Annotated in this window: 54 protein-coding genes and 1 pseudogene (1 of these 55 only partly in view); 16 read left to right on the top strand and 39 right to left on the bottom strand. The window is 64.5% G+C overall.

All coding sequences use genetic code 11. The features are described 5' to 3' along the window. The first annotated feature begins 133 nt into the window (after positions 1 to 133). Positions 134 to 1,870 carry an EAL domain-containing protein gene (locus MGMSRV2_RS18065; RefSeq protein ID WP_024081822.1) on the top strand — a complete coding sequence of 579 codons (1,737 nt, stop codon included), beginning with the start codon at positions 134 to 136 and terminating at the stop codon, positions 1,868 to 1,870. A 165-nt stretch (positions 1,871 to 2,035) separates the two neighbouring features. Here MGMSRV2_RS18065 and MGMSRV2_RS18060 read toward each other — a convergent pair whose 3' ends face one another. Continuing rightward, positions 2,036 to 2,524 (bottom strand): cache domain-containing protein, encoded by a 489-nt coding sequence (locus MGMSRV2_RS18060; protein ID WP_024081821.1) that lies wholly within the window; start codon positions 2,522 to 2,524, stop codon positions 2,036 to 2,038. A 108-nt stretch (positions 2,525 to 2,632) separates the two neighbouring features. Here MGMSRV2_RS18060 and MGMSRV2_RS18055 point away from each other — a divergent pair, with 108 nt between their 5' ends. Continuing rightward, complete coding sequence (locus MGMSRV2_RS18055; protein WP_041633762.1) at positions 2,633 to 4,018, top strand: MATE family efflux transporter; 1,386 nt, start codon at positions 2,633 to 2,635, stop codon at positions 4,016 to 4,018. Here MGMSRV2_RS18055 and MGMSRV2_RS18050 read toward each other — a convergent pair. Continuing rightward, a complete protein-coding gene (locus MGMSRV2_RS18050) occupies positions 4,002 to 4,841 on the bottom strand; it encodes a dienelactone hydrolase family protein (RefSeq protein WP_024081819.1) in 840 nt (279 codons plus the stop codon). The two genes, MGMSRV2_RS18055 and MGMSRV2_RS18050, sit on opposite strands and share 17 nt — an antisense overlap. A gap of 136 nt (positions 4,842 to 4,977) precedes the next feature. Here MGMSRV2_RS18050 and MGMSRV2_RS18045 point away from each other — a divergent pair, with 136 nt between their 5' ends. Then, positions 4,978 to 5,412 (top strand): hypothetical protein, encoded by a 435-nt coding sequence (locus MGMSRV2_RS18045; protein WP_024081818.1) that lies wholly within the window; start codon positions 4,978 to 4,980, stop codon positions 5,410 to 5,412. 146 nt (positions 5,413 to 5,558) lie between these two features. On the opposite strand, the gene MGMSRV2_RS18040 is transcribed toward MGMSRV2_RS18045, so the two are convergent. The 8 genes from MGMSRV2_RS18040 to MGMSRV2_RS18005 all read right to left on the bottom strand — a co-directional run bounded on the left by MGMSRV2_RS18040 (position 5,559) and on the right by MGMSRV2_RS18005 (position 10,901). Continuing rightward, a protein-coding gene (locus MGMSRV2_RS18040; RefSeq protein ID WP_144084247.1) for an IS630 family transposase occupies positions 5,559 to 6,520 on the bottom strand; the annotation gives its coding sequence in 2 pieces (ribosomal slippage) (positions 5,559 to 6,172 and positions 6,172 to 6,520; 963 coding nt in all). A 95-nt stretch (positions 6,521 to 6,615) separates the two neighbouring features. Further along, the gene (locus MGMSRV2_RS18035) at positions 6,616 to 7,242 is read right to left on the bottom strand and encodes a nucleotide-binding protein (RefSeq protein WP_024081817.1); all 627 of its coding nucleotides are present in this window, start codon (positions 7,240 to 7,242) and stop codon (positions 6,616 to 6,618) included. Positions 7,243 to 7,329: 87 nt separating this feature from the next. Continuing rightward, a complete protein-coding gene (locus tag MGMSRV2_RS18030; RefSeq protein WP_024081816.1) occupies positions 7,330 to 8,052 on the bottom strand; it encodes a capsid assembly protein in 723 nt (240 codons plus the stop codon). 15 nt (positions 8,053 to 8,067) lie between these two features. Next, positions 8,068 to 8,340, bottom strand: coding sequence for a Bbp19 family protein (locus MGMSRV2_RS18025; protein ID WP_024081815.1), 273 nt, complete (start codon positions 8,338 to 8,340; stop codon positions 8,068 to 8,070). Further along, positions 8,327 to 9,835 carry a portal protein gene (locus tag MGMSRV2_RS18020; RefSeq protein WP_024081814.1) on the bottom strand — a complete coding sequence of 503 codons (1,509 nt, stop codon included), beginning with the start codon at positions 9,833 to 9,835 and terminating at the stop codon, positions 8,327 to 8,329. Before MGMSRV2_RS18020 ends, MGMSRV2_RS18025 begins: the two co-directional genes overlap by 14 nt. Position 9,836: 1 nt before the next feature. After that, positions 9,837 to 10,040, bottom strand: coding sequence for a hypothetical protein (locus tag MGMSRV2_RS18015; protein ID WP_024081813.1), 204 nt, complete (start codon positions 10,038 to 10,040; stop codon positions 9,837 to 9,839). Between the two features lie 127 nt (positions 10,041 to 10,167). Further along, positions 10,168 to 10,539 carry a hypothetical protein gene (locus tag MGMSRV2_RS18010; protein ID WP_024081812.1) on the bottom strand — a complete coding sequence of 124 codons (372 nt, stop codon included), beginning with the start codon at positions 10,537 to 10,539 and terminating at the stop codon, positions 10,168 to 10,170. Continuing rightward, positions 10,536 to 10,901, bottom strand: a complete 366-nt coding sequence (locus tag MGMSRV2_RS18005; RefSeq protein WP_024081811.1) for a hypothetical protein — start codon at positions 10,899 to 10,901, stop codon at positions 10,536 to 10,538. Before MGMSRV2_RS18005 ends, MGMSRV2_RS18010 begins: the two co-directional genes overlap by 4 nt. Positions 10,902 to 11,023: 122 nt before the next feature. On the opposite strand from MGMSRV2_RS18005, the gene MGMSRV2_RS18000 reads away from it, so the two are divergent. Together MGMSRV2_RS18000 and MGMSRV2_RS17995 are read left to right on the top strand one after the other, a co-directional pair. After that, positions 11,024 to 11,662 (top strand): S24 family peptidase, encoded by a 639-nt coding sequence (locus MGMSRV2_RS18000; RefSeq protein WP_024081810.1) that lies wholly within the window; start codon positions 11,024 to 11,026, stop codon positions 11,660 to 11,662. A gap of 40 nt (positions 11,663 to 11,702) precedes the next feature. Continuing rightward, a complete protein-coding gene (locus MGMSRV2_RS17995; protein ID WP_024081809.1) occupies positions 11,703 to 11,975 on the top strand; it encodes a hypothetical protein in 273 nt (90 codons plus the stop codon). On the opposite strand, the gene MGMSRV2_RS17990 is transcribed toward MGMSRV2_RS17995, so the two are convergent. Genes MGMSRV2_RS17990 through argH form a run of 5 tightly spaced genes read right to left on the bottom strand, consistent with a single transcriptional unit; the run spans position 11,970 to position 17,611 of the window. Next, the gene (locus MGMSRV2_RS17990) at positions 11,970 to 12,392 is read right to left on the bottom strand and encodes a PaaI family thioesterase (RefSeq protein ID WP_024081808.1); all 423 of its coding nucleotides are present in this window, start codon (positions 12,390 to 12,392) and stop codon (positions 11,970 to 11,972) included. The two genes, MGMSRV2_RS17995 and MGMSRV2_RS17990, sit on opposite strands and share 6 nt — an antisense overlap. A gap of 10 nt (positions 12,393 to 12,402) precedes the next feature. Continuing rightward, a complete protein-coding gene (locus MGMSRV2_RS17985; RefSeq protein ID WP_024081807.1) occupies positions 12,403 to 14,745 on the bottom strand; it encodes a DUF4175 domain-containing protein in 2,343 nt (780 codons plus the stop codon). Positions 14,746 to 14,748: 3 nt separating this feature from the next. Continuing rightward, positions 14,749 to 16,014, bottom strand: coding sequence for a diaminopimelate decarboxylase (gene lysA, locus MGMSRV2_RS17980; RefSeq protein ID WP_024081806.1), 1,266 nt, complete (start codon positions 16,012 to 16,014; stop codon positions 14,749 to 14,751). After that, entirely contained in the window at positions 16,011 to 16,184 is a 174-nt protein-coding gene (gene lptM, locus MGMSRV2_RS21225; protein WP_144084340.1) for an LPS translocon maturation chaperone LptM, read from the bottom strand. Before lptM ends, lysA begins: the two co-directional genes overlap by 4 nt. Before the next feature lie 14 nt (positions 16,185 to 16,198). Then, on the bottom strand, positions 16,199 to 17,611 hold the full coding sequence (argH, locus tag MGMSRV2_RS17975; protein WP_024081805.1) for an argininosuccinate lyase: 1,413 nt from the start codon (positions 17,609 to 17,611) through the stop codon (positions 16,199 to 16,201). A 21-nt stretch (positions 17,612 to 17,632) separates the two neighbouring features. Between argH and MGMSRV2_RS17970 the strand changes: the two genes are divergently transcribed. Next, complete coding sequence (locus MGMSRV2_RS17970) at positions 17,633 to 18,223, top strand: TlpA disulfide reductase family protein (RefSeq protein WP_024081803.1); 591 nt, start codon at positions 17,633 to 17,635, stop codon at positions 18,221 to 18,223. Between the two features lie 61 nt (positions 18,224 to 18,284). Here the strand turns inward: MGMSRV2_RS17970 and irrA are convergent, their stop codons facing one another. The 18 genes from irrA to MGMSRV2_RS17880 all read right to left on the bottom strand — a co-directional run bounded on the left by irrA (position 18,285) and on the right by MGMSRV2_RS17880 (position 37,884). After that, positions 18,285 to 18,704 carry an iron response transcriptional regulator IrrA gene (irrA, locus tag MGMSRV2_RS17965; RefSeq protein WP_024081802.1) on the bottom strand — a complete coding sequence of 140 codons (420 nt, stop codon included), beginning with the start codon at positions 18,702 to 18,704 and terminating at the stop codon, positions 18,285 to 18,287. Between the two features lie 159 nt (positions 18,705 to 18,863). Continuing rightward, complete coding sequence (locus MGMSRV2_RS17960; protein ID WP_024081801.1) at positions 18,864 to 20,264, bottom strand: NAD(P)H-dependent flavin oxidoreductase; 1,401 nt, start codon at positions 20,262 to 20,264, stop codon at positions 18,864 to 18,866. Between the two features lie 122 nt (positions 20,265 to 20,386). Continuing rightward, positions 20,387 to 21,094, bottom strand: coding sequence for a glycerophosphoryl diester phosphodiesterase (locus MGMSRV2_RS17955; RefSeq protein WP_024081800.1), 708 nt, complete (start codon positions 21,092 to 21,094; stop codon positions 20,387 to 20,389). A gap of 76 nt (positions 21,095 to 21,170) precedes the next feature. After that, positions 21,171 to 23,336, bottom strand: coding sequence for a polyribonucleotide nucleotidyltransferase (gene pnp, locus MGMSRV2_RS17950; RefSeq protein WP_024081799.1), 2,166 nt, complete (start codon positions 23,334 to 23,336; stop codon positions 21,171 to 21,173). 316 nt (positions 23,337 to 23,652) lie between these two features. Continuing rightward, entirely contained in the window at positions 23,653 to 23,922 is a 270-nt protein-coding gene (gene rpsO, locus MGMSRV2_RS17945; protein WP_041633760.1) for a 30S ribosomal protein S15, read from the bottom strand. Next, positions 23,906 to 24,871: a tRNA pseudouridine(55) synthase TruB gene (gene truB, locus MGMSRV2_RS17940; protein WP_024081796.1), complete on the bottom strand. Its 966-nt coding sequence runs from the start codon at positions 24,869 to 24,871 to the stop codon at positions 23,906 to 23,908. Before truB ends, rpsO begins: the two co-directional genes overlap by 17 nt. A gap of 206 nt (positions 24,872 to 25,077) precedes the next feature. Further along, positions 25,078 to 25,512, bottom strand: a complete 435-nt coding sequence (gene rbfA / locus MGMSRV2_RS17935) for a 30S ribosome-binding factor RbfA (RefSeq protein ID WP_024081795.1) — start codon at positions 25,510 to 25,512, stop codon at positions 25,078 to 25,080. A gap of 33 nt (positions 25,513 to 25,545) precedes the next feature. Next, positions 25,546 to 28,209 (bottom strand): translation initiation factor IF-2, encoded by a 2,664-nt coding sequence (infB, locus tag MGMSRV2_RS17930; RefSeq protein WP_024081794.1) that lies wholly within the window; start codon positions 28,207 to 28,209, stop codon positions 25,546 to 25,548. Positions 28,210 to 28,274: 65 nt separating this feature from the next. Then, positions 28,275 to 28,895 (bottom strand): RNA-binding protein, encoded by a 621-nt coding sequence (locus MGMSRV2_RS17925; RefSeq protein ID WP_024081793.1) that lies wholly within the window; start codon positions 28,893 to 28,895, stop codon positions 28,275 to 28,277. Continuing rightward, positions 28,885 to 30,396, bottom strand: a complete 1,512-nt coding sequence (gene nusA / locus MGMSRV2_RS17920; protein WP_024081792.1) for a transcription termination factor NusA — start codon at positions 30,394 to 30,396, stop codon at positions 28,885 to 28,887. Before nusA ends, MGMSRV2_RS17925 begins: the two co-directional genes overlap by 11 nt. Next, on the bottom strand, positions 30,397 to 30,912 hold the full coding sequence (gene rimP / locus MGMSRV2_RS17915; RefSeq protein WP_024081791.1) for a ribosome maturation factor RimP: 516 nt from the start codon (positions 30,910 to 30,912) through the stop codon (positions 30,397 to 30,399). Between the two features lie 147 nt (positions 30,913 to 31,059). After that, on the bottom strand, positions 31,060 to 31,437 hold the full coding sequence (locus tag MGMSRV2_RS17910) for an Hpt domain-containing protein (protein WP_024081790.1): 378 nt from the start codon (positions 31,435 to 31,437) through the stop codon (positions 31,060 to 31,062). Continuing rightward, positions 31,434 to 31,844 (bottom strand): response regulator, encoded by a 411-nt coding sequence (locus MGMSRV2_RS17905; protein WP_024081789.1) that lies wholly within the window; start codon positions 31,842 to 31,844, stop codon positions 31,434 to 31,436. The genes MGMSRV2_RS17910 and MGMSRV2_RS17905 overlap by 4 nt, the downstream gene beginning before the upstream one ends. 9 nt (positions 31,845 to 31,853) lie before the next feature. After that, positions 31,854 to 32,309 carry a cache domain-containing protein gene (locus MGMSRV2_RS17900; RefSeq protein ID WP_024081788.1) on the bottom strand — a complete coding sequence of 152 codons (456 nt, stop codon included), beginning with the start codon at positions 32,307 to 32,309 and terminating at the stop codon, positions 31,854 to 31,856. Continuing rightward, positions 32,306 to 32,683, bottom strand: a complete 378-nt coding sequence (locus MGMSRV2_RS17895) for a response regulator (RefSeq protein WP_024081787.1) — start codon at positions 32,681 to 32,683, stop codon at positions 32,306 to 32,308. Before MGMSRV2_RS17895 ends, MGMSRV2_RS17900 begins: the two co-directional genes overlap by 4 nt. Further along, a complete protein-coding gene (locus MGMSRV2_RS17890) occupies positions 32,680 to 35,214 on the bottom strand; it encodes a sensor histidine kinase (RefSeq protein ID WP_024081786.1) in 2,535 nt (844 codons plus the stop codon). The genes MGMSRV2_RS17895 and MGMSRV2_RS17890 overlap by 4 nt, the downstream gene beginning before the upstream one ends. A 92-nt stretch (positions 35,215 to 35,306) precedes the next feature. Continuing rightward, the gene (locus MGMSRV2_RS17885) at positions 35,307 to 36,947 is read right to left on the bottom strand and encodes an EAL domain-containing protein (protein WP_024081785.1); all 1,641 of its coding nucleotides are present in this window, start codon (positions 36,945 to 36,947) and stop codon (positions 35,307 to 35,309) included. A gap of 70 nt (positions 36,948 to 37,017) precedes the next feature. Then, positions 37,018 to 37,884 carry a DMT family transporter gene (locus tag MGMSRV2_RS17880; protein WP_024081784.1) on the bottom strand — a complete coding sequence of 289 codons (867 nt, stop codon included), beginning with the start codon at positions 37,882 to 37,884 and terminating at the stop codon, positions 37,018 to 37,020. A gap of 101 nt (positions 37,885 to 37,985) precedes the next feature. Between MGMSRV2_RS17880 and gcvA the strand changes: the two genes are divergently transcribed. Then, positions 37,986 to 38,876: a transcriptional regulator GcvA gene (gcvA, locus tag MGMSRV2_RS17875; protein ID WP_024081783.1), complete on the top strand. Its 891-nt coding sequence runs from the start codon at positions 37,986 to 37,988 to the stop codon at positions 38,874 to 38,876. On the opposite strand, the gene MGMSRV2_RS17870 is transcribed toward gcvA, so the two are convergent. Further along, positions 38,873 to 39,601 carry a DNA alkylation repair protein gene (locus tag MGMSRV2_RS17870; RefSeq protein ID WP_024081782.1) on the bottom strand — a complete coding sequence of 243 codons (729 nt, stop codon included), beginning with the start codon at positions 39,599 to 39,601 and terminating at the stop codon, positions 38,873 to 38,875. The genes gcvA and MGMSRV2_RS17870 overlap by 4 nt on opposite strands. Next, positions 39,588 to 40,871, bottom strand: coding sequence for a phosphoribosylamine--glycine ligase (gene purD / locus MGMSRV2_RS17865; protein WP_024081781.1), 1,284 nt, complete (start codon positions 40,869 to 40,871; stop codon positions 39,588 to 39,590). The genes MGMSRV2_RS17870 and purD overlap by 14 nt, the downstream gene beginning before the upstream one ends. A gap of 90 nt (positions 40,872 to 40,961) precedes the next feature. Here purD and xseA point away from each other — a divergent pair, with 90 nt between their 5' ends. Together xseA and MGMSRV2_RS17855 are read left to right on the top strand one after the other, a co-directional pair. After that, positions 40,962 to 42,455 (top strand): exodeoxyribonuclease VII large subunit, encoded by a 1,494-nt coding sequence (gene xseA / locus MGMSRV2_RS17860; protein WP_242410701.1) that lies wholly within the window; start codon positions 40,962 to 40,964, stop codon positions 42,453 to 42,455. Between the two features lie 9 nt (positions 42,456 to 42,464). Beyond that, positions 42,465 to 42,614, top strand: a complete 150-nt coding sequence (locus MGMSRV2_RS17855; RefSeq protein ID WP_024081779.1) for a DUF1674 domain-containing protein — start codon at positions 42,465 to 42,467, stop codon at positions 42,612 to 42,614. Between the two features lie 12 nt (positions 42,615 to 42,626). Here MGMSRV2_RS17855 and MGMSRV2_RS17850 read toward each other — a convergent pair whose 3' ends face one another. The 4 genes from MGMSRV2_RS17850 to MGMSRV2_RS17835 form a co-directional block, all read right to left on the bottom strand. Further along, positions 42,627 to 43,085, bottom strand: a complete 459-nt coding sequence (locus tag MGMSRV2_RS17850; RefSeq protein ID WP_024081778.1) for a GNAT family N-acetyltransferase — start codon at positions 43,083 to 43,085, stop codon at positions 42,627 to 42,629. Between the two features lie 348 nt (positions 43,086 to 43,433). Beyond that, the gene (gene mgtE, locus MGMSRV2_RS17845; protein WP_024081777.1) at positions 43,434 to 44,831 is read right to left on the bottom strand and encodes a magnesium transporter; all 1,398 of its coding nucleotides are present in this window, start codon (positions 44,829 to 44,831) and stop codon (positions 43,434 to 43,436) included. A gap of 1 nt (position 44,832) precedes the next feature. Beyond that, the gene (locus MGMSRV2_RS17840; protein WP_024081776.1) at positions 44,833 to 47,121 is read right to left on the bottom strand and encodes an NADP-dependent malic enzyme; all 2,289 of its coding nucleotides are present in this window, start codon (positions 47,119 to 47,121) and stop codon (positions 44,833 to 44,835) included. A 142-nt stretch (positions 47,122 to 47,263) separates the two neighbouring features. After that, positions 47,264 to 48,622 carry a GGDEF domain-containing protein gene (locus MGMSRV2_RS17835; protein WP_024081775.1) on the bottom strand — a complete coding sequence of 453 codons (1,359 nt, stop codon included), beginning with the start codon at positions 48,620 to 48,622 and terminating at the stop codon, positions 47,264 to 47,266. 81 nt (positions 48,623 to 48,703) lie between these two features. Between MGMSRV2_RS17835 and MGMSRV2_RS17830 the strand changes: the two genes are divergently transcribed. From MGMSRV2_RS17830 to flhA, 7 genes and pseudogenes are all read left to right on the top strand, one after another. Beyond that, on the top strand, positions 48,704 to 49,687 hold the full coding sequence (locus tag MGMSRV2_RS17830) for an amino acid ABC transporter substrate-binding protein (RefSeq protein WP_041633758.1): 984 nt from the start codon (positions 48,704 to 48,706) through the stop codon (positions 49,685 to 49,687). A 189-nt stretch (positions 49,688 to 49,876) separates the two neighbouring features. Continuing rightward, the gene (gene fliF, locus MGMSRV2_RS17825; protein WP_041633756.1) at positions 49,877 to 51,538 is read left to right on the top strand and encodes a flagellar basal-body MS-ring/collar protein FliF; all 1,662 of its coding nucleotides are present in this window, start codon (positions 49,877 to 49,879) and stop codon (positions 51,536 to 51,538) included. Positions 51,539 to 51,559: 21 nt separating this feature from the next. Next, positions 51,560 to 52,579: a flagellar motor switch protein FliG gene (gene fliG / locus MGMSRV2_RS17820; protein ID WP_024081772.1), complete on the top strand. Its 1,020-nt coding sequence runs from the start codon at positions 51,560 to 51,562 to the stop codon at positions 52,577 to 52,579. 3 nt (positions 52,580 to 52,582) lie between these two features. Further along, the gene (locus MGMSRV2_RS17815; RefSeq protein WP_024081771.1) at positions 52,583 to 53,272 is read left to right on the top strand and encodes a FliH/SctL family protein; all 690 of its coding nucleotides are present in this window, start codon (positions 52,583 to 52,585) and stop codon (positions 53,270 to 53,272) included. Between the two features lie 36 nt (positions 53,273 to 53,308). After that, a complete protein-coding gene (gene fliN, locus MGMSRV2_RS17810) occupies positions 53,309 to 53,632 on the top strand; it encodes a flagellar motor switch protein FliN (RefSeq protein ID WP_024081770.1) in 324 nt (107 codons plus the stop codon). A gap of 11 nt (positions 53,633 to 53,643) precedes the next feature. Next, the gene (flbD, locus tag MGMSRV2_RS17805) at positions 53,644 to 55,011 is read left to right on the top strand and encodes a sigma-54-dependent transcriptional regulator FlbD (RefSeq protein WP_024081769.1); all 1,368 of its coding nucleotides are present in this window, start codon (positions 53,644 to 53,646) and stop codon (positions 55,009 to 55,011) included. 12 nt (positions 55,012 to 55,023) lie between these two features. Further along, a pseudogene (gene flhA, locus MGMSRV2_RS17800) lies at positions 55,024 to 55,902 on the top strand (flagellar biosynthesis protein FlhA) (it continues 1,244 nt past the right edge of the window).

Below are 55,902 nucleotides of genomic sequence, written 5' to 3'. Positions count from 1 at the left end.
GCGCGCTTGAAGGAGGAAGCTTATAAACGCAAGGGGGGCGAATTGCAAGCCTTGGCGGCACATATCGACACTGGCCCGGCGGTGCGCAGCATGCCATAGTCATTCCAATAATTGCAGGCGGGCAAAGGGCACCATGGCCGCAGGGGATATCGCCACTTCACGCGAAGTATATGTCGCCTTCGCCTTCGCCGCCGCCGACCTTCTGGTCGAGGTGGACGAGGACGGCGCCATCGTCTTCGCCGTTGGCGCCGCCATGGCCCTGACCAGCAAGCCGGCCCGCGCGTTGACCGGGCAACCGGCCTCGGCCATGTTCATCCCCCAGGACGGTGAGCGCATCGACCGCGCGCTCAACCGCATGGACGAAGGCGAGCGGGTGCGCCTGCTGCTGCTGCATACACCGGGCGGACCTGGGCGCCCCAACAAACCGGTGGCTTTGGCAGGCTATCGCCACCCGGACCGGCCGGGTCATCGCCTGCTGGCCCTGACCCACGCCGCCGCCTTGGAAGTGCCCGAGGAAAACCGCACCCCCATCGGCCACCTGCTGAGCCGCGAGGATTTTTCCGTCCTCGCCCGGCGGATGATGGATGAAGGCAGCGTCGGCGCCGACACCGACCAGGCCTATCAGCTGACCATGGTCGAATTGCCGGCGGTCGAGCAGGTGCGCGCCGCCGCCGGGCCGGTCAAGGCCGACGAGTTCATGGCCGAGTTGGGCGACCGCTTGAAGGCGGTGTCCATGGGCGGCGACGCCGCCGGTGAATTGGGCGAGAACCGCTATGGCGTCATCCATTCCCCCTCGGTCACCGCCTCGTCCATCGAGGCGGCGCTGACCGATCTGGTCGCCGCCTTCCTGCCCGGCGATCAGCCCGAGCCGGTGAAATCGGCCACCGTCGCCCTGGACGCCGCCGGCATCTCGTCGGAAGAGGCGACCAACGCCCTGCTTTACTCGCTCAACCGGTTTTCCCAGGGCGAAGAGGTCAATCTGCACAATCTGGCCAAGGATGTGCGCTCGCGCCTGTCCGACACCGTCGGCCAGATGCGCGAGATCAAGGAAGTCATCGACCAGGGCCGGTTCGAGCTGGTGTTCCAGCCCATCGTCGATCTGTGGACCGACATGGTTCATCATTTTGAATGTCTGGTGCGCTTTCCCGGCAAATCGTCGCCGTTTGAAACCGTCACCTTCGCCGAGAATGTCGGCATCGTCGGCAATCTGGACATGGCCATCTTGAACCGGGCCATCAATTTCATGCGCTCGCCGCTGGGCAACAACCCGTCGCTGCGTTTCGCCGTCAATCTGTCGGGGCGGTCATTGTCGCACGCGCCCACGGCGCGCCGCCTGCTGTCCATGGTCGCCGGCTGTCCGGATTTACGCGGGCGCATGCTGTTCGAGCTGACCGAATCGGCGGAAGTGGACGATTTGCCCGCCGTCAACGCCATCTTGCAATCCCTGCGCAAGGGCGGTTTCCAGGTTTGCCTGGACGATTTCGGCGCCGGCTCCGCCGCCTTCCACTATCTGCGCGCCCTGGAAGTGGATCACGTCAAGATCGATGGCGCCTATATCAAGGAAGTCAGGGGCTCGAACACGCCGACACCCTATCTCAAGGCCATCGCCCAATTGTGCGCCGACCTCAAGGTGGGCACCATCGCCGAATTCGTCGAGACGTCGGAAACCGCCAATCTGCTGAAATTGCTGAAGGTCCGCCACGCCCAGGGCTATCTGTACGGCAAGCCCATGCAGCCGGCCAATATCGAGGCCGACCCCATGAAGGGCTGGGCGGTCAACGGCCTTTACTGGCAAAACGGCCTGCTGGCCTATCGCAATCAGGCGCCGCAGGCCAAGCCCATCCGCTTTCCCACCGTCAGCAACGGCTGACGTGATGTGACATCAGGGCGGTGAAAGACGCCCATTTTTCCTTCTTCATCCCCGCCCTTCCGCCGTCACTCCCGCGAAGGCGGGAGTCCAGAGGGGGGCACCACCACCTTTCCCGCGACTCCTGGATACCCGCCTGCGCGGGTATGACGAGGGAGGGACCATGCCTCAGCGGTGATAGAACCCGGCGCCGACGACATAGTCGCCGACCTGGACCACATAGGACGTCTTGTTTTCCAGCTTGCCGGTGCTCGGGTTCTTCCACAGGTAATCAACCATGCCAGAGCCGTTGCGCTTGGCCTTCTTGATGATTTCCTGCACCACCTTCAGGCCGGCGGCGTCGGTCATCTCCCAGGCGTTGGAGCCGGTGCGCTCGGGACGAAAGCCGGTCGCCTTGTAGACGCCCTTGGGGTCGAAGGCGAAAACATAAAGGTCGTCCTTGATCCACTTGCCCTTGGGATCGTTGAAGGCGACAAAGGCCTTTTCCGGCCCCACCTTCTTCATGAAGGCGACGGCGTCGTCGACCAGGGCCTGCACTTCCTCGTAGCCGTGGCGGACCACCGGCGGCGGGGCCGGCGTGTTGGTCTCGGCGGCGAAAACCGGCGGCGCCAGCAACAAGGCACCCAGCAGCGCCGCCCCCAGGCGATTGGACATCATGGTTAAGCCTCCCCTCATATATTTATTGCCGCCATCCTAATATAGCTTTCGCCGGAAACCAAAGGCTGGTTGGTGACACGTGTGTGCCGGTGCTATAAGCCGCAGACCATGCACACACAGAGCAAACCCATCTCCTGGCGGTCGGAAGTGGCAGCCATGCTGACGCTGGGCTGGCCGACCATCATGACCAACCTGGCGCAGATCGCCATCGGCACCACCGATACGCTGATGATGGGCTGGCTGGGACCGACCGATCTGGCCGCCGGCACCTTGGGCGCCAATCTGTATTTCGGCTGGTTCGTCATGGGGATCGGGCTGGTCCTGGCCACCTCGCCGCTGTTGGCCCACACCTTGGGGGCTCGGCGTCATTCAGTGCGCGAATGCCGCCGCATCGTCCGCCAGGGATTGTGGCTGGCCGGGTTTTATTGCCTGCCGGTGTGGCTGGTGCTGTGGAACACCGCCGCCATCCTGAACGCCATGGGCCAAGACCCGGCCCTGACCGCTGCCGCCGGCGATTATGGCCGCGCCATGATGTGGGGGCTACTGCCGGCCCTGGGGGTGATCGCGCTGCGGTCCTTCATCTCGGCCTTGCAACGGCCGCGCGCCGCCATGGTGGTGACCTTGCTGGCGGTGGGCCTCAATGCCTTCGTCAACTGGCTGTTGATGTTCGGTAATTGGGGGGCGCCGGCCCTGGGGGTGATGGGGGCGGGCATCGCCTCGACCTTGTCCAACCTGTTCATGTTCAGCGCCCTGTTGGGCTTCATCCTGTGGGATCGCCGCTTCCGCCGTTATCATTTGCTCGGGCATTTCTGGCGCCCGGATTGGATCAAGCTGCGCGAATTATGGCGTATCGGCCTGCCCATGGGGCTGGCCATGGGTTTCGAGGTCTCGGGCTTCAATGCCGCCGCCTTCCTGATGGGGCTGATCGATACCGCGTCGCTGGCCGCCCATGCCATCGCCCTGCAAGTGGCTTCGGCCACCTTCATGGTGCCCATGGGCATGGCCCAGGCGGCCACCGTACGGGTGGGGCTGGCGGCGGGGGCCGGCGATGCCGAGGGGGTGCGCAAGGCCGGCTGGACCGCCCTGGTTCTGGGGGTGGGCTTCATGGCGGTCATGGCCCTGGTGCTGCTGTTGTGGCCGCGGGCCATCATCGGCGTCTTCCTGGATCTGTCCCATCCCGATAGCGCCGCCGTGCTGGCTCATGGCATCGGCTTCCTGGCGGTGGCGGCGATCTTCCAGGTCGCCGACGGCGCCCAGGTGGTGGGAGCCGGCGCCCTGCGCGGGCTCAAGGACACCCGGGTGCCGATGATCTTCGCCGGTCTCGGCTATTGGGGATTGGCCATCCCGGTCGGCGCCGCCCTGGCTTTTACCGGCGGTGTCGGCGGCCTGGGCATCTGGATCGGTCTGGCCCTGGGCCTGGCGGTGGTGGCGGCGCTGGTCACCATGCGTTGGAGCCTGCGCCGCCGCCTGGGCTTGCTCACAGATATGTCTTGAACCAGTCCTGCAATCGCTGCCAGCCGGCCTGGGCCGGCAAGGCGCGATAGCTGGGCCGGTAATCGGCATGGAAGGCATGGGGGGCGTCGGTGTAGACGACGATCTCGGTCTTGACCTTGGCCGCCTTGGCCGCGCTTCGCATGCGCTCGATGCTGTCGAGCGGGATGCCCTGGTCGCCGCCGCCGTAAAGCCCCAGAACCGGCGCCTTCAACTGGCCGGCGATATCGATGGGATGGCGCGGGTTGTTTTCCGACGCGTCGCCGACCAGCCTGCCATACCAGGCGACCGCCGCCTTCAGCTTGGGATTATGGGCGGCATAAAGCCAGGAAATGCGCCCGCCCCAGCAAAAGCCGGTGATGCCCAAGCGCTTGGCATCGCCACCATGGCTGGTAGCCCAGGCGGCGGCGGCATCCAGATCGGCCAGCACCTGGGCATCGGGCACCTGGGCGACGATGGTTTTCAGCAAGGTGGGAATATCGCTGACGGTCGACGGGTCGCCCTGACGAAAATAAAGTTCGGGGGCGATGGCCAGATAGCCCAGCTTGGCCAGCCGGCGGCAGACGTCGCGGATATGTTCATGCACGCCGAAGATTTCCTGCACCACCAGGATGGTCGGCAGATTGCTGCCGCTGGCCGGGCGGGCCACATAGGCGGGCAAGGTCCCGATCATCTGCGGCCCGGCGGCAAGGCCGGTACTGTCGGTGCTGATGGCCTGGGCGTTGACCGGACCGGCGGCGACGGCGAAGCCGGTGGCGGCCAGGGCGGTACCGATGAAGCCGCGACGGCTGAAATCGGGGTTCAGGCTTTTCTCGTCCTCACGCATGGATTGTCCTCCCGTATCCGAAGACCTGAGTGTGGGGATGCCGACGGCTAATTGAAAGAGGCGGCTTGACCAATGTCAGAGGCGGGGGCGAGCGGCGGCCCTAAGCTGGCCCGGTTCCATTTTGGGGGAAATCGTGATGTTGCGCCGCCTTGCCCTGTTTTTGTGCCTTGCCGCCACGCCCGCTTTGGCCGAGGACATCGCCTGCCCCGATTTGTCGATTGCCCAACCGGTGGGCGATTGCCCGTCGGAGGAGCAGTTGAAATATTCCTACGCCGGCTATTGCAGCGACGACGCCCGCATGTACGACAAGGATGGCGGCAACACCTGCGTCACCTTGGACGACTTCAAGAAACTGAAGAACCATGCGTTATGGGAAGCCGGCGACTTCCAGGGCTATCTGCATTGCGGTCGCAGCCCGGAACAGACCCGCGCCTTGAAGTTGACCGGCATGAAGGTCGCTCCCGCCGGCAAGCTGACCCGGGTGGTGTGCGATTATGAAGACGGCGCCATGATGGTGCTGCGCACCCGGCGCGCCTGCGTCATCAACGGCGACAAGGCCGTGTGTGATTAAAGTCGCCCCCCGTCATACCCGCGCAGGCGGGTATCCAGGAGCGCGGACAAGCTGGAGGTACACCCTCTGGACTCCCGCCTGCGCGGGAGTGACGACCATTGATGTGAACGCGCGTCAGATTTCAGGCTGGCAAATTTAGAGCATTTTCACATCGAGCGTCCATATCCGTCGTGGGCGAAGAAATTGGCGCATTCCTCGGGCGGAAACAGGTCGATGAGTTTTCCGATCACGTCCCATAAGGTGTTGATGGTGCGGGCTTGCGCCTTTCGCAGCAGGCTCTTGAGCTTGGCGAAGGCGAGCTCGATGGGATTGAGGTCTGGGGAGTAGGGCGGCAGATACCGCAGGGTGGCCCCTCGGGCTTCGATGAGTTGCTTGACCCCTGCCACCTTGTGGGCGGGCAGATTGTCCATTACGACGATGTCGCCGGGCCGCAAGGTCGGAGCCAGGACCTGCTCGACATAGGCCAGGAAGATCGCGCCATTCATCGCCTTGTCGATGACGAAGGGGGCGGAGATTCCGTCATGCCGGAGCGCCCCGACGAAGGTGGTCATTTTCCAATGACCGTGCGGCACCGCAGCCAGCAGCCGCTGACCGCGCGGCGCCCGTCCGTAGCGCCGGGTCATGTTGGTCGATGCCCCGGTTTCATCAAGGAAGACCAAGCGGGTTGGGTCCAGCGCCGGCTGCTCGGCTCGCCAGGCGATGCGTCCTTCGGCTACGTCGGGACGTTCCTGCTCGGCAGCATGCGCACTCTTTTTTTCAGACTGAGGTCGAGCCGCTCAAGCGTGTTCCACAGGCCGCCGACGCTGATCGACACGCCCAATTCGGCCAGAACCCAGGCGCGCAACTCAGCCAGCGTGGCATCGGGCTCGACCTTGATCTGCGCCTGCAACGCCTCAAGGTGAGCCGCCAGCTTCTGTCCTGGCCGCCCAGGCCGTGGCTTCACCGTCGTCTCGCCGGTGGCCCGGCGGCGGCCTTGGGCCTTGTAGATGTACGAAACGCTCACCCGGAACAGCGGCGCCACCTCGTAGGCGCTCATGCCGCTGTCCACAGCCGCCAAAACTCTATCGCGCAAGTCCTGAGAATAGGACTGCCCTGAGCGCCACGTCATCGCATCATCCTCGGGAGCGTTGTTACCGAAGATGTTGAATCACAAAATGACCTCAGGGGGAATCCTCTACCGATTCCGCTCGGCGTGAAACCGCTCTAACCTTGGCGGGCCAGCAGATCCAAAAGCGGCGTCCATTCGGCGGCATAATCGCGGGCGCGGCGGTCCCTGGATTCCAGGACCGACGAGCCCAGGGCCGCGGTGGTCGGATAAATCTGGCTGTCGCGCAGTCGCGCCACCACCGGAAAGCCCAGGGATTCGAAGAACACGTCCAGTTGTTCTGTCGCCTTGGCCCCCAGGCGCAGGCGGTTGCCGATGATCGCCACCACCCGCTTGTTCTTGCGCACCGCCTTGACCGCCGACAGCTTCTTGAGGAAATGGGCGGTGGCATCCTGGTCGAAGGCGCCGGGCAGGACCGGCACCACCACCACGTCGGCGATGGCGATCAAATCCTCCACGTCGTCATGATGCATGGCGGCGGGAGCGTCGATGACCAGCCGGTCGATGCCCTTGGGCGGATTGCCCAAAGTCTTGGACCAATCCAGACCGGTGATGGTGGGGGCGGCCTCGTCGCGGCGCTTTAGCCAGTTGAGCGACGATTTCTGTCGGTCGCAATCGGCGATGATCGTGGACAGGCCGGTGGCGGCGAAGGACGACGCCAGATGGGTGGCGATGGTGGTCTTGCCGCAGCCGCCCTTGATGTTCCCGACCAGTACCGACAGCATGCCATCCCCCCGTTCCCGTGTGATGGCGGCAAAGGTAGCACAACCGGCGGAGCGCGAAATGTGAAGAACGCGCCCCGCCGGTTGGAATCACTCTCCCGACAGGCGGCGGAAACCGGCCGAGACCTTGGCGATGAAGGCGGGATCGCGCTTTTTCCAATAGCGCGGATCTTGCAGCATCTGCTTCAGATCGTCTTCCGACGGCTCGTCTTCGCGTGGGGTGGCGGTGCGGCCCATGCTGGGCTCGCCCGAATTCATCATGGCGCGCATGGCGATGATGCCGTCGGCGGAAGCGGACAAGGCCTCGTACAATTCCGCCGACAGATTGGCCTGACCCCAGGCCTGAACCTGACGGGCGGTTTCCGCCCATTTGGCCTCGCCGCCGAAATGGTCGCGCAGACGTTCCAGGCTACGCTGGCTTTCGAACTCACCGGCCATCTGTTCCAACGTCGGAATCACCCGCTGATGGGCCAGATCATAGACCAACTGCGCCTGCTTGGGGGTGAAGCCGGCCTGATGCAGCAGGCGGTTGACCTCGGCATCGGGGCTCAGCATGGGGTGGCGCTGTTCGATGCTGTATTGCTCGGGGCTTTCCGGTACCCCCAGGGCCCGGTGAAAGGCGCAACGCTGTTCGTCGGAGCAATCGTCGCCGGGGATTTCCACCATGCGATGCATGCGGCGCTCCAACTCCTGATAGGCGCGCAGCAAGGCATCGGTGCGCAAGGCGCCGGTGGCCGGATCGCGGAACTTTTCCGGGATGGCGGTGCTGATCGGCATCTCCGGTTCGGGCGGCAGGGAATCTTCGTAGTACATCTGTTGTTCTCCTGATCAAGCGTAAAGAGAGCCGTCGCGGCCGCGTTCGACCAGCGACAGGATATGGGCGGCCAGCAGGCGCTGGCCCTCCAGGCAGCGCAGCGCCGCGTCGCTGGCATCGGGACCGAGACAGCGGTCAAGGGTGAGGCTGCGCAGATGGGCCAGGGCCAGATCGCCGTCGGCGCCGGAAAAAGCCCGGGCAAAGGCGCGGGCCACCGCCAGCCGCTGGGCATTGTCGGGCGGGGCGGGCGGCGCGAACCAGTCCCAGCCGGGATCAGATTTGGACATGGACGTTCTCCGGGTTTTGCTGTGCCACCATCAGATCGGCGGGGATGTTGAAGGCGCGGCCCAGCCATTGGGCAGCGGCGGCGGGATCGACCACCGCCATGCCGGCGGGGCCGAGTTGGGCCAGCGCCGACAGCCAGCTCAGCACGTTGTGGGCGTCGCGCTGGGCCTGGGATTGGGCCAGGGGCGAGCGGTACTGCAACTCGACCAGATGGCCGTCGACCAACAGCGGCGGGATTTCGCCGCGCCGGCGCAAGATGGTGACGGCGCGCAGGATCAACGGCGTCAGCAGTTCCGATTGCAGACGGCCATAGGTGGCCCCGAGCAGGCGGGCCATGTCGGCGGAGCGTTCCAACACCTCGGTCGCCGTCATCTTGGGGTTGTCGGCCTGCCCCAGCTTGTCGGCCAGCAAGGCATGGCGGATGCGCCCGCGCAGATCGTCGAGGACCAGTTGCGAAATGTCGAAGCGGCCCGGACTTTCCAGCGGCTGCAACCCGGCCGAGCCCACCGCCTTGGGGATGATGGTGCCGGGGATCAGCTTGATGTTGGCCGGGTTGAGCACGCCGTCATCATCGGCCTGCCAAATGCCGGTGACGGCGATGGTGGCGTTTTTCAGCACCAGTTCCACCACCTTGTTGGCGGTCTTGATGTCGGGCAGCGCCTTCATCACCGGCGAACGGCCATAGATTTCCCCCGGCGCCTTCAGCCAGCGGAAATTGATGAAGGGCGACTGACCGAAGCGGCCCTCGGCCAGCAGGGCTTCGTCGTCATCGCCGGCGTCTTCCAGGATGGCGGCATAATCGTAATGGCCGCGCTGGTTGGGGATCACCGCCTCGATGACGGCGAAGCGGGCCTGCGGGTCTTCCTCGCCCCGGCGGATCAGCGACGGATCCAACTGAGCGGCGGGGAAGCGTTGCCGCAAGGCGGCCAGCGCCAGCTCGCTACGGCGAAAGCTGCTGTCCAACTTGCCGTCGGGGCCTTCCTCCAGCACCGCCTGGGCCAAGGGGACGGCGGTGAAGCGAAAGGCCGAGGCCTCGCCCGGCTGCGCCTCCTCGAACAACAGGCAGGCGGTGCCGCCGGTGACCACGTCGAGATAGCATTGATGCATTTCCACCGCGAAGTTGGAGCGGTCGAAATGGCTTTGCAAGATGGCGCCGACCTTGTCGAGTAAGGGGGCGACCTGCTGGCGCTCGGCCTCGTCCAGATCGGGACCGGCGGTCAGGCCGAACCATTGCGCCCACGGCGGGGTCAGTTCCGACAACAGGCTGGCGGCCAGTTGGTCGACGGCATCGGCGGCGGTGCCGTCGAACAGGCGGTCGCCCTTTTTCTCGCCCGGATTGGGTTGGTGCAGCACGGCGTCGCGCAGCGGCAGGGCGTAATCGTAACATTCCTGCCAATGGGCTTCCCAGGTGGCGCGCCGTTCCTTGGCCTTGCGGTAACGCTGGCGCAGATGGCCCGATTGGTGGTCCGGCCCCAGCGGATGATTGACGTCGGTCATCTCATTCCCCCAACAGGCGTTTGCCGTCGCTGGCAGCCGGGGCCAGCACGCCGCGATCGCTGGTGGCGACCATGCCCTGGCGGCCACGGCGGTTGCGCGACATGGTTTCCAGACGTTGCGTGCGCGCCTCGTCCTCGGGATCGGTCACCGGCGGCAATGGCGCCGGGGCCGGCACTTCCGGGGCGCCGCCAAAAAATCCACCCATCTCACCCTCCGTACATGTTTTGTTCCATATCGCATGTGCAAAAAATCCGCACCGGGCGCTGCCGGACCTGAGTTTTTACCTATGCGGGAGCTCGTGATTCCGTCTTATCTCAAAACACGAACACAATTCAAGGCATTTTTTCCTGATATTTTAGGAATTTGTACAATTGCCACGGCGTCAACACCCAGGGTGCCGGCAAGCCCAACAATCGCTTGACCGCCTCGACGCAGGTATAGGGACGCCAGGGCGCCGGACGGTGCGGCGGCGGGCGTAACCGGGTGGCGACCACGGTGATGCCGCGACTGACGTAAAACGCCATCAGGTCGGGGCAGGATTCCACCCGCATCAGCGTATGATGCGACATGGGGTCGATCACCACCCAGACCGGACCCTGGCGGATGGCGGCGAAGCAATGGCGAAAGCCGGGACGCAGCAGCCGCAACCACCACAGATCGGTATGACCGACAAAACCAACCAGAACATCAGGCGGCCGCATCATCCGACGATCCCCTTGATCCGTAACGATGTTTCTAGGCGATCCAAGGCCTCGCACCACAATTTGTCCTGGCTGTCCGACCACGTGACGGCGGCATTTTCGCCAGCCAGCCGGGTACCCAGCTCAGCCAGGGTGCGCAGGTGCTCGGCCTGCAAACGGTTCAGGCGGAACAACCGCATGACCTCGCGGTGGATATCGTCGGGGTCGCAGGGGCGGGAAACCTCGCCCATGTCGGGACGGGGCCGGCAACCGGCCAGGCGGGCCAATTGACAATGGGCATACCACAGCCATGCCTCTTCGGCAGTGCTGAACGGCTGGGTGGCGCCACCCTGCAATGGACGCGGCATGAAGCGCGGTCGAGCCATAAAATCCCCCTAAGGCGAGAACATATAATGAACACTGATTCCATGGGTTGCGGAGTCATGTCAAGCATTCTTAGGCTATTATTCCTGATGTCTTCGTTGGGAGATTGGGGGATGATCTTCCCATGTTGACGCATGCCGATATCTGGGCCGCTCTTGATTCCCTTGCCCGCGACAACGGGTTGACGGCGTCGGCGCTTGCCCGGCGGGCCGGGCTGGACCCCACCACCTTCAACAAAAGCAAGCGCATCACCCGCGAGGGTAAATTGCGCTGGCCGTCGACGGAGAGCGTGGCCAAGGTTCTCGACGCCACCGGCTCCAGCCTGGGGCAATTGCTCAACTACATCGATGATTCGTTGCCGGCCCCGGTGGTCAAGGGGGCGACCATTCCGCTGATCGGCTCGGCCCAGGCGGGCGATCGCGGCTATTTCGACGATGCCGGCTATCCGTGCGGCGGCGGCTGGGACGAGATTCCCTTCCCCGAGGTGGGCGACAGCAACGCCTATGCCCTGGAAGTGTCCGGCGACAGCATGGAACCCCTGTACCGTGACGGCGACATCGTCATCGTCTCCCCCGCCGCGTCGGTGCGCCGTGGTGACCGTGTGGTGGTCAAGACCCTTGAGGGCGAGGTGATGGTCAAGCAACTGATCCGCCAGACCGCCAAGCGCATCGAGTTAGCCTCGCTCAACCCGGCCCATCCGGGCCGCTCGCTGGCGGCGGAAGAGGTCTCGTGGTTGGCCCGCATCCTCTGGGCCAGCCAATAGCAGTTTGCAAATTTGTTCTACTTATGTTCTTAGTGGGGCCATGCGCTTCGTCCTGCTCCACCTTGCCGCCCCCGGTCTTGAACGCCGCTATGACGGCCCCATTCCCCGCCATCGTGTCGATGGCTTGGCTGGATCGGGGTTACTTGACCGATTGGCGGCGGAAAGCCGGGCGCAAGCGGCCCGGCGGCGGCGCGACCTGAAGGCGGCACCAGCGATGATCGACGGCACCTTGCACCGCCGCACCCTGGCCCTGGCCGATTACCGCCATCAGGCGGTGACGCTGCTCGCCCCCCGTACCCGCCGAGGCTTATAACGCCACGCCCTCGGGATGCTCGCTGCCGCTGCGATAGCGGAAGCTCCCTTGGCCGCTGGCGATCAGCTTGCCGTGTTCATCCACCACATCGGCCTGACAAAACACGATGCGCGAGCCGCCTCCGGTCTTTTTCGCCACCGCCCGCAAGGTGCCGTGGCGGGCCTGACCGGTAAAGTTCGTGGTGAGCGACAACGTCACCACCCGGCGCACCCGCCCCGGCAGCGGGCAAAAGGTGGCGGCGAAGCCGCAAGCGGTGTCGATCAGCGTCGCCAGCACGCCGCCATGGAGGACGCCGGCGCGGTTGGTGTGCTTGTGGTCCATATCCAGTTCCAGCACCGCCTGACCCTCGGTCCATTCGGTCAGGCGATAGCCCAATAATTGCTGGAACCCCGACGGCCCCTCTTCCTTCACCACCATGACCGTTCCCTTAAAATTGCCGCAGCAGACGCTGCAGATAATCGCGTTCGGCCTGGGGCCGGGTGAACTCGCCGGCACGGCGACGCAATTCGTCGACGATGGCCCGGGCCTTGCGCATTTCCGCCTGATCGGGCACTCGGGTGGCACCATCGTCGCCGTTGCCCGGCCCCTGGCCCATGGGCCGGCCCAAGGGGTCGCGCGGCAGACCGCCGGGCATGGACAGCGCCCCGGCGGCCATGGCGTCAAGGCTTTGCCGCAAACCCTGCGACAGAGTGTCCAAGGCTCGGGCCTGCGTCTCGGCCGCGCCGGCCCAATCATCGTCGCGCAAGGATTGCGCCGCTTGGGCCATGGCCTGACCGGCATCGTCCAATGCCAACGGTTCTTGCCCCAGCCCTTCCCTCAACTGGCGGCGGGCGCCCTCGAGGATTTTGGCCAATTCATCCTGCTGACGGCTGGCGCCGGCCCCCGGCGGCGGCGTTTCCGTCCCCGGCTGGCTATGGCGGTGGCTTTGCTCCAACAGGCGCTGCTGCCGTTGCGCCAGATCGCGCAAGGTGCGCACCGCCTGGGTCGCCGCCGCCGACGGCGCCTGCGGCACGCGCGTTTGCAAACCGTCCAGGATGCCGGCCATGTTGCGCAACATTTGCCGCATGCCGTCACGGGCGCCGATGGCCGCCATGTCGCGCATGGCCTGCACCATACCCTGCAATTCGTCGGCACCGATAGCCGCCCCGGCCCCCGCCTCCAGGTCCGTGGGCAGCGTCCCCAGCCGTTCCGACAAGGCGTTGAGATAGCGGTGCAGCGCCGTCTGGAACTGATCGAGCAGCCCGGCCAACGTCGCTGCGTCGGCATTGTCGTCGAGACCTCGCTCCAGGGCGCGGCGAGCCTCCTCCAGCCTTTGTTCCGCCGCCGCCAAGTCACCGTCCTCGATGCGTAAGGCGGCGTTCCACAGCAAATCCTGAATTTCGGCCAGATCGAAAACCGGAGCGGACAAGGCATGCCGGGCCAACCGCATGGCGAGAAAAGCGGCCATGTCGTTGTTGAAACGCGCCGGCTCGACCGCCAGCCAGTCGATGATGCCCATGGCGCCGGGGGCATTGGCCCGGTTTTCCGTCACCAGCCGGCGTTGGTCGATCAGGGCGCGGGCATGGGGGTTCAAAAAGCTCCGTTCCGGCAGGGTCAGGGCCATGGGTTCGCCGGCGCCGCGTTGGCCCAGGGCGTCCTCGGCCATGGGCTGGGCCAGCACCGGCATACCAGCCCAAGGATGGGCGGTCAGGTCATGCCACGACGACGACGCCACCTGTTTGCTGCGCCCCGCCGACAGCGGCAGATCCACCTGTAGTGGGGTTTCGTCCACCGGGGCACCCAGCCGACGGATTTCCACCCACAGACGGGTCAGGCCGTAATCGTCCTGGGCATTGACCGCCATATGCAAGCGACCGCGTTCCGCCGGTTCCGGCACCCCGGTAAAATCGATGGACGGCGACAGATCGGCGACCACCGCCAGCGGCCAGGCCACCAGCTCGCGGCCCCAATGACGGATCGCCAGACGGGTGCCGGCCTGGATGCGGGTTTCCAGCCTCCGGCTACCGTCCTCCAGCGGCGGAATCGGCACCACCACCCCGTCCACATCCAGGCTGACCTCGCCCCAGCCGCCGCTGGCCACCGCCAATACGGCGCTGCCGGCAGGCACCAAGACCGCCTTGTCGCCCTGATCCGGGCGCAGCAATTGCGGCGGCGCCCCGGTATAGACCGGCGGCGTAACCCACACCTGCACCTCGTCCGGCCCCAGTCCCGGCAAGACCAGGGCCGGGTCCAAGGCCCGCGCCAGCCGGGGAAAGGCATCATGAGTGCCACCGGACAAGGCCACCGCCAGCAGCAAAAGCGCACCGGCCCGCACGCCCCAAGGATCGCGCACCGCCATGTCGGAACGCGGCCAGCCCAGCCGTGCCCGCCGCACCTGATCCAACATCCGTTGCCGATGGCTGTCCCACAAGGCCGCGTCGCCCAAGGCCGGACGGTCGCCCAGGGCCTGGAAGGGGCGATGCCCCAACCCGCTGTCTTGTTCCAGCCGGCGGGCGGCGGCGGCCTGATCGGGCCATTTGCTGCGCAACATGACGCGCAGCAAAAACAACCCGACACCAATGAAGACAGCCAGAATGACAGCGTGCAGCCAGCCCGGCAGCAGGGGCAGCAGATCGAATAAAGCCAGAGCGGCGAACAAGGCGGCCAGGCTGGCCAGCCATACCAGGGACGGCCACAGGACTTCCAGCCCCAGGATAAGGCGGGCCAACCGCAACCGCGTCACCATCCCGCGATCAGGCGGCAGGCTGTCGTTGGGGTTGGGCCCGCTCATCCGTCACAGCCAGTCGGGCACCGAGTCCAGCGCCAACATGTCGTCGAAGCTGGGACGGGCCCGGACCACGGCGAAGCTGTCATCCTTGACCAGCACTTCCGGCACCAGGGGCCGGGTGTTGTAGGTGGACGACATGGCGGCGCCATAGGCACCGGCGGTGCGGAAGACGATCAGATCACCCGCCTTGATCGGCGGCAACGAGCGTTGCTTGGCGAAAGTGTCGCCGGTCTCGCACACCGGGCCGACCACATCGACGGGCAGACGCGGGGCGTCCTTGGCCGGCTCGATCACCGGTTCGATGGTGTGATGGGCTTCGTACAGCGCCGGACGCATCAGATCATTCATGGCGGCGTCGGCGATCAGGAAAGTGCGGGTGGCACCTTCCTTCACATAGACCACCCGACTGACCAGGATGCCGGCATTGCCCACCAGCAGACGGCCCGGCTCCAGCACGATCTTGCACCCCAGATCGCCAAGCGTGTCCTTGATCGCCTTGGCATAGACCGCCGGGTGGGGCGGTTCCTCGCTTTCGTACGGAATGCCCAGACCGCCGCCCAGATCGAGCCGGCGGATGTCGAAGCCGTCGGCGCGCAGCATGGCCACCAGATCGCGCACCCGCAGGAAAGCCTGACGGAACGGCTCGACATCGGTCAATTGCGAGCCGATATGGCAGGCGATGCCGACCACCTCGATACCCGGCAAGGCGCGGGCCTTGTTATAGACCTCGTGCGCGCGGGTCCATTCGATGCCGAACTTGTTTTCCTTCTTGCCGGTGGTGATCTTGGCGTGGGTGCCGGCATCGACATCCGGATTGACGCGCAAGGCGATGGGCATGCGGATGCCGCGGGCGGCGGCGATTTTCGACAGCGCCTCCAGCTCCGGTTCCGATTCCACGTTGATCTGCATGATGCCCTTGGCCACGGCGAAGGTCAGTTCGGCCTCGGTCTTGCCCACACCGGAAAAGACGATGCGGTCCACCGGCACGCCGGCGGCCAGGGCCCGGCGCAGTTCGCCTTCCGACACCACGTCGGCGCCCGCCCCCAATTGGGCGAAGGTGCGGACCACGGCCACATTGGGATTGGCCTTGAGGGCGAAGCACACCTGGGCGTCCAGGCCGGCCTCGGCCAGGGCCTGGGTAAACACGGTGTAGTGACGCACCAAGGTGGCGGTGGAATAGCAATAGAACGGCGTGCCGACCTGGGCGGCGATCTCGGCCACCGGCACCTGCTCGGCCTGCAACTGACCGTTCACGTAATCGAAATGGTTCATGGGTTCTCCGTCTCCGGCTTTTCCTGGCCGTCCCTCTCGTCGCGGGGGAAAGTGATGTCGGGGTATTTGCGCGGATAGGTGGACCCGTCCGGCGGAACGGGCCGGCCCTTGCGACCGCAGGCGGCCAGGGGCGCCGTCAGTACGGCCAACAGCAATATCCTGCGCTTCATTCTCTTTGCTCCCGTCACAGCCATCGGCTTTTGGCCGCAGCCACCTGGGCCCGCACATTGGCCGGCGCGGTGCCGCCGAAGCTGGTGCGGCTGGCCACCGAGGAGTCCACCGCCAGCACGGCGCGGGCCTGTTCGGTGATGCCGGCCTCGATGCCTTGCATTTCGGCCAGGGACAGATCCTGCAAATCGCAGCCCTTGTCCTCGGCCAGCTTGACCAGCGAGCCGGCCACGTGATGGGCGCGGCGGAACGGCATCTTCAGTTCGCGCACGCACCAATCGGCGATGTCGGTGGCGGTGGTGAAGCCAGCCCCGGCGGCGGCGGCCAGCACCTCGGTATTGACAGTCATGTCGGCGATCATGCCGGTCATGGCGGCGATGGCCAGTTCCATGGTGTCGGCCACCTCGAACACCGGTTCCTTGTCGTCCTGCATGTCCTTGGAATAGGCCAAGGGCAGGCCCTTCATCACGATCAGCAGCGCATTCAGGTCACCGATGACCCGACCGGTCTTGGCCCGGATCAGCTCGGCGGCGTCGGGATTGCGCTTTTGCGGCATGATGGACGAGCCGGTGGTGAAGGCATCGGACAACTTGACGAAGCGGAACTGAGCCGAGGTCCAGATCACCAATTCTTCCGCCAGCCGCGACAGGTGTACGGCGCAGATGGCGGCGGCGGCCATGAATTCCAAGGCGAAATCACGATCCGACACGCCGTCGAGCGAATTGTTCATGGGCCGGTCGAAGCCCAATTGCTCCGCCGTGAAATGACGGTCGATGGGGAACGAGGTGCCGGCCAACGCCGCCGAGCCCAACGGACTTTCATTCAAACGGGCGCGGGCATCGGTCAGACGGCCACGGTCGCGCCCGATCATCTCCACATAGGCCATCAGATGGTGACCCATGGTCACCGGCTGCGCCGCCTGCAAATGGGTGAAGCCGGGCATGACGGTGCCGGCATGTTCGCCGGCCCGCGCGATCAGGGCCGCTTGCAGTCCCTGCAACGCCTTTTCCATGCCATCCAGGGCATCGCGCACCCACAGGCGGAAATCGGTGGCCACCTGATCGTTGCGCGAACGCGCGGTGTGCAGCCGCCCCGCCGCCTCGCCGATCAACTCGGCCAGACGCGATTCCACATTCATGTGGATGTCTTCCAGGGCCATGCTGAAGGGGAACGAGCCCGCCTCGATCTCGGCCAGGACGGTGTCGAGACCGGCCAGGATGGCATCGCCATCGGCCTGGGTCAGGATGCCTTGCTTGACCAGCATGCGGCAATGGGCCTTGCTGCCCCGGATGTCTTGGGCGTAAAGACGCTTATCGAAATCGATGGATGCGTTGATCCGCTGCATGATGGCGGCGGGGCCGCCGGCGAAACGCCCGCCCCACATGGACGAGGCGGCGGCGGAAGACGCGGATTTGGAAGTATCGGTCATGGACATCCCGGAACGGCAAGAATGAAACAAGCACACCGTACCCGCCGCATCATCCTGGTGGCCGCCCTTTTGGTCCTTGCGGCCGTCGCCGGGGTGGTCACCGCCATGCTGGGGTCCGGTGGGCGCCTAAGCTACACCGAACCGGCGCCCAACCCAAGCGTCTCGGGCCGCACCATGGTCGCCCTTGCCACCGGTCAGCGCCAAGCTGCCAAGGACTTCCGTTTCGTCCGCGCCGATGGACAGGCCATGACTCTGGCCGATGTCAAAGGCCGGGTGGTGCTGGTCAATCTGTGGGCGACGTGGTGCCCGCCCTGTGTCGCCGAGATGCCCGATCTCGACCGTTTACAAGCAATGCTGGGGGGCAATGATTTTCAGGTGGTGGCGGTGTCGCTGGATCGCGGCGGCAAGGCCATGGTCGAACGCTGGAATGCCCAGGCCGGCATCAAGCACCTGACCATCCACAACGCCAACCCCGCCGACTTCCCCGGCGCCCTGCTGCCCACCTCGATCCTGTTGGACAAACAAGGCCGCGTCGCCTGGACCGGCACCGGCATCTATGCCTGGACCGAGGAGGAGGCGATCAGCGTCATCAAGGCGGTGATGGCGGAGTGAGAAAGGAAAAGGGCGCCTGAAGAAGGCGCCCCGTCCTGTTCGTTCGGAAGAAGAGTAAATCTCAACCGTCAACCCTGACTATAACCTCGACCCGGGTGATGTGGAAGCCCTCGGGTGCGTCAGGAACGCGGGTCAGCCCTACCATTTCCGCAGGGATGTCGCACAGCTTGCCCGACTTCTCGTAAAAGAAATGGTGGTGGTCCGAGGTGTTGGTGTCGAAATACGAGCGCCCGGCATCAACCACGATCTCGCGCAGCAGGCCCACATCGGTGAACTGGTGCAGCGTGTTGTAGACGGTGGCCAGAGACACCCGGATGTTGCTGCCCAGGGCCTCGGAATGCAGTTGCTCGGCCGAGATATGGCGGTCGCCGCCGTCGAACAACAGCCGGGCCAGGGCCAGACGTTGACGGGTGGGACGCAGGCCGGCGGCGCGCAACCGGTCAAGGGCTTGGCTGTAAGGGCGTACGGTTACCATGCTCATGTCGCGCGCGTCCCATGTTGGGGCTTGGACCACTCGTCCACATTGGAAGAGTTCTCTGTCGAAGCTATCACAGAGACGATTGAAAAATAAAGGGGATGCCCGGCATCCCCTTTGATCGCGGTCAAGTGGGCGGCGTTTTATGCCGCCCACCCGACATCTTTATTCGCCGGTGGCCATGCGGTCGACCAATTGGCGCACGGTGGGGATGAAGCCGCCGGCATAGAACGGGTCATTGGCGAAGCGATAGGCGTTGTGGCCGGCGAACATCAGTTCGTTTTCCACATCGCCGCCGTGGCCGATGTTCTGCAAGGTCTTCTGGATGCAGAAGCTGCGCGGATCGGCCTTCTTGCCGGTGGTGCCGGCATCGTTCTGCGCCCAGTTGGAGAAGGCGCATTGCGACAGGCACCCCATGCAATCGACCTGATCCTTGCGGATTTCCTCGGCCTTCACCGCATCGACGAACACCAGGGTGTTGTCGGGGGTGCGCAGGGCCTCGGTGAAACCGGCGGCCATCCAGGCCAGGGCCTGTTCCTTGTCGTGGGGAGTGACCCAGACGATGCGCTTACGCGCCCCGATGGGCAGTTCGGCCACGTGGTCGCCCATGGCTTCCGACGAGAACGCGATCTGACGGTGCGAGCGGTCGACCAGATCGGTGATGAAATCGTTCTTTACCGCCGACGAATAGAAACCGGTGGGGCTGAAACGGTGCAGCAGGACGTCGCCCGGCTTCAGGGTCAGCAGGCGGTGCTTCCAGGCGTCGGAAATCGGACTTTCCTGGGTCAGCAGCGGACGGGTGCCGAACTGGAAGGCGATGGCCCCCAGCTCCGGGTTGCCGATCCAGTCGGACCATTCCTTCAAGGCCCAGACGCCGCCGGCCATGAACACCGGTACCGCATCGGACACGCCGCATTCGCGCATGGTGGCGCGCAGATCGCGCACGCGGGCATAGGGGGGCTCGGGCTTTTCCGGGTTTTCCGAATTGGACAGGCCGTTATGACCGCCAGCCAGCCAGGGGTCTTCGTAGACGACGCCGCCCAGCAACTGGCCGTATTTGTGATAAGCGCGCTTCCACAGGGCGCGGAAGGCGCGGGCCGAGGAAACGATGGGATAGTAATAGACGCCATACTTGGCGGCGATCTCGGCGACGCGGTACGGCATGCCGGCGCCGCAGGTGACACCATGGATCAGACCCTTGGCCCCTTCCAGCGCGCCTTCCAGGATTTCCTCGGCGCCGCCCATTTCCCACAGCACGTTCATGTGCAGACGGCCATTGCCGCCGGAAATGTCGTGGGCGATGCGCGCCTGGGCGATGGCGCCCTTGATACCGAAAGCGATCAACTCACCGTGACGCTCGCTGCGGGTCTTGGTGTGATAGACCATGGGGATGAGATTGCCGTTCTCATCGTAATTGTCGGCATTGACGCCGGAAAAGGTGGCCACGCCGCCGGCTGCCGCCCACGCGCCCGAGCTTTCGCCGTTGGAAACATTGATCCCCTTGCCGCCTTCGACCAGCGGCAGGACTTCACGACCGGAAATGACGATGGGGTCTAGCTTGAACAAGGTGACGAAAACTCCCTGGCGAATGACGATCCCGGTTGAGCGGGTTCGCGGCGGCCCCTATTTCTAGCCAGCCTTTTCACGCTTTTCTACCTTAGACGTGAAAAATTCATGACAATCGAATGTTACCCCCGGACCAACAGATCGGGGCGGTCGGAAAATACCGCTAAAACCCCGCGAGACCAAAGCATTTCCGCCCGCGACCGGCGATTGACCGTATAGGCCAGCACAGCCAGTCCGGCAGCCTTGATTTCCGTCACCCGCTTTGGCGTCAACCTTGAATGGTCCAGGTTGAGCGTATTGCATCCATAAATATCGATAAGCCGCCGCCAATCCTTGGGCAGTCGCTCGGCCAGCAGCCCGCGCGGCCAATGGGGCGCCACCTGTCGCGCCATGGCCAAGGCCTGATGGGAAAAGCTGGAAACCAGGGGCAGCGGACGATCCGTCGGCCACGATGCCCCGGCGATCTCCAGGGCGAGGCGGGCGGTTTCCGCCTCGGCTCCGACATCGGGCTTGATCTCGATGTTGACGGCGAGGTGACGATCCCGACACAGCGCCAGCACCTCGGCCAGACTGGGGATTTGCTGGCCGTCGCCGGCATCCAGCCGCTTCAACTGTGCCAAAGTCAGCGCCGCCACCGGACCGCTGCCATCGGTGCAGCGGTCGAGAATGTCGTCATGAAACACCACCGGCACCCGGTCGGCGGACAGGCGGACGTCGAATTCCACCATGGTACAACCCAGATCGGCGGCCAGGGCGAAGGATTCCAAGGTGTTTTCCGGCGCCAGACCGGCGGCGCCGCGATGGCCGATGACGGGGGGAAGGGAAAGCATGGGCCGAGAATAACAAAAACGCGGGCCGCTTGCGCGACCCGCGTTTCGTCACATCGATCCGATTAAGGCCTGAGCCTTATTCGTCGTGCTTCTTGCGGTCCTTGGAGCGCTCGGCCCGTTCGGCCTCGACCTGGGCGGTGATGTCCTCACCGGTTTCCTGATCGACGCACTTCATGGACAGCTTGACCTTGCCGCGATCGTCGAAGCCCAAGACCTTGACCTTGACCGAATCGCCCTGCTTCAGCACGTCGGCGGTCTTGGCGACGCGGTCGCGGCTGATTTCCGAGATGTGGACCAGACCGTCGCGCGAGCCCAGGAAGTTCACGAAGGCGCCGAAATCGACGACCTTGACCACCTTGCCGGTATAGACCACGCCCAGTTCCGGCTCGGCGACGATGCCGCGGATCCAGTCGATGGCGCGCTGGCCGGCATCGGCGTCAACCGAAGCCACCTTGATGGTGCCGTCGTCGTCGATGTCGATCTTGGCGCCGGTGTTTTCGCAAATCTCGCGAATGACCTTGCCGCCGGTGCCGATGACTTCGCGGATCTTTTCCTTCGGGATGTTGAAGGTGATGATCCGGGGCGCATTGCCCGAGACTTCGGTACGGGCGCTGTCCAGACCCTTGGACATCTCGCCCAGGATGTGCAGACGGCCATCCTTGGCCTGACCCAGGGCGATCTTCATGATCTCCTCGGTGATCGAGGTGATCTTGATGTCCATCTGCAAGGCGGTGACGCCTTCGGCGGTGCCGGCCACCTTGAAGTCCATGTCACCCAGGTGATCTTCGTCACCCAGGATGTCGGACAACACGGCGAAGCCGCTGTCTTCCTTGATCAGGCCCATGGCAATACCGGCGACCGGGCGCGGCATCGGCACGCCGGCATCCATCATGGCCAAGCTGGAACCGCAGACGGTGGCCATGGAGGACGAGCCGTTGGACTCGGTGATTTCCGACACCACGCGGATGGTGTAGGGGAAGGATTCCTTGGTCGGCAGGCACGGGCGCACGGCGCGCCAGGCCAGCTTGCCATGGCCGATTTCACGACGGCCCGGGCTGCCCATGCGACCGGCTTCACCCACCGAATAGGGGGGGAAGTTGTAGTGCAGCATGAAGTTTTCGCGGTATTCGCCGTCGAGCGCGTCGATGATCTGCTCGTCCTGGCCGGTGCCCAAGGTGGCGACCACCAGGGCCTGGGTTTCGCCACGGGTGAACAGGGCGGAACCATGGGCGCGCGGCAGCACGCCGACCTGGCTTTCGATGGCGCGCACGGTCTTGGTATCGCGACCGTCGATGCGGATGCCGGTCTTCAGGATGTTGCCACGGACGACGTCGGCTTCCATGTGCTTGAAGATCGGGCCGGCGACGGCCAGTTCAGCCGCCTCGGTCAGCAAAGCCAGGGCCTTGACCTTGACGGCGCCGACGGCGGCGTAGCGGTCCTGCTTCTTGACGATCTTGTAGGCTTCGGCCAGTTCGGCGGGGATGCCGGCGGCAGCGAACTTGCCTTCGACCACGGCGACTTCAGCCGGCGGGGCCGGCACGTCCCAGGGCTCCTTGGCGCAGCTTTCGGCCATGTCGATGATCGCCTGGATCACCGCCTGGAATTCGCGGTGGCCGTGCATGACGGCGCCCAGCATGATGTCTTCCGACAATTCCTTGGCTTCCGATTCGACCATCAGCACGCCTTCGACGGTGCCGGCGACGACCAGATCAAGCGCCGATTCCTTCACCTGAGCGGTGGTCGGGTTCAGCACGTATTCGCCGTTGATGTAACCGACGCGGGCGGCGGCGATGGGGCCCATGAAGGGCAGGCCGGAAATGGTGAGCGCGGCGGAGGCGCCGACCATGGCGACGATATCGGGATCGTTCTCCAGGTCGTGCGACAGCACGGTGCAGACCACCTGGGTCTCGTTGCGATAGCCGTCAACGAAGAGCGGGCGGATGGGACGGTCGATCAGACGGGAAACCAGGGTTTCCTTTTCCGACGGGCGGCCTTCGCGCTTGAAGAAGCCACCGGGAATCTTGCCGGCGGCGAACGCCTTTTCCTGGTAGTTGACGGTCAGCGGGAAGAAATCGATACCCGGCTTGGGCGCCTTGGCGCCGACCACGGTGCACAGCACGGTGGTGTCGCCATAGGTGGCCAAAACGGCGCCGTCGGCCTGACGGGCGATCTTGCCGGCTTCCAGAACCAGCTTGCGTCCACCCCAGGTGATTTCCTTGCGGGTGACATTGAACATGCTCATACGGTCATTCCTTATTCCATGCGCACCGGGCCGGATTGCCCAGCGCGGCGTCCGTATCGCCCCCATTGGCCGACGTGACGCCCTCGCGTGGTGAGACCGAAGGGCGCTTGCCCTTCAAACGCCCTTCGGCATCACCACGCAAAATATAATCCCAACGGTCAGGGGTGACCGTTGTAAGTCCCTCGCCGGGCGCCCGCATCCGCGGGCTTGGCCGCCGCCGCCATGGCGGCTGGGATAAATACAAAAAAATCGACGGGAGCCCCAGCCGCTCTTGACGACTGACCGGGGCTCCGGCGCCGATCTTAACCGACCAGAATTACTTGCGCAGGCCCAGACGGGCGATCAGCTGCTCGTAACGGCCAACATTCACGCTCTTGACGTAGTCGAGCATGCGGCGGCGCTGGCCGACCATGATCAACAGACCGCGGCGCGAATGGAAGTCCTTCTTGTGGGACTTCATGTGCTCGGTCAGATTGCGAATGCGTTCGGACAAAATGGCGACCTGGACTTCCGGCGAACCGGTATCGCCCGGCTTGGTGCCGTATTCCGTGATCAGTTCCTGGGTACGCTCAGGCGTAATCGACATCGTCTTCTCCTGCATGAGATGGTTGGAGATTGATAACGCGCAGCGATCGGACTTCAGTGCCGTCGCAGCACGCCAGCGCCACCAGCCTGTTTCCGTCCATGGCCCGAACCGTGAGGTTCTGCGGCCTGGCGGGCAGTGCGTCGCGGTCAGCCAATTGGCCGATGGCCAGAACCTGACCGCTGTGGAGACGCCGGGCCTCCGCCGCCGTCAGGGCCAGCGCCGGGATGTCGTCCAGCGCGGTCTCGATCGGAAGCAGATATGCCCGAAGGGCGGGAAGTTGCCCCACAGTGGTGAATTTGTCCAGGGAAATCGCGTTTTGTTCGGTGAACGGACCACAGGCCAGCCGCCGCAGCCGGGTGATATGGCCGACCGACCCCAAGGCGACGGCCAGATCGCGGGCGAGTGAACGGATATAGGTGCCCTTGCCGCAGCGGACTTCCAGTTCAACATGGTCGGCATCGGCCATGCCCAGCACGGTCAGGCCATGGATGCTGACCACCCGCGCCTTCAAGTCCACCTGTTCACCGGCGCGGGCCAGATCATAGGCACGTTCGCCCGCCACCTTGATGGCGGAAAAGATGGGCGGCACCTGGGAAATATCGCCAGTGAAGCGCGGCAGCATGTCATGGATGGCCTGGGCCGAGGGCCGCACGTCGGAGGTGGCGATGACCTCGCCCTCCAGATCGTCGGTGGAACGGGCCTGACCGAAGCGAATGGTGCAGCGATAGGTCTTGGCCCCGTCCATCACCCATTGCACCGTCTTGGTCGCCTCGCCCAGGGCGATGGGCAGGATGCCGTCGGCCAACGGATCAAGGGTGCCACCATGACCGACCTTGGCCGCGTTCAGGGTGCGCCGGACGATGGACACCACCTGGGTCGAACCGATGCCCACCGGCTTGTCGATGGCCAGCCAGCCATCGATGGCAATGCCTTTGCGCTTACGGGCCATGAAATGAAGCCGTCATTGCCGCCAAAGAGCGTGTGAATTTATTGAGGACTTCACCTTTCACCCCGTCATACCCGCGAAGGCGGGTATCCAGGAGTCGCGGAAAGGATGGAAGCGCACCCTCTGGACTCCCGCCTTCGCGGGAGTGACGGTAAAAGGGAGCGGATAAATTCACAGGCGTCTGCGCGGGCATGACGGCGAAAATCATATCACTCGCCGTCGTCTTCGCCATCGACGACTTCAGCTCCACGCATATCATCGTTGGCGCCCAGGTCGCGCCGGACCTGGGGACTGCGCAGCAGAGCGTCGATGTGGCTGGCCTCGTCGAAGCTGGTGTCGGCTTGGAAGAACAGATCGGGGGCGATGCGCAGATCGACCTGACGGGCGACTTCGTGACGGATAAAGGATCGCGCCCGCTTCAGCCCCTTGACCACTTTCTCCACCTCGCCGCCGCCCAAGGGGACGACGAAGACGGTGGCGTTCTTCAGGTCGGGACTGATGCGCACCTCGGTCACGGTGATGGCGCGACCGGCCAGATCGGGATCGCGGATTTCTCCGCGCTCGATGATGTTGGCGATGATGTGACGCAGCTCCTCGCCCACGCGCAACTGGCGCTGGGTCGGTGGCTTTTGGCCTCTGGGCATTGCCTGGTCCTCCGCAGGATGGGACGGTGTCCTTTACAGGACGCCGGCCACCTCCTCGATCTCGAAGCATTCGATGACGTCACCGACCCGAATGTCTTCGTAATTGGTGAACGACATGCCGCATTCATAACCTTCGCGGACTTCCTTGACGTCGTCCTTGAAGCGCTTCAACTGCGCCAGATGACCCTGATGGATGACCACGTTTTCGCGCAGCAGGCGAACGCCGGCGCCGCGCTTGACGGTGCCTTCGGTGATCATGCAGCCCGCGACCTTGCCGGTCTTGGTGATGTTGAACACTTCGCGGATCGAGGCGTAGCCCAGGAAGTTTTCCTTGAGCGTGGGGGCCAGCATGCCCGACAGCATGGTCTTCATGTCGTCGGTGACGTCGTAGATGATGCTGTAATAGCGGATATCGACGCCGTCGCGCCGGGCCATGTCGCGGGCCTGCGGGTTGGCGCGGACGTTGAAGCCGATGATGATGCCACCGGTGGCCTTGGCCAGGGTGATATCGGATTCGCTGACCGGGCCGACGGCGGAATGCAGCACCCGCATCTTGACCAGATCGTTGCCGATCTTGGCCAAAGCGCCGTTGATGGCTTCCACCGAACCCTGCACGTCGCCCTTGACCACCACCGGCAGTTCCTTGGCTTCGCCGGCCTTGATGGCCGAGAACATTTGTTCCAGGGTGCCGCGGGCGGCCAACTTAGAGCGGGCTTCACGTTCGACGCGCTGACGGTAGCCGGCGATTTCACGGGCGCGGGCTTCGTCTTCCACCGCGACGAAATCGTCGCCGGCGGCGGGGGCGCCGTCCAGACCCAGCACCTCGACCGGGGTCGACGGGCCGGCTTCCTCGACGCGGTTGCCCTTGTCGTCGATCAGCGCACGGACCTTGCCCCATTCGGAGCCGGCGACGAACACGTCGCCCACCTTCAAGCTACCCTTCTGCACCAGCACGGTCGCCACCGGACCGCGGCCCTTTTCCATTTTGGCCTCGACCACGGTGCCTTGGGCGGTGCGGTCGGGATTGGCCTTGAGGTCGAGGACTTCGGCCTGCAGCAGGATGGCTTCTTCCAGCTTTTCCAGGTTCATGCGCTTCTTCGCCGACACTTCCACCGCCAGGACGTCGCCGCCCAGTTCTTCGGTGACCAGATCGTGTTGCAGCAATTCCTGGCGGACACGCTCCGGCGTGGCGCCGGGCTTGTCGATCTTGTTGATGGCGACGATGATCGGCACACCGGCGGCCTTGGCGTGGCGGATGGCTTCCACCGTCTGCGGCATGATGCCGTCATCGGCGGCGACCACCAGCACGACGATATCCGTCACCTTGGCGCCGCGGGCGCGCATGGCGGTGAAGGCTTCGTGGCCGGGGGTGTCGATGAAGGTGATCTTGTCGCCCGAGCGCATGGTCACCTGATAGGCGCCGATATGCTGGGTGATGCCGCCGGCTTCGCCGGACACCACGTCGGTTTCGCGCAGCGCGTCCAACAGCGAGGTCTTGCCGTGATCGACGTGACCCATGATGGTCACCACCGGCGGGCGGCTGATCAGCACGTCGTCCTGATCGACGTCGCCTTCCAGACCGACCAGCACGTCGGCTTCCGACACGCGCTTGACGTTGTGACCGAACTCGGCGACCACCAATTCGGCGGTGTCGGGATCGATGGATTGGTTGATGGTGGCCATCACACCCATGCGCATCAGGCACTTGATGACGTCGCCGCCACGGGCGGCCATACGGTTGGCCAGTTCCTGCACGGTGATGGATTCGGGGATGATGACGTCGCGGACCACCTTCTCGGCGCCCTTTTGCATCATCTTCTGCCGTTCGCGTTCGCGGGCACGCTTGACAGCGGCCAGCGAACGACCGCGTTCGCCGCGATCATCGTCGGTGAGCGCGTCGGTGATGGTCAGCTTGCCGGTGCGGCGGCGCTGATCGACGCGCTTGACCGGCGGGGTCTTGTGCAGGGCGGCCTTCTTCTTCGCCCGTTCTTCCTCGTCCTCGGTCTCACCGGCGGGACGCACGGCACCGGGAACAACCGCCGGCTTGGGCGGCGGCGGCGCGGTCATGCGCGGACCTTGGCGCGCTTCCGCCGGAGCAGCCGGAGCGGCGGCGGGAGTGGCCGCGGCCGTGGCCGTGGCAACGGTGGGGGGGGTGGCGACAGCGGCCTCGACAGCCACGGCGGCGACGGGCGCCGCAACCGGCGCGGCCTCCACTTCGCTGGCCGGCGCGACCTCGACTTCCGGCGCCTGGGCGGCGGCCTGGGCGGCGGCCATTTCGGCTTCGGCGCGGGCGACGGCCTCTTCCTCGGCGCGGATGACGGCTTCTTCCTCGGCGCGGGCACGGGCCTCGGCCTCGACCTTCAGCGCCGTCTCCAGCGCCTTGGCCCGGGCCACCTTTTCATTGCTGGTCAGGTCGTGGGCGTTGGCGGCCTGCTGGGCGGCCTCGACGACGGCCACCGCCTTGGCCAGCTCGGCCTCGGCCACGCCGTGGGCTTCGTCGCGCACTTCGTGCATGGCGCCACCGGCACCGGGGGCGAAGGTGCGCTTCTTCCGCACTTCCACGGTCACCACTTTCGAGCGTCCATGCGAGAAGCTTTGCCGGACCTGGCCGGTCTCGACGGTCTTCTTCAGCTCAAGCTTGCCCGGGGAGGACAGCTTCAGCGGGGCTTTGCGCTCTTGATCCTTGGAATCGCTCATGTAGTAGACTTCATCTCTTTCGCGGAACGGACGGACCGGCGGCCCGCCCTGGGAACATGCTTATCTCATGGCGTTCTGTCCTGCCGGAAGCCGGCCAAAAAGACCGCCTCCGACGCCAGCCGGCGGGCTAACCCGCCCGGCGCGACACAGACATGGACCGCGTGGTCGCGGCCGAACACCGCCCCCAATTCTGCCGCGTCGAACAAATCGACCACGACGACGCCGGGGGCCAGCGCCTTCAACTTGTCCCGCCCGTCCTGGGCAGCGTCGCCGGCTTGCACCAGCACGCCAACCTTGCCGGACTTCAACTCGGCCTTGACCTTCTCGAAGCCGCACACCGCCTGCGCCGCGCGCCGGGCCAAAGCCAGAGCGTCCAGACAGCGGCGGGTCAGCAGCCTTTCGATCCGATCCGCCAAATCCTCGGGCACGGAAACCGCGCGCCGGGCAGCCTTGGCGAAAAGACGCTTGGATAACGCAGTATTTACCACATCCCGGCGAGGGCTCAACCATATTCCCCGTCCGGGCAGGCGGCCTTCCACATCGGGAACCACTTCATTATCAGGCCCGACGACGAACCGGAGCAAGCTCTCTTTCGGCATGACCGTCCCGGTGGCGATGCACCGCCGGTTGGGCCCCTTGCGCAATTCGTCGTCTTCGTCCGTTTCCGGCAGAGCCTTATTCTCCATCGAACCAATGGGCGCGCGCGGCCATGATCACCGCGTTGGCCTGGTCCTCGTTCATTTCGTCCTTGCCGACGATGTCGATCAACTCGTCCGAAGCCAGATCGCCCAGATCGTCCAAAGTCTTGATCTCGCGGTGCCCCAGCTTGACCAGCATAGCCGGGCTCAGGCCTTCCAGCGCAGCCATTTCGTCGCTGACGCCCAGATCTTTGCGCATGGCGTCGTAGCGTTCGTCCTGTTCGGCCAGGAAGGTCCGCGCCCGCTGCTGCAACTCGGCGGCGACGTCTTCGTCGAAACCTTCGATGCCGCTCAGATCCTCGAGCGGCACATAGGCCACTTCCTCGACGGTGGTGAAGCCTTCGGTCACCAGCAAATGGGCGATGACGTCGTCCACATCGAGGGCATCGATGAACAGCTTGGAGCGCGAGCGGAACTCTTCGTTGCGGCGCTCCGATTCCTCGGCTTCGGTCATGATGTCGATGGACCAGCCGGTCAGTTGCGACGCCAGACGCACGTTCTGGCCGCGACGACCGATGGCCAGGCTCAACTGGTCGTCGGGGACCACCACTTCCATGGTGTGGGTTTCATCGTCCAGCACCACCTTGGACACTTCCGCCGGGGCCAGGGCGTTGACGACGAAAGTGGCGTATTCGCCCGACCACGGAATGATGTCGATCTTCTCGCCCTGCAACTCGGCCACCACCGCCTGCACGCGGGAACCGCGCATGCCGACGCAGGCGCCGACCGGATCGATGGACGAATCGTGGCTGATCACGGCGATCTTGGCGCGCGAACCGGGATCGCGGGCCACCGCCTTGATCTCGATGATGCCGTCATAGATTTCCGGCACTTCCTGAGCGAACAGCTTGGACATGAAGATGGGGCTGGTGCGCGACAGGAAAATCTGCGGGCCGCGCGGCTCTTGCCGGACGTCGGCGATGTAGGCGCGGACGCGGTCACCGGTGCGGAAGGTCTCGCGCGGGATCAGTTCGTCGCGGCGCAACAGCGCCTCGGCCCGACCCAGATCGACGATGACGTTGCCGAACTCGACGCGCTTGACCAGACCATTGCTGATCTCGCCGACGCGGTCCTTGTATTCGTTGAACTGGCGCTGACGCTCGGCATCGCGCACCTTCTGGACGATGACCTGCTTGGCGGTCTGGGCGGCGATGCGACCGAAATCGATGGGCGGCAGCGGGTCGACCAGGAAGTCACCGGCCTTGGCGCCGGGATTCTTCTTGAGCGCACGGGCCAGCGGCACTTGGGTGGCCTCGTTCTCGACCTCTTCTTCCACCACTTCGATGTAGCGGGCCAGCTGAATTTCGCCGGTCTTGCGGTCGATATGAGCACGGATGTCATGCTCGTGACCGTATTTGGAGCGGCCAGCCTTCTGGATCGCCTGTTCCATGGCTTCCAGAACCTCGTCGCGGTCGATACCCTTGTCGCGGGCGACGGCGTCGGCGACTTGCAGGAGTTCCGGGCGGGGCAGAGCTGCGATACGTTCCATCTATTCGTTTCCCTGTTGGTCCGCCTGCGGGTCTTCATCCCGGGTTACGGCGGCGATCAATTCATCGGTCAGAACCAGCTTGGCGCTTTTCAGGTCGGTCAAAGGCACTAAAACCTCGGCCCCATCGGCGAACAGGCGCACGGCCTCGCCCTCAAGCCCCAACAGCTTGCCGCGAAACCGCTTGCGTCCATCGACGCCGACCAAAGCTTCAAGCTTTACCTCGAAACCGGCCCAGGTGACGAAATCCTTGGCCCGGGTCAGCGGCCGGTCGATACCGGGCGAGCTGACTTCCAGCGCATAAGCGCTTTGGATGGGGTCTTCCACATCCAAAAGCGCCGACAGCGACCGGCTGATATCGGCGCAATCGTCCACGGTCATGTTGCGACCGTCCTTGCGCTCGGCCATCACCTGAAGCGTCGGATGACTGCGACCTTGGAACATCACCCGCACCATTTCGTAGCCCATGGCTTCCAAAGTGGGGGCGAACAATGCTTCCAAACGCTGTTGAAGATCCATTCCCAAACTACCCTGGGCCTGAAGCGGCCCTTAGAAAATAAGCAAAAGCCGCAAGCGGCCCCCAGAAAAAACAAAAAGTGGGCCAATGGCCCACCCTGCAATCCCGTCCTCCAGCAGCGCTTCTTGGACAGGCACGCAAGAATGTGTCTAAGCGCGGACTATAGACGAATCCACCTCAAAGGCAAGACCCGTCTGCCCCTGCGCCGCCAAGACGGCATCGCAGATGGTGGCGAATTCGGGCCACAGAGCCTTGATGTCGGCCTGGCCCGCATGCTGGAAATGGGCGCAGATCAGCCCCAAACGCTGGCGCCCGAGATTGAGCGCCGCTCCCTTCAGACTATGGGCGGCACGGTGTGCCAGCTCGGCGTCCCCGGCAGCCAGGGCGGCGGCCAATTGGTCCGCGCGGCTGTGGATATCGGCGGCGAAAGCGGCCAGGATTTCCGCCAACTCGTCCGCCTCGAGATCGGCCTGCAATTGCGCGATCACCCCAGCATCCAGCAGCGGCGCATCCCGCCATGCGGTCACGCGACGGCCACCCCAAGCACCTTGGCCAGCGCCGCCAACAGGCTGTCGCGGGTGAACGGCTTGGCCACATAACCATCGACGCCGTGCTGGCGCGCTTGGATCACCGCCTCGGCTTCGGTCTTCACCGTCATCATGATGAACTTGACCCCCGGATGATCGGCTTTCAGCCGGGTCAGCAATTCCAGCCCGTCCATCTTCGGCATCACCCAGTCGCACAGCACCACGTCGGGCACCGGGTTCAGCTTGGTCAAGGCGTCCTGACCATCGATGGCGGCGACCACCTTGGCCGCGCCCAGGCCGCGCAGCAGACCGGCGACCAGCAGCCGCGACGACGAGGTGTCTTCCACCACCAGCAATGTCTTGTCGGCCAGGGCGGCACCGACACGCTGTTCCAGTTGCTCGGTCATGCTTTTCCCCTATGGACGATAAAGCCCGACATAGGCGATCAGATCCTTGCCGGGAACGCGTTTGACGAAGGTCAGCTTGGGCTCGATGCGGTTACTGGCGGGATTGAGCCAACGATACTCCACCCAACCCTCGCCCTGGTCCTCGGCCACCTTGATGATTTCCTTGACCAGCAATTTGCCATCGCTGTCGGTGACGTTCAGCACCGACTTGCCCTCGTTCTTTGGTGCCGGCGGATAGATCACCCAGGCGCCGTTCAGATCGATGACGTTGACATAAATTTCGCCGAAGCGGAATTCACCTTGGGCATGAAAGCGCGGGCGCGCCGCCTCGGCCCCTTCGTCGGCCAGTAAAGTGGCGGCTTTCAGAGTCAGCGCCCGCACCATCAGCGGATCGATCTTGTCCTGCGCCTGCGCCGCCAAGGGCAGCGTCAACACGAACAAAAGTGCCAGCAGCCGGGCGATCATGAGCCCAGCCCCAACGTATTGAGGAGATCCAGCATGCCGGCCTTGCTGATGGGCTTGGTCAGGATGGCATCGAAACCACAGGCCAGGAATTGTTCGCGCTCCTCCGGCATGGCATGGGCGGTATAGGCAACCACCTTGGCCCCTTGACACAATTGACGGGCGCGGACGGTGCGACAGACATCCTCACCACTCAAGCCCGGCATGGAAATATCCAACAGCACCAGATCGACCCGATTGCCCTCCAGCCAGTCCAACGCCTGGGCGCCATCCTCAGCCATGTCGACGACCCAACCGGCCTTGTTCAACAGACGTCCGGCCAGCATGCGATTGACATCGTTGTCATCCACCACCAGGGCGCGCTTTTCCCCGTTCATGAATGCCCCGCCGGCAGGGTAAAGACGAAGGTGCTGCCCTGTCCGACCTGTGACTCCAAGCTCATTTCGCCCCCCATCAATTCCACCAGATGACGCGCCAGGGTCAACCCCAGCCCGGTGCCGCCATGGGACCGGGTCAGAAAAGCGTCGCCTTGATGGAACTTTTCAAAAATCTTGTCTTGCAGATCAAGGGCGATGCCTGGGCCACTGTCGATGACGCGGATGACGACGGAATCCTTGTCTGCCGCCACCACCGTATGGACCCGGCCCGCCTGGGTGAACTTGACCGCGTTGGATAACAGATTGTGCAGCACCTGGCGTACCCGCACCGGATCGGTAACCAACGCGGGCGGCAAATCGTCGGCCAGCTGCACCTGGAAATCCAGCCCCTTGGCATCGGCACCCGACTGGTGGATGGCGGCCACGTCGGTCACCAGGGTGCGAATATCCACCGTCTCACGCGCCAGGGTCATGGCCCCGGCCTCGATCTTGGCGACATCAAGGATGGTGTTGACCAGATTGAGCAGATGGCTGCCGCTTTTCTCGATGATCTCGGCGTTCTCGCGCACCTCCTCGTCGGCGGCATCATCCTTGATCAACTCGGCGAAGCCGATGATGCCGTTCAAGGGCGTGCGCAGTTCATGGCTCATGGAGGCCAGGAACTCGCTTTTCATGCGGCTGGCCTCTTCGGCCCGTAACCGCGCTTCTTCCGCCCGCTGGAAGGATTCACCCACCCGGTCGGCCATGTCGTTGAAGGACGACGCCAAAACGCCCATCTCATCGTTGCTCTGCACCGGCAGGCGATGGGCCATGTCGCCATCCTCGAACCGGCGGATGCCCTGGACCACGGCGGTGATGCGCCGGGTCAGGAACGACGCCATCCAGATGGCGATGACGATGACCACCGCGCTCATCATCACCGTCGATGCGGCCAATTGCTGGGCCATGGTGGTGACCTGGGTGTGGACCAGGGACAGCACCGCGTCAAGCCGGCTTTGCAAGTCGGCATCGTGCTCGGCGACGATACGGTCGGCCACTTGCCGCGATTCGGTGGCGGCACGGTGGAAATCATCCACATTGGCGCCGATGGTGACGAAGCCGAAGCCGCGCGGGCTTTGCCCGTATTGGCCGGTGCGATAGGGAATGGCGGCGGCGGTGGTCAGCTTCCACAGCCCGCTCCAGAAAATGTCGAACGAGCCCGAACCGCCGTTCTGGGTCAGATCCATCCAGCCGGTGCATTGCGGCGCATGGTTGAGGTAACGGCAATCCAGGCCCAAGGTACCGGCCTTGATCTGCTGCACCGCTCCCTTCTTGTCCCACGACTGACCGTCGAAGGTCTTCACGCTGGCCAGATAATCGGACACGCTTTGGCCGCTGGCCTTCCAGCCGTCATACAGCCCCTGGTCCATCCATGGCGGCGCCGGCTCGCCGGTTTCGGCGTCGTAGCCGGTGATGAAATAATGGCGTGGATGGACGATGGAGCGGCCCTTGTAATCCCAGATGAAGGCGTAATTGCCGCTGGTGGCGTCGGGAATGGGCGAATAACGGTCGCCGGTGGGCAGGATGTGGTCGGTGAATTCCATCACATGGGTGTGGTCCAGCGCCAAGGTCACCCAGCCGGTCACCTTGCCGTCCCGGACCACCGGGGTGGCCCAGCGGATGATACCCTGGAAACGCTTGCCTACCGGATTTTCGACCCCGGCGTAACCGGCCTGTTCGGGGACGAAGGACAGCCCGCGCTTTTGCGCCGCCGCCGGCGTATAGGGGCCGATGACCGGCGAGCCCACATAGGCGCCGATGACGTCGGACACATAGATTTCACCGGGCTTCAAGGCCTGGAGTGCCGGAAAATAGGTTTCCGCCTTCAGATAGGTGTTCTCGCGCCGCGACACGTCGCGCAACGCCGCGTTCATGTGGTCGCTGCTGGTGACCTTGACCCGTTCGATCCCATCCAGGCCGACAAAGGTCATTTCCAGGAACAGGGGGCGGGCCTCGATGCGGCCAACGGCGTCGGGATGGCGATAATTGAAGTTGCGCGCCTGATCGGGCAGGCTGGGCTGCGCCGGCGGCTGGTCATAGCGCGGCGTCGCCTCGGGACCGGGCACCCATTTGGTGCCGTCGGGTGCCAGCACCCAAGCGTGATGACGCTCCACCCCACGGGTACGGGCGGCAAGAAAACGGCGATAATCGCCCGCATCGGGTGGCAGCAATGCCGCCGAGGCGATGTCGGCATCACGATCATACAGAAATGCCGCCACCGCTCGGGCCACGTCGGTGGTCATGCGTTCCATGGATTCGCGGGCGGCGTCGTCCAGGGCCTTGATGGCGCTGTCGGTGGTGGTTTTGGCCACGATCTCGGCGGTTTCGCGCATCTGCTGCACCATGCCGACGACGCTGCCCGACACCCGGTCGGCCAGCCAGACCTGCCCCTGCCAGGCGAACCACGCCAGCAGCACCAAGGGGATGACCTTGATCAGGACGAAGATGCCGATCAACTTGGTGCGGATACCAAGTCCAGAACGGGAAAGCATGGCTGAAACCCCATCAGGCCCAGAGAGCGGGCTGCGCCCGCAGGAGGTGTAGCAAAGTCATGTGAACGCGTTTTATGTCGAATGTGAAAAAATCACAAACCCCCCATAAAACGATCGGCATAGACGAAGGGATCGAATTCCGGCTTGCCGAAATGCCAGCCCTGGCCGAAATCGACGCCGCATTGATAGACGCGTCCGGCCAGCCGCTTGTCCTCGACCATCTCGGCGGCGGTCTTGATGCCCATGGACGCACACATGCGGGCCATGGAGGCCAGCAGGTCGCTGCCCTTCTGGCTGGCGGCGGCGCGCTTGATCACCGGGCCATCGAACTTGACCAAATCCACGTCCAAAGCATTGAGGTAATCGAAACTGGCCGCACCCGAGCCGAAATCATCCAGGCAGAAACGGAAGCCGCGCTGGCGGAAGGTCTGGATGGTGGCGTTGACCTCGGCCAATTGTTCGATCTTCACCGATTCGGTCAGTTCGAACATTATTTTGCGCGGCTGAACCCCGGAACGGGCCAGCAGCTTGCGCAGTTCGGTGACGAAATGCTGAGACGACAGCGACAGGCCCGACAGGTTGATGGCCACCGCCGGCAGCAAACCGCCCTTGCGGGTCAGATCGGCGATGGTGCGGATGGTGGTTTCCACCACCGCCATATCCAATTCGGCGACGATGCCCATCTCTTCCGCCAAGCAGAACAGGTGATAGGGCGACACGCCGGGGCGGGCATCGCGGAAGCGGGTCAGCACCTCGAAATGGTGGACCCGCTCCAACCGCATGTCGCACACCGGCATGAAGGCCATGTCGAACTCGCGCTTGGCCGCCAACCGGCGGATATAGGCGACGTTGTCGATGGTGTCGGAGACCAGCCCCTTCAGCACCTGGCCGATGCTTTTCTTCTTGTCCACCTGACCGGTTTCGGAAAAAAGGCGGATGGTGTGGGCGATGGCCTTGGCCACCTGATGTTCGGCCAGCCCGGCGCCATCGGCGTCCAGGGTATGGGATTCGGTTTTCAGATCGGCGTTGAACAGGGATTTCGCCGCCTGCGAGATCATGTTGCCGATCTCCTCGGCGTCGATGTCGTCGCGATGCAGATAGGAAAAGCTGTCGGGCGACACCTGACCGGCGGAATTGCCGCCGATGGAATGCTGGTTGAGGATGTCGCCGACAGTACTCATCACCCGCTTGCGGTCGGAGGCGCCCAAGGCCTTGTTCAGGCTTGCCAACCCATCGACCTTGACCACGCTCAGTTGCGGTCGCCCGCCGGCGCGCTTGAAGGCCAAGGCCCGGTCAGCGGCCAGGGCGGCATAGGACGCCTCGTCCAACAGGCCGGTCTCGGCGTCGCGCTTCAACTCGGCTTCGTCCGGGCGTTCGGCCTGGAAAGCCGGTTCCAGCTTCAGCGCCAGAAAAAAGTGGTTGTCGAAATCGGGCACCCGATAGCCGGCCAAAGCCACATTGGGGCGGCGGCGGGTGCCGTTCAAGCGCACCACCACGTCGTCGATACGACCTTGCGATCGCGCCGCCTCCAGCATCTCGCCGGCCAGCACCCGATCCTCTTCCGCCACCAGATCCAGGAACGGACGATTGTGCAAGGCGTCGGCGCCCGTGCCCATCAATACCTGGGTGGCGCCGGCGGCGAACACCACATCCAGGTCATCATCCAGTTCCAGCAAGATGTCGGCGCGGCAAAAGGCCAGGGCGACGAAGCGGTCCCGCTCGCGGTCGGCCATGATATCCCCGAAATGTTCAATCCCTTTCGTATGATGAAACGCCCAAGCATCAATGGCAAGCCCGCAGACTTCAGGCGGTGGCCGCACGCGGTCGCTTGACCATGGGGGCGCTGACCGCCGCCAGCACCAGCACGGCGCCGACCAGTTGCAGTGGGCTCGGCGGCGCCCCGGTGGCGGCGGCGATGATCATGGTCGAGACCGGCACCAGATTGAGGAAAACCGAGGTACGCGCCGCCCCCAACTGGGCCAGGCCCCGGTTCCAGAACAGATAGGCCAAGGCGCTGCCGGCCACCGCCATGAACACCAGCGCCGCCGCCGACGGCAGGCTGGGGATTTGTGCCGGCACGCCGACGACCAGGGCGGCGATGGTCATCACCACTGCCCCCATGGTCATGATGCCGGTGGTGTTGACCAGACCGTCTTCCGCCGGCATCAGTCGCTTGCCCAGCACGTTGTAAAGCGACCAGCTGAAATTGGCTCCCAGCATCAGCGCATCGCCGGGCGACAGCGTCAGCCGGGCCCCGCCGCCCAGGACCACCACCGCCACCCCGGCCAAGGCCACCGGCAAGGCCAGCATCTGCATCCGGTTCAACCGTTCCCCCAGGAACAGGGCGGCGAGGACGGCGGTTACCAATGGGCTGATGGCCATGATCAGGGCGCCATTGACCGCCGAGGTCATTTGCATCCCCAGGAAAAACAACACGTTGAAGCCGCCGACGCCGACCAGACCCAACAAGGTATAGGCGCGGAAATGCCGGATCAGCGGCACCCTACGCCGCTGCCACGCCACCATCAGCCCCATGACCACGGCGGCGAGGACGAAACGCCCGGCCCCGGCCAGCAGCGGATGCATCTCAGCCACCACCGGCTTGGACAGATTGAAGTTGGCACCCCACAGAATGGCGGCGGCGGCGACCAGAAAAATGGTGGTCCGCATGGGTCCGGTCCTTTTCAGAAAAACTTTTCGCCCGGAAATACTGATCGGCCCGTGTTTATGATACAAACCAGTGTTTCTGAGCCCAAAGATTAGGAATTCTTATGGTCCGCCGCCTGCCGCCGCTGCGTTCGCTGCGCGCCTTTGAAAGCGCCGCCCGCCACCTGTCGTTCGCCCGCGCCGCCGACGAATTGCACGTGACACCGGCGGCGATCAGCCAGCAGATCAAATTGCTCGAGGATCATTTGGGCCAAGCCCTATTCCGCCGGGCCGGCGGCGTCAGCCTGACCGAACCCGCCGCCGCCGCCCTGCCGCTGTTGACCGACGCCTTCGACCGGCTGGAGCGCGCGGTGGAGCGATTGCGGGTCGGGCGCGACGGCGGCCCGCTGGTGGTGTCGGCACCGCCGTCTTTCGCCGCCCGCTGGCTGATCCCGCGGCTGGAGGGTTTCCAGATCCAATACCCGGAAATCGACCTGCATCTGGCCGCCTCGGTGCGGCTGGTGGATTTCGACACCGAGGACGTGGACCTGGCCATTCGCTATGGCAACGGCCTTTACGGCGGCCTGCACGTGGAACGGCTGAAGGCGGAAGCGGTGGTGGCGGTGGCCCATCCGCGTCTGGCCGCCGACCTGACCGCACCCGCCGATCTGCTGAAAGCGACGCTGTTGCACAACGAGGGCATGAACTGGGACATCACCTATCCCGATTGGCCCGGCTGGCTGAAGAATGCTGGCGTCACCGCCGATGGGCCGTTGAAACTACGCGCGTTCGGTGATGCCAATCTGCTGATCCAGGCGGCAACCTCGGGCCTGGGGGCGGCCTTGGTGTGGCAGACCCTGGTGGCCGAGGAACTGGAACAAGGCCGCCTTGTCGCCCTGTTCCCGGCCCAGCCCTTGACCAACGCCTATCATCTGGTCTGTCCGCCCAACCGGCTGAACAGCCCCAAGGTCGCCGCCTTCCGCACCTGGGTAATGAGCGAGGCGGAGATCGGTTAAAGCGACCGCGCCGCCCGTTTCAGCGTGTAAGGCGTCGCCTTGCCCTGCCAATCGTCAAGCACGCCGCGCACCCAGGCGGGATTATCCTTGGCGGCGTCGTTGAGCCAGTTGGCGACCGAATCCTGCACATAGCGGTGGCTGTCGGTGCATAAAGATTCCAGCAGCGCCCGGGCCGGGATCGGATCGGCCCGCAACGGGCGGATAAGGGCGCACCAGACGCCGCGGGGGCGGGTCGCCTCGCTGGCGAAACGGCGCAGATTGGGGCTGGCCTCCGCCGTCCACGGGCGCAGCAGGTCGAGGGCGGCCAAAGGCTCGGCCACCACATGCGGGCGCAACGCCAACCACGCCCATTCGCGCACGCCGAAATGACCATCATCGGCCAGCGGGCGGATCAGCTCCAGCCGCTGGGCCAAGGACAGGCCGTCCAAAGCGGCGATGGCATAGGCGGCCCAGCCGCGCACGGTATCGGACGGGTGGTCGGCCAAATCCCGCCATATGGGCAGGATCAGCCGTCCGGCCACATCCATACGCTTGGTGATGCCGTCGCCGGCCACGGCGCGCAGCGGCCCGGCATCCACCCGGGGCGCGACATTTTCCAGCAGCACCGCCAAATCCATGGTCAGCGCTTCCGACAGCGTCCGGGTCTGTTCCGTCCCCGCGTTCAACGCCGCCAGCAGGTCAGGCCCGACAGCGGCGCGGCTGGCGGCGCCCTTACGCGCCGTCACGGGCCAGCGCCCGCCAAGCGATGTCGCGGCGGCAGAAACCCTGCTGCCAGTCCAGCGCATCCACCGCCTTATAGGCCCGTTCCCGTGCCTGTTTGACGGTGTCGCCGATGGCGGTGACCCCCAGCACGCGGCCACCGGTGGCGACCACCTGACCTTGATCGTTGAAGGCCGTCCCGGCATGCAGCACGGTGACGCCATCGACCGCGCCGGCCTGATCCAACCCGCCGATCACCGTGTTTTTCTGGTACGAACCGGGATAGCCGGCGGCGGCCATCACCACCACCAGGGCGCATTGGTCGCGCCATTCCAGGCTGACCTGATCCAGACGGCCTTCGGCGGCGGCCAGCAGCACAGGCAACAAATCGGATTTCAGCCGCGCCATCAGCACCTGACATTCCGGGTCGCCGAAACGGACGTTGAATTCCAGCAGCCGGGGACCGTTCTTGGTGAACATCAGGCCGGCGAACAGCACGCCGGTATAGGGCTTGCCCTCGGCGGCCATGGTGCGGATGGCCGGCAAGATGCAGGTTTCCATCACCAGGGCTTCCCGTTCCGGCGTCACCACCGGGGCGGGGGAATAGGCGCCCATGCCGCCGGTATTGGGGCCGGTATCGCCGTCGCCGACCCGCTTGTGGTCTTGCGCCGCCACCAGACCCAGGGCGGTCTTGCCGTCGCACAGGGCGAAGAAGCTGGCTTCCTCGCCATCCAGATATTCCTCGATCACCAGCTCGTTGCCGGCATCGCCGAATACCTTGGTGCCCATCATGTCGTCGATGGCGCCCAAGGCCTCGTCCAAGGTCATGGCGACGACCACGCCCTTGCCGGCGGCCAGACCATCGGTCTTGACGACGATGGGGGCGCCCTTTTCGCGGACGAAAGCCTTGGCCTTGTCGATGTCGGTGAAGCGGCCATACCAGGCGGTGGGGATGCCGGCCTTCCACACGATGTCCTTCATGAAGCCCTTCGAGCCCTCAAGCTCGGCCGCGGCTTGCGACGGCCCGAACACCTTGATGCCGGCCTCACTCAGACGGTCGGCCAGACCCAGGCACAGCGGCCCTTCCGGGCCGACCACCACCAGATCGACGGCGTTGTCTTTGGCGAAGGCGACCAGCCCGGCCACGTCCTCGGCGCCGATGGCCACGCATTCGGCCACAGTACCGATCCCGGCATTGCCCGGCGCGCACCACAGCTTGGTCAAAAGCGGCGATTGGGCCAGCTTCCAACACAACGCATGCTCGCGGCCACCGCCGCCGACCACCAGGACTTTCATCGGGCCAACTCCGCCAATTTTCATGTGGGGCGGTTTTAGCACGACGGCACGGGTTTGCAATCATCGCCGCGACGCGCCATGATCGCCGCCATGAACGAACCGCGCCCCGCCAGCAATGTCCCTGAATTCTCCGTCGCCGAATTGTCCGGTGCGCTCAAGCGCACGGTCGAGGAAACCTTTGCCCATGTCCGCGTCCGGGGCGAGATTTCCGGCTTCAAACGCCATTCCTCCGGCCATCTCTATTTCGCCCTGAAGGATGCCGAGGCGGTGCTGGACGCGGTGTGCTGGCGCGGTCAGGCGGCCAAGCTGGGCATCAATCCCGAGGACGGCATGGAGGTCATCGCCACCGGGCGGCTGACCACCTATCCCGGGCGCTCCAAGTACCAGATGGTGGTCGAGCGCATGGAACTGGCCGGGCAGGGCGCGCTGCTGAAATTGCTGGAAGACCGCCGCCGCAAGCTGGCCGCCGAGGGATTGTTCGACCAGGGCCGCAAGCGCCCGATCCCGTTTTTGCCCGAAATTATCGGCATCGTCACCTCGCCCACCGGCGCGGTCATCCGCGACATCCTGCACCGATTGGCCGACCGCTTCCCCCGCCGGGTGTTGCTGTGGCCGGTGGCGGTGCAAGGCGACGGCGCCGCCCAGCAGGTGGCCCGCGCCATCGCCGGCTTCAACACCTTGCCGGCCAACGGCGTGCCCCGCCCCGATGTGCTGATCGTGGCGCGCGGCGGCGGCTCGGTGGAAGATTTGTGGGCCTTCAACGAGGAAGTGGTGGTGCGTGCCGCCGCCGCTTCGGCCATTCCGCTGATCAGCGCGGTCGGGCACGAAACCGACACCACCTTGATCGATTTCGCCTCTGACCTGCGCGCGCCCACCCCCACCGCCGCCGCCGAAATGGCGGTGCCGGTGCGGGCCGAACTGGTGGCCACTGTGGCCGATTGCGCCGCCCGATTGGTGGGCAGTACCGCCCGTGGGCTGGAAGATCGCCGCAACCGCGTGCAGCATTTGGCCCGAGCCCTGCCCAATCCGCGCCGGGTGCTGGACGATGCCGGGCTGAAACTGGACGATAGGGCCGAGCGGCTGAAACTGGCCCTGCCCAATCTACTGCACCGCCGCCATGCCGACCTTGACCGCTCGGCCGCCCAGTTGCGCCATCCGCGTGAATTGCTGGCGGCCAAGACGCACCAATTGGACAGCCTGTCCACCCGCCTGACCCACGCCATCAAAAGCGCGCTACAGGCGGAAAAGTCGCGCCAGGAAAAACACAGTCTGCGCCTGGAGCAGACGGGTCAGCGGTTGGCCCCGGCGGTGACCCGTCTGCTGGCCGAGCAGGCCCGGCGGCTGGACGCCTCGGCCAAGCTGCTGGAAAGCTATAGCTACAAGAACGTGTTGGATCGCGGCTTCGCCGTCATCCGCGACGATGCCGGCAAGCTGGTATCGGCCGCCGATGCCCAGGCCGGGGCGGCGTGGAGCATTGAATTCAAGGACGGCACCACCGATGTGGTGGTCGGTGCCAATGCGCCGCCGGCATCGCCGCGCCCGAAAAAGGGCAAGGACGACATCCGCCAGGGCAGCCTGTTATAGGATATCCGCATGAACGATGACGACGACAAGAAGCCCGCAGCCGAACCCGCGCCCACGGCGGAACCCAAGCAGCCGGCGGAAGAAATCGGCGGCCCCGCCGGGCCGGAACCCACCCGCTTCGGCGATTGGGAAAAAGCTGGGCGCTGTTCCGATTTCTGACCCCCGGCCAGATTACAGACGGTAATGGCCGAAGCCATCGCGGCCCTCATTGTCGACCAGGACAAAGCCGCAGCGGGCGAAGATGCGCTGGCTGGCCGCGTTGTCGGGACGGATGGTGGCGGTGATGGTGACGGGGAAATCCTGGCGGAACCGGGCGATACAGGCGGCCAGCACGGGCGCGCCCCATCCCTGACCGCGCAGATCCGGGTTGAGATTGATGGAAACCTCGGCGCTGGCGCCGTCATACGCCAGATCGAAGCGACACATCCCCACCTTGGCGCCGCCCGCTTCCGCCACATAAAAACGCCGGCTGACATCGGTCAGGGCCTGGGCGAACCACGCCACATGCGCGTCCCAGGAAATTTCGGTGGTGGACAGCGACATGGCGCGGGTGACCGCATCGTTGCGCCAGCACCAGATATCGCGTGAATCGGCGTCTTGCGCCGCCCTGACCAGCAAATCCGCGACCATGCGCGCCCCCCTTTGGGCATCATCATCGATAGTCCAGATAAACCAAGCCCCGCGGGCGAATCAACGCGCATCGCGGGGCTTTCGGTTTTTGGCCGCACCGGCCTAGTATTCGGCAAGTTGCCGATAGAAGTACTTCTGATTGTCACACCTGTTCGATGCCATATTAATCGGCATCTCCACTGTAACCCGGCGGTGTCATGCCGTTACACACCCTCCCTTCCGGCTCGGCTGCTTCACAGGAAGCGGAGTCGTTGGCCGGAACATTAGAGACTGGCGAAGGTAACTTGACCTCATTTGCCTCTCTCTTACGCCCTTATTATGCCGCCGATTTTCCGCCTAAGTCAAGAATCACAGCAACAGCAAGGTGGCCAGCCCGAGGAAGGCGAAAAAGCCCAAGGAATCGGTACACATGGTCAGGAAGATGGAACTGGCCACCGCCGGATCGACATCGAACTTTTCCAAGGTCAACGGGATCAGCGACCCCATCAACCCGGCCACCAGCAGGTTGAACACCACCGCCGCGCCGATGACGGCGCCGACCATGGGCATGTCGAACCAGGCCCAGGCGATGGGACCGATGATGCACCCAAGAACAGTGCCGTTGATGAAGCCGACCAGCACTTCCTTGCCGATGATGCGAAGGGCGTTGTCGGAATCCAGCTCCTTGGTGGCCAGACCGCGCACCGCCACCGCCAGGGTCTGGGTACCGGCATTGCCGCCCAAGCCGGCGACGATGGGCATCAGCACGGCGAGGGCCACGATCTTTTCCAAGGTGGCCTCGAACAGGCCGATGACGCTGGAGGCCAGGATGGCGGTCAACATATTGACCAACAGCCAGGGGATGCGGGCGCGCACCGTATCCTTGACGGCGCGGTAAAGATCGGTGTCGGGCACGCCGGCCAGACGCAGCATGTCGTCGGCGGCTTCCTCGTCGATGACGTCGACCACGTCGTCGATGGTGATGACGCCGACCAAACGCCCGGCGCCATCGGCCACCGGGGCCGAGACCAGATCGTGCTGGCGGAACAGGAAGGCCACTTCCTCGCGGTCGGCGGCCACCGGCACGGTGATGCTTTCGTCGTCCATGATCTCGCGCAGGCGCTGCGGCCGCTTGGACCGCACCAGCTTGGCCAGTCCGATCTTGCCGATGGGGCGATGGCGCGGATCGACCACGTAAAGGTCGTAGAAAGCTTCGGGGATGGTGGTGCTGGCACGCAAATAATCGATGGTTTCGCCCACCGTCCAATAGGCCGGCACCGCCACCAATTCGCGCTGCATCATGCGCCCGGCGGAATATTCCGGGTAGGACAGACCCTGGGCGACGATGGCGCGGTCTTCCGAGCTGAGCGCATCGAGCACGCGGGTGCGCTCGTCCTCGTCCAACTGCGACACCAGCCACACCGCATCGTCGGAATCCAGTTCGGAGATGGCGGTGGCCAGATCGGCGAAGCCCAGCGCCTCGATCACCTGATCGCGCACGCCTTCATCCAGCTCGGTCAGGATTTCCGGCTCGAAATCGGCGCGTAAGACCTCGACCAGCCGCACCCGGTCCTCGGGCGACAGGCGGTCGAGCAAATCGGCGGCATCGGAATAATGCAAAGGCGCGGTCAGGGCGGCGGCGGTGGCCGCGTCGCCCTGTTCCAACGCATCCTCGACAGCACGCACGAAATCCGGGTCAAGGCCGTACAGGTCGTCCTCGATCTCGATCCGGGCCGGTTCGTGCGCTTTGCTGTCTTCGTTCGCCAAACTATCCCCGCTGATGGGCTGCCATCTGGGCGTCGACAGCGGCCAGTGCGGTCATGTTGACAATGTTCCGCACGGTCGCCGAAGGCGTCAGAATATGGGCCGGCAAAGCGGCGCCCATCAGGATGGGGCCGACCGACAGGCCTTCCCCCAGAACCTTCAAGAGGTTGAACGAAATGTTCGCCGCGTCCAGGTTGGGCATAATCAACAGATTCGCCTGCCCCTTCAAGCGCGAGTTGGGGAAAATGCGCGAGCGGATGCTTTCTTCCAGCGCCGCGTCGCCATGCATTTCGCCTTCCGCCTCCAGATAGGGGGCGCGTTCGTGCAACAACGCGATGGCGGCGCGCATCTTTTGCGCCGAGGCGGTGTCGCGGGCACCAAAATTGGAATGCGACAGGAAGGCCACCTTGGGCTCGATACCGAAGCGGCGCACTTCTTCCGCCGCCAGCAAGGTGTTCTCGACGATCTGTTCGGGGCTGGGATCGGCGGTCACATAGGTGTCGCAGATGAAGAAGGTGCCTTGGGGCATGATCAGCAGGTTCATGGCCGCCGGCACCTTGACGGTGTCGCGCACGCCGATGACGTCGGTGATATGTTCCAGGTGCTTGTCATAGCGCCCGATGGTGCCGCAGATCATGGCGTCGGCTTCGCGCCGGCGCACCATCAGCGTGCCGATGACGGTGGAGCGGGTGCGCACCACCGTGCGGGCATAATCGGGGCTGACGCCCTTGCGTTCCAGCAACGTGTGATAATTGCGCCAATAATCGTTGTAGCGCGGATCGTCCTGCGGGTCGCACAGTTCGAAATCCTCGTCGATGGTCAGGCGCAGATCCAGATCCTTGATGCGCTTGACCACCACGTCGCGGCGACCGATGAGGACGGGGAAGGCGACGCCTTCATCCACCACCGCCTGCACCGCCAGCAGCACCCGGCGGCCTTCGCCTTCGCAATAGACGACGCGGCGCACGTCCTGCTTGGCGCGGTCGAACACCGGCTTCATCACCAGACCGGAGCGGAACACCCATTGCGACAGCCGTTCCAGATAGGCCTGGAAGTCGATGATCGGGCGCCGCGCCACGCCCGAGCTCATGGCGGCGCGGGCCACCGCCGGTGCGATTTTCAGGATCAGGCGCGAATCGAACGGCTTGGGAATCAGATATTCCGGGCCGAACGACAGCCGCTGCTCGCCATAGGCGGCGCGCACGCGTTCATCGGATTCGGCCATGGCCAGTTCCGCCAGCGCATAGGTGGCGGCCAGCTTCATTTCCTCGTTGATCTGGGTGGCGCCCACGTCCAACGCACCGCGGAAGATATAGGGGAAGACCAGGACGTTGTTGACCTGATTGGGGTAATCCGAGCGCCCGGTGGCGATGATGGCATCCTTGCGCGCCGCCTTGACCTCGTCGGGCAGGATTTCCGGGGTCGGATTGGCCAGGGCGAAGACGATGGGCTGGTCGGCCATCTTCGCCACCATGTCGCCGGTCAGCACGCGCGGTGCCGACAGCCCCAGGAAGATGTCGGCGCCGCCGATGACGTCATCGAGCGTGCGGGCATCGGTCTCCTGGGCGAAGATTTCCTTGTAGGGGTCCATCAATTCGTTGCGGCCCTTGTAGACCACGCCCTTGATGTCGGTGACCCAGATGTTCTCGCGCTTGACGCCCAAGGACACCAGCAGGTTCAGACAGGCCAAAGCCGCGGCGCCGGCGCCCGAGGCGACCAGACGGACCTTGCCGATATCCTTGCCGACGATCCTGAGCGCATTGACCATGGCGGCGCCGACGACGATGGCGGTGCCGTGCTGATCGTCATGCATGACCGGAATGGACATGCGTTCCTTCAGCTTGCGCTCGACCTCGAAGCATTCCGGCGCCTTGATGTCTTCCAGATTGATGGCGCCGAAAGTGGGCTCCATGGAGGCGATGATGTCGACCAGCTTGTCGGCATCGTTCTCGGCGATTTCCATGTCGAAGACGTCGATGCCGGCGAACTTCTTGAACAGAACGCCCTTGCCTTCCATCACCGGCTTGGCGGCCAGCGGCCCGATATTGCCCAGGCCGAGGACAGCGGTGCCGTTGGTGACCACCGCCACCAGATTGCCGCGCGCGGTCATCTCGGATACCGCCTCGGGGTCGCGCACGATCTCTTCGCAGGCGGCGGCGACGCCGGGGGAATACGCAAGCGCCAGATCACGCTGATTGCCCAAGGGCTTGGTCGGGGTGACGCTGATCTTCCCGGGGGTGGGAAGGCGGTGATATTCCAGCGCGCTGTCGCGCAATTCGTCCGATATGCTCATAACAAGACGCCCTCGGGTAATATTATTGCTCACTCTTTTGCCCGCCAATGGCGGAATTCATCGCATACGCCCTTCCCAGGCAAACAACAAGCCCGAGACGGCGATTTGCCGCGTAATTTTCGGAAATCCGAATGCCAACCACTCATGTTGCACTGCGCACCACATTACGACCGCTGTGCTTGGCCCGATACATGGCCTGATCGGCACGGCGCATCAGGTCGGTCAGGGTTTCGCCCGGCAACAGGGCGGCGATTCCCAGGCTGATGGTCAGGTGCATGACGGCCACCCCCTCGGTGGACAAGGGCGTGGCGGCGATGGCGGCGCGGATGCGCTCGGCCACGCCTTCGGCCTGGGGCAATGGGGTTTCCGGCAACAGGGCGACGAATTCCTCGCCGCCGATGCGGGCCGACAGGTCGACATCGCGCAATTGGTCGCGCCAGATGGACGCCACGTGCCGAAGCGCCAGGTCGCCCACATCGTGGCCCCAGCCGTCATTGACCGCCTTGAAATGGTCGACGTCGCCGACGATCAGGGTCAGGGCCACGTCATAACGCTGGGCCCGGCGGATTTCCTCGTCCGCCCGTTCGGCGAAGCGGCGGCGGTTGGTCAATCCGGTCAGCGGATCGGTGGACGCCATCACCTCGAGCTCGGCATTGCGCCGCTCCACCGTGGCGATCAGATCCACCAGGGTGTCGGACATCTGGGTGATTTCGTCATTACCTTCACGCGGCACCACCACGGCGCCGCCGTGCCAGTTGAGCATGGCGGCGCGCAACGCCAGGATACGGTCGACCACGTGACGGCGCAGTCCCCAATACATCCAGATCACCGCCACCATGGCGGCCAGGGCGCAGGCGCCGACCACCGCCACCGCCTTCAACGCCGTCCGGCCCGATATTTCGCGCTGGTCGTCGAAATGCCGTCCGGCTTCGGAAGCCAGGGCGGTGACGAAACCGGACAGTTCGGAAGACAGATCCTGCTGGCGCAGGATCAGGTTGCGGCGCCGTTGCTCCAATTCCTCCAGGCGTTCCTGTACCGCCGGATTTTTGACGGTCATGGCCCTGAGGGTGATCTCTTCCTGAGCGATGGCGGAAATGGCCACGGCGCCGTCCATCAGGCCGTCACGCAGGCGGCGGATAGAGACCACCGAGGCGGAATCGACCCCGCTGTCGACCATCTGGGCGATGCGCTCTTCCATGGCCTGATGCCGTTCGGCCAGACGGTCGAGCAAGCTGCGCCGCTCGCCCTGGCTGCTGGCGGTGGACATGCGCACCGATAGCGCCGCCGCCGCATTGGCGTCCATGGACAGATGCACCGCCGAACGAAAGCGCGGCACATGCATGTCGGCCAGGATGCTGTTGTCCATGCGCGCCTGCAACAGCGCCAAAATCGAGGCGCCCGCCACCACCGCCATCAGCACCAGCACCACGGTGGCGCGGGCGACCAGATAGCGAAAAATGCTCGATGGCATTTCATCGGGCTGCGGGATCAGTCTCGGCATTGTCTCTCCGTCACACCTTACCCTAGTATGTGGACGGCAAGAGGGAAAGGGGCTGTAATGCGGTATCGTGCTTTGTCCTTTATGACGGCGATGCTTTTCGCCCTTTCCGCCCCGGCCCCGACCCCGGCCCTGGCCGGTCAGGTGCTGGATCGGGTGCTCACCCGCGGTAAGGTGGTGTGCGGCGTCGACCAGACCCCGGGGTTCGGCGGCTTCGACGATCGCGGCGTGCCGGTGGGGCTGGAAGTGGATCTGTGCCGGGCCATCGCCGCCGCAATCTTGAAAAACCCCCAGGCCATCCAGGTGCAGCGGGTCACCACCAAATACAAGTTCCACGCCCTGGCCGAGGGCGAGTTGGACGTCGCCTTCGGCATGACCACCTGGACCTTCGACCGCGACACCACCATGATGGCCAGCTTTCCCGCCATCGCCTTCTATGACGGTCAGGGCTTCATGAAATGGGCCGACATCGCCGATCCGTGGGCGGCGACCTCGACCATCTGCGTGCAAAGCGGCACCACCTCGGCCAACAATCTGGCGGAATACCTGAGCCGGCGCAAAAGCGCCGCCAAGGTGCTGGCCCTGTCGTCGAGCGAGGAAAAGTTCAGCGCCTTCGCCGAACGCCGCTGCACTGCCGTCACCGGCGACAGCACCGAATTGGCGGTGCAGAAGAACCGCCGCAGCGCCACCCAACCATCCTGGGTCTTGCTTGACACCATCATCTCGCGGGAACCCTTGGGGCCAGCGATCTTCAACAACGACCCCGAGTGGTTTTCCATCGTCCGCTGGTCCATGCTGATCCCGATCATCGCCGAGGCTCGCGGCCTGGGCCGATACAATCTGGAAAGCGTGCCCGCCGCCGATGCCGAACTGCGCCGCCTGCTGGGCGAGGAACCCGGGTTCGGCGCCAATCTGCGCCTGGATCAGGCCTGGGCTCGCCGCATCATCGCCAGCGTTGGCAATTACGGCGAAATCTTCGCCCGCAATCTCGCGCCCCTGGGCATCGTCCGCGGCCAGAACGCGCTGTGGAGCGAAGGCGGATTGCTGTACGCGCCGCCGCTGCGCTGATTGGGGTTTTGGGGCCGAGGGCCGGCCCGTGGACGGGGCCGCTCAATTACCGCGCAGGCTTTATGGGTCGAAAACCCCATCACCCGGCAAAGTTTGCCGGGTATTAACCTTCCTTAAAAGCTTGCGGGCCTAATCTGCAACACATGGGCTTTGTGCCCACCGTGTCCGCCGGCTTGGGATGGTAACGACGTGAACGCCTTTATGCAGATGATGCGTGGCCTTGGCCCCATGCGCTTGGCGGCGATCGCCGGCGTCGGCGTGTCGATCCTGGGTTTTTTCATCTATCTGATGAGCCGCGTCGCCGCGCCGCAGATGGAGTTGCTGTATGGCGATCTCGAGATGGCCGATTCCAAGGCCATCGTCGAGAAGCTGGCTGCCGATAAAATTCCCTTCGAGGTCCGCAAGGACGGCGCCGAAATCTGGGTGTCCAAGGACAAGAAGAACGAGCTTCGCGTCCGCATGGCCGAGCAGGCCATGCCGTCGGTTGGCCGCGTCGCCGGCTATGAACTGTTCGACAAGCAAGACGCCCTGTCGTCCACCAGCTTCCAGCAGAACATCAATTACGTCCGTGCGCTGGAAGGCGAACTCAGCCGCACCATCCGCGCCATCGACAAGGTCAAGGTCGCCCGCGTCCATCTGGTGCTGCCCAAACGCGAAGCCTTCGCCCGCGAAGCCAACGAGCCCAGCGCCTCGGTGATCTTGAAGATGCAAGGCGCCGCCCGGCTGGACAAGGCCCAGGTCACCGCCATCCAGCACCTGATTGCCGCCGCCGTCCCCAAGATGAAGCCCAACCGCATCTCCATCGTCGACGACAAGGGGACACTGCTGGCCAAGGGCTATGACAACGACCAGGAAGTGGCATCGGAAAACGCCGAAGCCCTGAAGATGAGCACCGAGAACCGGCTGGCCCGGACAGTGGAAAGCATGCTGGAACGCTCGCTCGGGCCGGGCCGCGTCCGCGCCGAGGTTTCGGTGGAGATGGATCTCTCGCGCGCCGTCACCACCGAGGAAACCTACGACCCGGAAAGCCAGGTGGTGCGCAGCCAGGTCACCGTCAACGAGAACGAGGAAAACCAGGACGGCGAGACCCCCAACGTTTCCGTCACCAACAACCTGCCCGACCCCAATGCCAGCGCCGCGTCGGGCAACAAATCGTCGTCCAAGGCGGCCAAGACCCAGGAAACCGTCAATTACGAGATTTCCAAGAAGGTTAAGAATACCGTGCGCGAGATGGGCGAGGTCCGCCGCATCACCGCCGCCGTGCTGGTGGACGGTGTCTACGACGTCGCCGCCGACGGCAAGAAGACCTATCGCGACCGCAGCCCCGAGGAAACCGCCAAGCTGGAGGAACTGGTCAGGAACGCCATCGGCTTCGACCGGTCGCGCCAGGATCAGGTCAAGGTGGTGTCCATGCAATTCGCCGGCGGCGAGGAGCAATACGCCGCCGAGGAACCGGGCGAATTCATCTTCGGCATGCGCCGCGACTTCGTCGAGAAGATCGCGTCCAATTTGGGCCTGTCCATCGTCGCCATCTTGTTCCTGCTGTTGGTGCTGCGCCCGCTCATCGGTCGCGCCATCGAAAGCATGCAAGGCCAGGTCGGCCCCGACGGGCGCCGCCTGCTGACCGCCGACGGTTCGGGCGTGCCGCAACTGGCCGGCCCCGGGGCACCCGCCGTCCCCGCCCCCGCCTTGGGCGGCGAGGAAGAGGTGATCGCCGACGAACTGATCGACATCGATAAGGTGGAAGGCCGTGTGAAGGCCTCGTCTATAAGGAAAATTGGTGAAATCGTCGACAAGCATCCGGAAGAAGCCCTGTCCATCATCCGCAACTGGCTTTACCAGGAAGCCTGATCCGCTGAGGAGCCCGCCGCCATGGCCCGCGTAAAAGAGGACTATCGCTCGCTGAGTGGCCCGCAAAAGGCGGGCATCATGATGCTGTCCTTGGGCGAGGAGCACTCGGTCAAGCTGTTCTCCATGATGGGCGACGACGAGATCAAGGAATTGTCGCAGGTGATGGCGTCGCTGGGTACGGTGTCGTCTTCCATCGTCGAACGATTGTTCGTGGAATTCGCCGACCAATTGTCGTCCACCGGCTCGCTGGTCGGCTCGGTCGACACCACCGAACGGCTGCTGATGAAGTCGCTGCCGAAAGACCGCGTCCAGCAGATTCTGGAAGAAATCCGCGGCCCCGCCGGTCGCACCATGTGGGACAAGCTGGGCAACGTCAACGAAGCGGTGCTGGCCAATTACCTGAAGAACGAATACCCGCAGACCGTCGCCGTGGTGGTGGCCAAGATCAAGCCCGATCATGCCGCCCGCGTGCTGTCGATCCTGCCGGAAAACTTCGCCATGGAAGTGGTGATGCGCATGCTGCGCATGGAAGCGGTGCAGAAGGAAGTGTTGGACGGCGTGGAAAAGACCCTGCGCACCGAGTTCATGACCAACCTTGCCCGTACCCAGCGCCGCGACGCCCACGAAATGATGGCCGACATCTTCAACAATTTGGACCGCAACGCCGAAAACCGCTTCATGTCGGCGTTGGAAGAGCGCAACCGCGAATCGGCGGAAAAGATCAAGGCGCTGATGTTCACCTTCGAGGATCTGGTCCGCCTCGATGCCTCGGGCGTCCAGACCCTGCTGCGTCAGGTGGAAAAGGACAAGTTGGCCCTGGCGCTCAAGGGCGCTTCCGACGCCATCAAGGATCTGTTCTTCAAGAACATGTCCGAACGCGCCGGCAAGATGCTGCGCGAGGATATGGAAGCCCAAGGTCCGGTGCGTCTGCGCGACGTCGATCAGGCTCAGTCGCTGATCGTGGTGATGGCGAAGGAACTGGCGGCGTCGGGCCAGATCGTCATTTCCGAAGGCCGCGAAGAAGACGAGCTGGTGTACTAAGCCATGGTCGATCGCAAGTACATGTTCGACCTGGATTTCGACCGGCCGCAACCGGCCCAGACCGCCCATCATCGGGCCGAGGAAGAGGAACCCGACGACGAACCCGAGATCGAGGCGGAGCCGCCGCCGCCCATGTTCTCGGAAGAGGATTTGCTGCTGACCCGCGAATCCGCCTTCAACGAGGGGCGTGAAGCCGGGCTGGAAGAGGCGGGCGCCGCCACCGAACGCCTGCTGGCCACCGCCCTGGCGACGCTGACCCAGCAGATGGACGGGGTGAGCCGCCAACAAGACGACGCCAACGACACCAATGCCAGGGCCGCCATCCGGGTGGCCATGGCGGTGTTAAAGAAGATGTTGCCGGCGGCGTGCGAACGTCACGCTTTCGACGAGGTGACCCGGGTGGTGGAAGAAGTGGTCGGCCATGTGCTGGACGAACCACGCATCATCGTCCGCGTCGCCGCCCCCCTGGTGGACGGTGTCCGCACCCAATTGGAGGCGGTGGTCCAGGGCCGCGGCTTCGAGGGCCGCGTGGTGGTGCAGGCTGATGATCGCCTGCCTTTGGGCGATTGCCGGGTGGAATGGACCGATGGCGGGGCCGAACGCGATCAGGCCCGGCTGATGGCCGATATCGACGCGGCGGTGGAACGCGCCCTGGCGCCGCCGGAACGGCGCCAGGAAAGCGATGCGGAATAGACCAGGCCTTAAGCCTGGTTCTGGAGGACGAATGACATGGCCGATTTTGAACTGAACGACTTCATCCCGGAAAATGAAAGCCGGGCCATGGAACTGGCGGAGGGACCACGCTCGGCCCGCGACCTGGAAGCCGTTTACGACATCCCGGTGCAGGTTTCCGCCGTCCTCGGCAAGGCCAACATGCAGGTCAATCAATTGCTGAAGCTGGGTCGCGGCGCCGTGGTCGAACTGGACCGCAAGGTGGGCGAGGCCATCGACATCTACGTCAACAACCGGCTGGTGGCCCGTGGCGAAGTGGTGGTGGTGGAAGATCGCCTGGGCGTAACCATGACCGAAATCATCAAGACCGATCGCGGTTAAGGGGGCAGGGCATGCGACTTCTGATCATCGGGGCGATGGACGGCCAGATCGGCGCCGCCAGCCAGATCGCCATGGCGCGCGGCGCCAAGGTCAGCATCGCCGAGGACGTCGACCAGGGCATGGAAGTGCTGCGCGGCCAAGGCGCCGATCTGGTGATGATCGACGTTCGCCGCGACGTCCATCGCCTGATCGAATGCCTGGAGAGCGAACGCATCGTCCTGCCGGTGATCGCCTGCGGCATCGCCTCCGACGCCTCCGCCGCCGTACGCGCCATCAAGGCCGGTGCCAAGGAATATATTCCACTCCCCCCCGACGCCGAGCTGATCGCCGCCGTCCTGGCCGCCGTCACCGACGAAAATCATGCCATCATCTACAAAGACCCGCGCATGATCCAAACCATGAAGTTGGCCGAGCAGGTGGCCGGCTCGCATGCGTCGATCCTGGTGACCGGCGAATCGGGCACCGGCAAGGAGCTGATGGCCCGTTTCATTCACAACAAAAGCCCCCGGGCCAAGGGCCGTTTCGTTGCCGTCAACTGCGCCGCCATCCCGGAGAACCTGCTGGAAAGCGAGCTTTTCGGCCATGAGAAGGGTGCCTTCACCGGTGCCGTCGCCCGGCGCATCGGCAAGTTCGAGGAAGCCACCGGCGGCACGCTGCTGTTGGACGAAATCTCGGAAATGGATATCCGCCTGCAAGCCAAATTGCTGCGCGCCATCCAGGAGAAGGAAATCGACCGTGTCGGCGGCGGCCAGCCGGTTAAGATCGATGTGCGCATCGTCGCCACCTCCAACCGCAACCTGGAGGAATATGTCCGCCAGGGCGGTTTCCGCGAGGATCTGTATTACCGCCTGAACGTGGTCAACCTGATCCTGCCGTCCTTGCGCGAACGTCCCCTCGACATCGCTGTCCTCGCCGATCATTTCGGTCGCAAATACGCCGAGATCAACGGCGTGCCGGCCCGGCCCATCACCCCTGAGGCCCGCCAGATGCTGGTCCGCCATTCCTGGCGCGGCAATGTGCGCGAGCTGGAAAACACCATGCATCGCGCCGTGCTGCTGGCCAACGGCAACGAGATCGGCCCCGAGGCCATCCTGTTGACCGGCGCCCCTTTGGGCGGTCAGCAAGACCCGGTGGTGGCGCAGGTGGCCCAGGTGGCGCAATCGGTCATGGGCGGCAACACCAGCGGTCTGGTGGGCAAGACCGTGGCGGCGGTGGAACGCGACCTCATCATCGACACACTGTCCCATTGCCTGGGCAACCGCACCCATGCCGCCAATATCCTGGGCATCTCCATCCGTACGCTGCGTAACAAGTTGAAGCAGTATTCCGAGGAAGGCGTCCCGGTGCCGCCACCGGCCGGCGGCGAGCCGGCTTATTGATGGGAATGATCCATGGCTGATGGACCGGCACAGGGCGGTATGGCCGGCGCGGGTGAAGCCCGCGCCGCTTGGGGCCGCTTTTCCTCCGCCGCCAAGCGCGGCGACGTCATACTCGCCATCGGCGTGGTGTTCATCCTCGCCGTCCTCATCCTGCCCATGCCGACCTGGCTGCTGGATCTGGGTCTGGCCTTTTCGCTGACCGTTTCCGTTCTCATCCTGATGGTCTCGATCTTCATCGAGAAGCCGCTGCAATTCAGCTCGTTCCCCACCGTTTTGCTGCTGTCCACCCTGATCCGGCTAGCGCTCAATCTGGCGTCCACCCGTCTGATCCTGGGTCACGGCCATGAAGGTGTCGAAGGGGCGGTCAGGTCATCGCCGCCTTCGCCGAATTCATCATGGGCGGCAATTTCGTCATCGGCATCATCGTCTTCATCATCCTGGTCATCGTCAATTTCGTCGTCATCACCAAGGGCTCGGGCCGTATCGCCGAAGTGGCGGCGCGCTTCACCTTGGACGCCATGCCCGGCAAGCAGATGGCCATCGACGCCGATCTGTCCGCCGGCCTGATCGACGAAAACGACGCCAAGAAACGCCGCTCGGAACTGGAACAGGAAAGCCAGTTCTTCGGCGCCATGGACGGTGCCTCGAAGTTCGTGCGCGGCGACGCCGTCGCCGGCCTGTTGATCACCGGCATCAATCTGGTCGCCGGCATGATCATCGGCATGGCCCAGAACAACCTGCCCTTTTCCCAGGCCGCCGATTTCTATACCAAGCTGACCATCGGTGACGGTCTGGTGACCCAGGTGCCGGCGCTGTTGGTGTCGGTGGCCGCCGGCATGCTGGTGACCAAGGCCGGCGTCCAAGATAGCGTCGACAAAGCGCTTTATGGCC

It is taken from the genome of Magnetospirillum gryphiswaldense MSR-1 v2, assembly GCF_000513295.1.
Taxonomy (GTDB): Bacteria; Pseudomonadota; Alphaproteobacteria; order Rhodospirillales; family Magnetospirillaceae; genus Magnetospirillum; species Magnetospirillum gryphiswaldense.
This window is presented reverse-complemented; position numbering and strand designations above follow the sequence as displayed.

Bases quoted from the DNA above. Each gene is read 5' to 3' on its own strand.
- truB (WP_024081796.1), bottom strand. From the start codon at position 24,871: ATGGCCCGTAAGCGCAAAGGCATTGCCATCGATGGCTGGCTGGCCATC.
- MGMSRV2_RS18015 (WP_024081813.1), bottom strand. From the start codon at position 10,040: ATGGGTGGATTTTTTGGCGGCGCCCCGGAAGTGCCGGCCCCGGCGCCA.
- MGMSRV2_RS17815 (WP_024081771.1), top strand. From the start codon at position 52,583: ATGGTCGATCGCAAGTACATGTTCGACCTGGATTTCGACCGGCCGCAA.
- MGMSRV2_RS18055 (WP_041633762.1), top strand. From the start codon at position 2,633: ATGCACACACAGAGCAAACCCATCTCCTGGCGGTCGGAAGTGGCAGCC.
- MGMSRV2_RS17990 (WP_024081808.1), bottom strand. From the start codon at position 12,392: ATGGTGGTGAAGGAAGAGGGGCCGTCGGGGTTCCAGCAATTATTGGGC.
- MGMSRV2_RS18060 (WP_024081821.1), bottom strand. From the start codon at position 2,524: ATGATGTCCAATCGCCTGGGGGCGGCGCTGCTGGGTGCCTTGTTGCTG.
- rimP (WP_024081791.1), bottom strand. From the start codon at position 30,912: ATGGATCTTCAACAGCGTTTGGAAGCATTGTTCGCCCCCACTTTGGAA.
- MGMSRV2_RS18050 (WP_024081819.1), bottom strand. From the start codon at position 4,841: ATGCGTGAGGACGAGAAAAGCCTGAACCCCGATTTCAGCCGTCGCGGC.
- fliN (WP_024081770.1), top strand. From the start codon at position 53,309: ATGGCCGATTTTGAACTGAACGACTTCATCCCGGAAAATGAAAGCCGG.
- MGMSRV2_RS17880 (WP_024081784.1), bottom strand. From the start codon at position 37,884: ATGCGGACCACCATTTTTCTGGTCGCCGCCGCCGCCATTCTGTGGGGT.
- MGMSRV2_RS17925 (WP_024081793.1), bottom strand. From the start codon at position 28,895: ATGGAGAATAAGGCTCTGCCGGAAACGGACGAAGACGACGAATTGCGC.
- lptM (WP_144084340.1), bottom strand. From the start codon at position 16,184: ATGAAGCGCAGGATATTGCTGTTGGCCGTACTGACGGCGCCCCTGGCC.
- lysA (WP_024081806.1), bottom strand. From the start codon at position 16,014: ATGAACCATTTCGATTACGTGAACGGTCAGTTGCAGGCCGAGCAGGTG.
- MGMSRV2_RS18005 (WP_024081811.1), bottom strand. From the start codon at position 10,901: ATGGCTCGACCGCGCTTCATGCCGCGTCCATTGCAGGGTGGCGCCACC.
- MGMSRV2_RS18065 (WP_024081822.1), top strand. From the start codon at position 134: ATGGCCGCAGGGGATATCGCCACTTCACGCGAAGTATATGTCGCCTTC.
- gcvA (WP_024081783.1), top strand. From the start codon at position 37,986: ATGGTCCGCCGCCTGCCGCCGCTGCGTTCGCTGCGCGCCTTTGAAAGC.
- MGMSRV2_RS17890 (WP_024081786.1), bottom strand. From the start codon at position 35,214: ATGCTTTCCCGTTCTGGACTTGGTATCCGCACCAAGTTGATCGGCATC.
- infB (WP_024081794.1), bottom strand. From the start codon at position 28,209: ATGAGCGATTCCAAGGATCAAGAGCGCAAAGCCCCGCTGAAGCTGTCC.
- MGMSRV2_RS18000 (WP_024081810.1), top strand. From the start codon at position 11,024: ATGTTGACGCATGCCGATATCTGGGCCGCTCTTGATTCCCTTGCCCGC.
- MGMSRV2_RS17850 (WP_024081778.1), bottom strand. From the start codon at position 43,085: ATGGTCGCGGATTTGCTGGTCAGGGCGGCGCAAGACGCCGATTCACGC.
- MGMSRV2_RS17895 (WP_024081787.1), bottom strand. From the start codon at position 32,683: ATGAACGGGGAAAAGCGCGCCCTGGTGGTGGATGACAACGATGTCAAT.
- pnp (WP_024081799.1), bottom strand. From the start codon at position 23,336: ATGAGCATGTTCAATGTCACCCGCAAGGAAATCACCTGGGGTGGACGC.
- MGMSRV2_RS17855 (WP_024081779.1), top strand. From the start codon at position 42,465: ATGAACGATGACGACGACAAGAAGCCCGCAGCCGAACCCGCGCCCACG.
- flbD (WP_024081769.1), top strand. From the start codon at position 53,644: ATGCGACTTCTGATCATCGGGGCGATGGACGGCCAGATCGGCGCCGCC.
- MGMSRV2_RS17955 (WP_024081800.1), bottom strand. From the start codon at position 21,094: ATGCTTTCCCTTCCCCCCGTCATCGGCCATCGCGGCGCCGCCGGTCTG.
- MGMSRV2_RS17885 (WP_024081785.1), bottom strand. From the start codon at position 36,947: ATGGCCGACCGCGAGCGGGACCGCTTCGTCGCCCTGGCCTTTTGCCGC.
- MGMSRV2_RS18025 (WP_024081815.1), bottom strand. From the start codon at position 8,340: ATGTCCAAATCTGATCCCGGCTGGGACTGGTTCGCGCCGCCCGCCCCG.
- fliG (WP_024081772.1), top strand. From the start codon at position 51,560: ATGGCCCGCGTAAAAGAGGACTATCGCTCGCTGAGTGGCCCGCAAAAG.
- MGMSRV2_RS17840 (WP_024081776.1), bottom strand. From the start codon at position 47,121: ATGAGCATATCGGACGAATTGCGCGACAGCGCGCTGGAATATCACCGC.
- nusA (WP_024081792.1), bottom strand. From the start codon at position 30,396: ATGGAACGTATCGCAGCTCTGCCCCGCCCGGAACTCCTGCAAGTCGCC.
- rbfA (WP_024081795.1), bottom strand. From the start codon at position 25,512: ATGCCCAGAGGCCAAAAGCCACCGACCCAGCGCCAGTTGCGCGTGGGC.
- MGMSRV2_RS17835 (WP_024081775.1), bottom strand. From the start codon at position 48,622: ATGCCGAGACTGATCCCGCAGCCCGATGAAATGCCATCGAGCATTTTT.
- MGMSRV2_RS18020 (WP_024081814.1), bottom strand. From the start codon at position 9,835: ATGACCGACGTCAATCATCCGCTGGGGCCGGACCACCAATCGGGCCAT.
- MGMSRV2_RS18045 (WP_024081818.1), top strand. From the start codon at position 4,978: ATGTTGCGCCGCCTTGCCCTGTTTTTGTGCCTTGCCGCCACGCCCGCT.
- MGMSRV2_RS17970 (WP_024081803.1), top strand. From the start codon at position 17,633: ATGAAACAAGCACACCGTACCCGCCGCATCATCCTGGTGGCCGCCCTT.
- rpsO (WP_041633760.1), bottom strand. From the start codon at position 23,922: ATGTCGATTACGCCTGAGCGTACCCAGGAACTGATCACGGAATACGGC.
- MGMSRV2_RS18030 (WP_024081816.1), bottom strand. From the start codon at position 8,052: ATGTACTACGAAGATTCCCTGCCGCCCGAACCGGAGATGCCGATCAGC.
- MGMSRV2_RS18035 (WP_024081817.1), bottom strand. From the start codon at position 7,242: ATGCTGTCGGTACTGGTCGGGAACATCAAGGGCGGCTGCGGCAAGACC.
- MGMSRV2_RS17995 (WP_024081809.1), top strand. From the start codon at position 11,703: ATGCGCTTCGTCCTGCTCCACCTTGCCGCCCCCGGTCTTGAACGCCGC.
- MGMSRV2_RS17905 (WP_024081789.1), bottom strand. From the start codon at position 31,844: ATGACCGAGCAACTGGAACAGCGTGTCGGTGCCGCCCTGGCCGACAAG.
- purD (WP_024081781.1), bottom strand. From the start codon at position 40,871: ATGAAAGTCCTGGTGGTCGGCGGCGGTGGCCGCGAGCATGCGTTGTGT.
- MGMSRV2_RS17900 (WP_024081788.1), bottom strand. From the start codon at position 32,309: ATGATCGCCCGGCTGCTGGCACTTTTGTTCGTGTTGACGCTGCCCTTG.
- xseA (WP_242410701.1), top strand. From the start codon at position 40,962: ATGAACGAACCGCGCCCCGCCAGCAATGTCCCTGAATTCTCCGTCGCC.
- MGMSRV2_RS18010 (WP_024081812.1), bottom strand. From the start codon at position 10,539: ATGATGCGGCCGCCTGATGTTCTGGTTGGTTTTGTCGGTCATACCGAT.
- MGMSRV2_RS17985 (WP_024081807.1), bottom strand. From the start codon at position 14,745: ATGAGCGGGCCCAACCCCAACGACAGCCTGCCGCCTGATCGCGGGATG.
- MGMSRV2_RS17830 (WP_041633758.1), top strand. From the start codon at position 48,704: ATGACGGCGATGCTTTTCGCCCTTTCCGCCCCGGCCCCGACCCCGGCC.
- argH (WP_024081805.1), bottom strand. From the start codon at position 17,611: ATGACCGATACTTCCAAATCCGCGTCTTCCGCCGCCGCCTCGTCCATG.
- irrA (WP_024081802.1), bottom strand. From the start codon at position 18,704: ATGAGCATGGTAACCGTACGCCCTTACAGCCAAGCCCTTGACCGGTTG.